Below are 57,671 nucleotides of genomic sequence, written 5' to 3'. Positions count from 1 at the left end.
CAGTCATTGAAAAACATGCCAATCAATTATTGGTAGATAACCTCGTTGGTGTTAAACGTTTAAATTTTGATGTTGCAATGGCAAGTGAATACGTTACAGCACAAGATTTGATCATGCCTTATGTGGTTGCGCTTGGTGAAGTTGTTGATATGGCGGCAATTGCGAAGTCAGGGCTGAAAATAGGTGTTGACCCATTAGGCGGCTCAGGCATTGAATATTGGAAAAAAATTGCAGAATATTATCAACTAGATATCGAGATTGTTAATGACCAATTAGATCAAACCTTTCGTTTTATGCCTCTTGACCATGATGGTGTTATCCGTATGGATTGCTCATCTAGTTGGGCAATGGCGGGCTTATTAGGGATGAAAGAGAAGTTTGATTTAGCATTTGCTAATGATCCCGATTATGACAGACACGGCATTGTGACACCAGATGGTCTAATGAACCCTAATCATTATCTTGCCGTTGCGATTGACTATTTATTTCAACATCGCCCGCAATGGGGGAAAGAGGTCGCTGTTGGCAAAACACTGGTTTCCAGTGCGATGATTGACCGCGTTGTTAACGACATTGGTCGTGAACTGGTTGAAGTGCCTGTCGGGTTTAAATGGTTTGTTGATGGCTTATTTAGTGGGAAACTGGGTTTCGGTGGTGAAGAAAGCGCGGGTGCATCATTCCTTAAATTCGATGGTACGCCTTGGTCAACAGATAAAGACGGTATTATCCTGTGCTTGTTAGCAGCTGAAATCACAGCGGTTACAGGCGAAAACCCGCAGCAGCGTTATAATAAATTGGCCAAGAAATTCGGAGCCCCAATTTATAATCGCATTCAGGCCAAAGCCACACACGAAGAAAAAGCTAAGCTGAGTAAATTATCTCCAGAAATGGTTGCAGCTGATATGTTAGCAGGGGATAAAATTACCCAGCGCTTAACGACGGCTCCAGGTAATGGCGCATCCATTGGTGGGTTAAAAATTATGACGGATTATGGCTGGTTTGCCGCAAGGCCTTCAGGAACAGAAGAAGCTTACAAAATTTATTGTGAAAGTTTCCGTGGTGAAGAGCACCTTCGCCTCATTGAAAAGGAAGCCATCGAAATTGTGAGTAAAGTGATCAGTTAATCAATCCCTTCGTTTGAATATCCCGCATTGTTACTTTCGGTAGCAGTTCGGGATATTATCTGTTTTTTATCGTTAATCTCTTCATAAAATTAGGGTTGTTGAGAGTGTGACGAGATTAACAAAATTCTTTTCTTTATTCTGCCCCAAATTCCCCTATAACTTTTCATTATCGCGCGACAATAACCGTTGCAGCTAAAGGCTCACAATGGTACAACTTTAAGCATCTGTGTGAATTTTGCTAACGATAATTGAAGATAGGGTGAGGTCAATGAGTCAGGTTTATAATTTCAGTGCAGGTCCAGCAATGCTACCTGTCGAAGTGATGCGTCGTGCTGAACAAGAATTTTGTAATTGGAAAGGCTTAGGTGTTTCGGTAATGGAAGTCAGCCATCGTGGAAAAGACTTTATTGAAGTGGCGTCCGAAGCAGAACAAAACTTACGTGACTTATTAAATATTCCAGATAACTATAAAGTACTATTCTGTCATGGTGGAGCCCGCGCTCATTTTGCTACTTTGCCAATGAATTTATTAGGGGGCAAAACAACTGCAGATTATATTGTTAGTGGTTATTGGTCAGAATCAGCAGCGAAAGAAGCTGAAAAATACTGCAAGCCGAACGTCATCAACATTACAGAAGAAAAAGATGGCGTTGCAAGCTTAAAACCTATGAGCGAGTGGCCTTTAAGTGATGATGCGGCCTATGTACATTATTGCCCTAATGAAACGATTGGTGGCTTAGCAATCCATGAAGAACCTGATTTCCCCGAAGATAAAATTATTGTTGCGGATTACTCATCTTCCATCCTTTCTAAACCTATCGACGTTAGTCGATATGGCGTGATTTACGCAGGCGCTCAAAAAAATATTGGGCCTGCGGGGCTAACTATTGTCATTATTCGTGAAGATTTATTAGGTAAAGCATCACCGCAAACGCCGTCAGTATTTGATTACACAGTATTAGCAAAGCACGATTCGATGTTTAATACCCCACCAACATTTGCGTGGTATTTAGCGGGTATGGTTTTCAAATGGCTGAAAGCGCAAGGCGGTTTGCAAGAAATGGCAAAACGCAATTATGAAAAATCACAGTTACTCTATAATGCGATTGATGATAGCCAGTTTTATATCAACCGCGTTGCGGTAGAAAACCGTTCTTGGATGAACATACCATTCCAAATGCAAAACCCTGCGTTAGATGCCAAATTTATCGAAGAGGCAAAAGACCAAGGGCTACTTTCACTAAAAGGCCATAAAGTGGCTGGTGGTATGCGTGCGTCTATCTATAATGCGATGCCATTAGATGGTGTGCAGGCATTGGTTGATTTTATGGCTGATTTCGAACGCCATCACGCTCAATAATGAGATTTACCGACTGAAATAGGATGTTCAGTCGGTTATTTGTGCCCTCACGATTCGATTAAAAAGAAAATAGGGTCAAATTTTATTTACTTGCCAACTTCACTGGAGAAACTGCTTTTTATGCAATCCCTGACATTACAACCTATCTCTTCAATTAACGGCACCATCAACTTGCCAGGGTCAAAAAGTGTCTCAAATCGTGCACTGTTATTAGCTGCCATGGCCAAAGGAACGACCACACTCACTAACTTATTAGACAGTGATGATATTCGCCATATGCTGAATGCATTAAGCTTGCTAGGTGTGAATTATCAACTTTCTGAAGATAAAACACGTTGTCGAGTGGAAGGTTTGGGGGGGAATTTATCTCACCCTGATGTGCTAGAAATATTTTTAGGAAATGCGGGAACAGCAATGCGCCCACTAACCGCTGCTTTGTCATTGAGCCACAATGACATTGTGCTCACAGGCGAACCTCGTATGAAAGAGCGCCCAATTGGTCACTTAGTGGATTCGCTAAGAGAAGGAGGTGCTGTCATTGAATATTTAGAGCAAGAAAATTACCCCCCAATTCGCCTGAAAGGTGGTTTTGTCGGTGGGAAAATTTCGGTTGATGGCTCAGTTTCAAGCCAGTTTTTAACTGCGTTATTAATGGCAGCCCCTCGATCTGAGCAAGACACGACCATTTCAATTATTGGAGAGTTAGTCTCTAAGCCGTATATTGATATAACATTAGCGTTGATGAAAACCTTTGGTGTTGAAGTCGAAAATAATCAATACCAGAACTTTATCATTAAAGGCCAGCAGCAATATCAATCACCAGGTGAATATTTGGTCGAAGGTGATGCATCTTCTGCTTCTTATTTCTTAGCGGCAGCGGCGATTAAAGGCGGCACTGTACGCGTCACAGGTATTGGCCGTAACAGTTTGCAAGGTGACACTAAGTTTGCAAACGTGCTTGAAAAAATGGGTGCAACCATTCGCTGGGGGGATGATTTTGTTGAATGTGAACGTGGAACATTAACAGGGATTGACATGGACATGAATGCTATCCCTGATGCCGCAATGACAATTGGTACTGTTGCATTATTTGCCGAAGGTGAAACGGTTATTCGCAATATTTATAATTGGCGTGTAAAAGAAACTGACCGGTTATATGCGATGGCAACTGAGCTACGTAAAGTGGGTGCAGAAGTAGAAGAAGGGCACGATTATATTCGAGTGATACCGCCGAAAAAATTACAGCATGCTGAAATTGAAACGTATAATGACCATCGTATTGCGATGTGCTTTTCTTTAGTTGCACTCTCAGATACAGCAGTAACTATCTTAGATCCAGGTTGTACAGCAAAAACTTTCCCCGACTATTTTGAACAGTTAGCTCGATTAAGTTAATCACCCGATGAAAAGGGTTGATAGCAAAGTATAAATATCAACCTTTTTCATTCCGCATAGAAATCAACTTTCTCTTATTTTATTGCAATCATCAGAACCTGCTTATTTCACAAAATTGATGAATTGGTATAATACCTTCACTGAATTCAATTGTAGGTAGCCAAGGCTATTTGCAGGAAAGGAGATTTTTTATGGTGGCAATCGCCCCTGTAATCACGGTTGATGGACCTAGCGGAGCAGGTAAAGGCACCCTTTGCCAAGCATTGGCAAATGATTTTGGATGGCAACTTTTAGACTCAGGTGCAATTTACCGTGTACTGGCATTGGCTGCACTGCATCATCATGTTGATATCCAATCAGAAGATGCATTAGTGCCTTTGGCTGCAAATTTAGATGTTCGTTTTGTTCCTGAAGAAAATGTATTAAAAGTGATCTTAGAAGGGGAAGACGTTTCCAATCAGATCAGAACAGAAACTGTTGGTAATACAGCCTCACAAACCGCGACATTTCCTCGTGTTAGAGAAGCATTATTAAGACGTCAGCGCGCATTTCGCACGATGCCAGGTTTAATTGCAGATGGTCGTGACATGGGAACTGTTGTGTTTCCTGACGCACCAGTGAAAATTTTCCTTGACGCCTCAGCGGAAGAACGCGCACATCGGCGCATGAAGCAGTTGCAAGAAAAGGGCTTTGATGTTAATTTTGAACGTCTTTTAAGCGAAATAGAGGAGCGTGATTTTCGTGATCGTAACCGTTCCGTTGCGCCTCTTGTTGCCGCGAAAGACGCATTAGTGCTGGATTCCACAAGTATGTCTATTGAGGAAGTTATTGAAAAAGCACGCACCTACGCAAAAAAAATTCTACAATTATCGTGATAATAGGCTTTATTTTAGCTTATAATTAGATAATATACGCACTTACCGCTATGTTGGTTATTTTATTAGCATAGCATTAACCTTACGACATGGAACGTTGTCGGGTATGTGAAACAACCCCATTTGGCGGGAAGCTAAGTGGACGTTAATTAAAAACTCTTGAAGATCATTAATATGACTGAATCTTTTGCTCAACTCTTTGAAGAATCCCTGCAGAATATTGAAACTCGTCCTGGTTCTATCGTCCGTGGTACTGTTGTTGCCATCGACAAAGACGTAGTCCTGGTTGACGCAGGTCTTAAATCAGAATCTGCTATCCCAGTAGAACAGTTCAAAAATGCTCAGGGTGAGCTAGAAATCCAAGTTGGCGACGAAATCGATGTGGCTCTGGATGCAGTAGAAGATGGTTTCGGTGAAACTATCCTGTCTCGTGAGAAAGCGAAACGTCATGAAGCATGGCTGATGCTGGAAAAAGCTTACGAAGAAGCTGAAACTGTAACTGGTGTTATCAACGGTAAAGTTAAAGGTGGTTTCACTGTTGAACTGAATGGCATTCGTGCGTTCTTACCAGGTTCACTGGTAGATGTACGCCCAGTTCGTGATACTACTCACTTGGAAGGCAAAGAGCTTGAGTTCAAAGTAATCAAGCTGGATCAGAAACGCAACAACGTTGTTGTTTCTCGTCGTGCTGTAATTGAATCTGAAAGCAGCGCTGAGCGCGATCAACTGCTGGAAAACCTGCAAGAAGGCATGGAAGTTAAAGGTATCGTTAAGAACCTTACTGACTATGGTGCATTCGTTGATCTGGGCGGTGTTGACGGCCTGCTGCATATCACTGACATGGCTTGGAAACGTGTTAAACACCCAAGCGAAATCGTCAACGTTGGTGATGAAATCAATGTTAAAGTTCTGAAATTCGACCGTGAGCGCACTCGTGTTTCTCTGGGTCTGAAACAACTGGGCGAAGATCCTTGGGTCGCAATCGCTAAACGTTATCCAGAAGGTACTAAACTGACTGGTCGCGTTACTAACCTAACTGACTACGGTTGCTTCGTTGAAATCGAAGAAGGCGTTGAAGGTCTGGTTCACGTTTCAGAAATGGATTGGACTAATAAAAACATCCACCCATCTAAAGTTGTTAACGTTGGTGATGTTGTTGAAGTTATGGTTCTGGATATCGATGAAGAACGTCGTCGTATCTCACTGGGCCTGAAACAATGCAAATCTAACCCATGGCAGCAATTTGCAGAAACTCACAACAAAGGCGACCGCGTTGAAGGTAAAATCAAGTCTATTACTGACTTCGGTATCTTCATCGGACTGGACGGCGGCATCGATGGCCTGGTTCACCTGTCTGACATCTCCTGGAACGTTGCAGGCGAAGAAGCAGTTCGTGAATACAAAAAAGGTGACGAAATCGCAGCTGTTGTTCTGCAAGTCGACGCAGAGCGTGAGCGTATTTCTTTAGGTGTTAAACAGTTAGCTGAAGATCCATTCAATAACTACTTAGCAGCAACTAAGAAAGGCGCAATCGTAACTGGTAAAGTTATCGCGGTTGATGCTAAAGGTGCAACTGTTGAGCTGACTCTGGGCGTTGAAGGTTACCTGCGTGCATCAGAAGCTTCACGTGACCGTGTTGAAGATGCAACTCTGGTTCTGAACGTTGGTGATGATGTTGAAGCTAAATACACTGGTGTTGATCGTAAAAACCGTGTAATCAACCTGTCTGTTCGCGCTAAAGACGAAGCTGATGAGAAAGACGCTGTTGCAGCTGTGAACAAGCAAGAAGATACAGCATTCGGCAATAACGCTATGGCTGAAGCTTTCAAAGCAGCTAAAGGCGAATAATTAAGTGGGGGCAACGGTAATGTTGCCCCTTTGTAGCGGTAGTTTAGGGAGGTACTATGACCAAGTCTGAGTTAATTGAAAGACTGGCTAGCCAGCAATCTCATCTTTCAGCAAAAACCGTTGAGGAAGCTGTAAAGGAAATTCTTGAGCATATGGCTGATACGTTAGCTAGCGGTGAGCGTATTGAAGTCCGTGGTTTCGGCAGTTTTTCTCTTCACTACCGTGCACCACGAGTTGGCCGTAACCCAAAAACAGGTGACAAAGTGGAACTGGAAGGTAAATATGTTCCCCACTTCAAGCCAGGTAAAGAGTTGCGTGATCGTGTAAATATTTACGGTCAATAATAGACTGTAAATCTTAATTATTACATCAAACAGCGCTTGTGTTTAACATGGCGCTGTTTTTTTATATCCTGACCAACACCAACACCAACACCAACACCAACACCAACACCAACACCAACACCAACACCAACACCAACACCAACACCAACACCAACACCAACACCAACACCAACACCAACACCAACACTATTTTTAGAATAAGCGAAAATAATCGTATGAAAACAAAAATAGTATTTAACTACGTATGACTGCGAAGCGCTTCGCAAAAATTTTGTAATTAATATTCTTTATTAAATGCTTTTGGGAAGTTCGTTCTAACGTTGTATTTATGAATTAAAAGTTAAACCAATAAAGGCTAAGTTAGGTATAAGGTTTAAAAATAGATAAAAAATAAAATTACAATGAAAAACTTTCAAAACAATAATAGGATATGGAAATATAAAGACACAAAATTATCCTTAACATTGGTATCATTCGCTGTTATCGGTGGGGTATTACCTTTGTTATTTATACCTAATCTTTTAAATATTGATGATTCAATTTTTATTTTGTTTTCTTCTGTTTTTTTATTATTTATACGTTTTGTGAATAAAACTCTAAAATTAGTTTTGTTAGTAATGGTTTTCTTTCTATGGGGAAATTGGCATGGTAATAATATAAATAGTAATATAAATTTTTTATCTGAAAGATATCATTATCTGGATATAACAGTCACCAGCTTATCAACTGAAAATAAAGAACAAAAACTAAAAGTTAAAATTGATAAGGTTAATAATAAAGTAATTTACCCACCGCTTTATGCAATATGGAAAAGTAAAGAAATTATATGTGCAGGGCAATCATGGCGAATTAATAGCAAACTAAAGCCTTTACATAACTCTTTGAATGAAGGTAGTTTCGATCAACAACGGCATCAATTAGCGCAACGGGTTGTTGGTATACTAAAGAATAAAGAAAATATGGTATTGGATCCTGAATGCTCCATAAGGCAAAAAATAATCAATAATTTTATAGAGCCACTTAGTATCTTAAGAAATGTAGGGATTATTTATGGATTAATGTTTGGAGAAAGAACATTATTGTCTGAAAAACACTCGCGTTTATTACAGCAGACTGGTTTAACTCATTTAATGGCGATTTCAGGCTTGCATATTGGGTTGGCTTACTATTTAGGGATTCTTATAGCCAGAGGCATACAATATGTGCTTCCCATTCGTTTTATGAATCAGGTTCTCCCTATTGTATTGGGATTAGTATTAGCATTTTTGTATTCATGGATCTCTGGCTTTGCAATTCCAGCGACTAGGGCATTGTTTTCACTGATTTTATGGGTCTATATTCGAAACAGCCCATCATTATTCTTTTCTTGGCAGTGGGCGCTTTGGAGTATTGCAGGCATTTTACTATTTGACCCACTTGCTATTTTATCAGATAGCTTTTGGTTATCGAGTTTTGCTGTTTTAGCTATTTTGTATTGGTTGACCGTTTTTCCATTACCTGCACATCTAATTCAAACGAAAGTTATTGGCAAAGTCATAGGTTTAGTTCATTTACAGGTTGGGTTATTGATTTTATTAATACCAATGCAAGTAATTGTATTTAATGGTGTTAATGTCATGAGCATATTTGCTAATTTATGGTTTGTTCCATTGATATCTTGGGGAGTAGTACCCGCAATATTGGCTATTTTTTTAATACCAAATCTAACATTACAAAATTTAATTTTTGGTTTTATAGATAGAGTCATTGATTTTGGATTGCTTCCGCTACCTTTTTTTAGCCGCTATTGGATAGATCTTTTTCATATACCCTATTACCTATTATTTATTTGCTGGTCTATAGCGCTAATATGCCTATTTAGGTGGTATAAAACGTATTTTTCTCTTATTGGGTGCATTGTGGTTTTGATTTTAGTAGAGCGGAGCAACGATAAAAAGCCAGTGCATGACTGGAGTATGACATTACTCGATATTGGGCATGGCTTAGCTGTTATTATTGAGCAAAATAATTTAGCTTACCTATATGATACTGGAAACTCTTGGAAAGGGCATAGCAATGCCAAAAGGCAAATAATTCCTTTTTTAAAACAAAGAAATATAATACCGATGGGAATTATTTTAAGCCACAATCATTTGGATCATACTGGAGGGGTCAGTGACTTAATTAAGGAATATCCGTGGTTGAATTTACGAAGTAGTTTTGGAATTCATTTAGCTAAATCTAAGCAAAAGAAATCGAATAAGTTTAAAAAGATGATGAATCTACCTTGCGTTAAAGGACAAAAATGGCAATGGGGAAAGTTGATGTTTGAAGTTTTGTGGCCAGAAAAATTATCCGCTATTTCTCATAATAATGATTCATGTGTTATACAGTTTACAGATGGATACCATAAAATCTTATTGACTGGAGATATTGAAAAGAAGGGAGAAGAAAAATTAGTTGAAACTTATAAACATAGCCTCCATTCTTCTATTTTGTTTGCGCCTCATCATGGAAGCCAAACATCATCAACTAACTTATTGTTAAGAAATGTTCAACCTGAAATGGTTCTCGTTTCATCGGCAAGGTATAGCGCATGGAAAATTCCGTCGGAAAAGGTCTATCAAAGGTACAAAAAAAATAATATCCATTGGTTAAATACTGCAGAGAAAGGGCAGTTAACATTATGGTTTAACAAAGAAAATATCAGTGCACGTAGCTACCGCGATGAAATTTCTCCACGTTGGTATCATCTGTGGTTTGGCTTACCGCTGTTTCCCGAGTAGAATAGTGCGCTTACATTAAGTCTGGTAATTAAAAGTATGAATGATAAAGACCTTTCGACAAAACAAACTTTTCGCCGCTTATGGCCGATTATTGCGCCTTTTAAAGCGGGCTTAATTGTTGCAGCAATTGCTCTTATTATAAACGCTGCTGGCGATGCGTTTATGATTTCGTTATTAAAACCTTTATTGGATGAAGGTTTCGATAAAGCCGATAACGATGTATTAAAATGGCTCCCACTCGCCGTATTAGGTTTAATGGTTGTCCGTGGTGGTTCTAGTTTTGTCTCAACTTATTGTGTTTCTTGGGTTGCAGGTAAAGTTGTGATGAATATGCGCCGTAAACTTTTTGGCCATATGATGGGAATGCCAGTGAGTTTTTTCGACCAACAATCCACGGGAACGCTTTTATCTCGAATTACCTATGATTCAGAACAGGTTGCGTCTTCATCTTCAGGTGCATTAATTACAATTATCCGTGAAAGTGCTTATATCATCGGCTTATTTACGATGATGTTTTACTATAGCTGGCAATTATCACTCATTTTGATTGTTATCGCGCCTATCGTGTCCATTACTATCCGAATTGTTTCTAAGCGTTTTCGTAAGATCAGTAAAAATATGCAAACAGGTATGGGGCATGTCACTGCAAGTGCGGAACAAATGCTAAAAGGGCACAAAGAAGTTTTAATTTTTGGTGGTCAAAAAGTTGAAACTGAGCGTTTTTATAAAGTTAGTAATAATATGCGCCGCCAAAATATGAAGATGGTGACCGCGTCGGCAATTTCAGACCCCATTGTGCAGCTGATTGCCTCATTTGCCCTTGCATTCGTTTTGTATGCAGCAAGTTTTCCTGATATTCGCGATGAACTCACCTCTGGTACTATTGCCGTTGTTTTCTCATCTATGTTTGCATTGATGCGCCCGTTAAAATCATTAACGAACGTCAACGCGCAATTTCAGCGTGGAATGGCAGCTTGCCAAACGTTGTTTGCTATCTTAGATTCCGAACAAGAAAAAGATGAAGGGACTAAAGTTCTCAAGGATGTGAAGGGTAATATCAAATTTGAGAATGTAACTTTTACTTATGCAACAAAAGATCATCCTGCATTAGATGATATTTCTTTTACTTTGCCAGCAGGAAAATCCGTTGCGTTAGTTGGACGTTCAGGCTCTGGTAAATCGACAATTGCCAACCTAATCACGCGCTTTTATGACATTGATAAAGGTTCTATCCAAATTGATGGCCATGATATTCGTGATTACACACTGTCATCATTGCGTAGCCAAGTTGCTCTTGTATCGCAACATGTTTACCTTTTTAACGATACGATAGCGAACAATATTGCTTATGCAACGGATGGAAGCTATAGCCGTGAGCAAATTGAAAAAGCGGCTGAAATGGCTTATGCCATGGACTTTATTGCTAAGCTTGATAAAGGGTTAGATACCGTTATTGGTGAAAACGGTGTCATGCTTTCAGGTGGACAACGCCAGCGTATTGCAATTGCACGTGCTTTATTACGTGATGCACCAATTTTGATCCTTGATGAGGCGACATCAGCACTTGATACAGAATCAGAACGTGCAATCCAAGCTGCACTTGATGAGTTACAGAAAAATAGAACATCATTGGTAATAGCGCACCGGTTATCAACAATTGAAAATGCAGATGAAATTTTAGTTGTACAAGATGGTCATATCATTGAGCGTGGAACACATACATCGTTGCTAGCGCAAAATGGGGCTTATTCTCAATTACATAGTATTCAATTTAAACAATGATAGAACGTATTTGGTCCGGCAAATCATGGCTGTATGTATTACTATTGCCGTTATCTTTTCTTTATGGATTGATAGCAATAATACGCCATGCAGCTTATAAAGTCGGACTAAGTCGCTCTTGGAAAGCACCAATACCTGTGGTTGTGGTGGGAAACCTCACAGCTGGAGGTAATGGCAAAACGCCAGTGGTAATCTGGTTGGTTGAGTCGCTGGTAAAAGAAGGCTATCGAGTGGGGGTGGTGTCTCGTGGTTATGGTGGAAAAGCAGAGAGTTACCCACTTGTTCTTGATGAAAATACGCCAACAACAGCTGCTGGTGATGAGCCTGTTCTAATTTACCATCGTACTAAAGCCCCCGTTGCAGTAGCCCCTAAACGTAGTGATGCAGTCAAAGCACTTCTGGCCGTGCACGAATTGGATGTGGTCATCACTGATGATGGTTTGCAGCATTATGCATTGCAACGTGATTATGAAATCGTTGTGATTGATGGTCAGCGTCGTTTCGGTAATGGGTGGTGGCTACCTGCTGGGCCCATGAGAGAACGAGCGGGGCGTTTAAATAGTGTGAATGCATTAATTGTCAATGGTGGACAGCCAGAGGGGCGTGAAGTATTGATGACCCTAGAAGGTGACACTGCGGTTAATATTGTGACTTCAGAAAATCAGCCTGTTAACCAGCTTCAATCAGTAGTTGCAATGGCTGGAATTGGGCATCCGCCTCGTTTTTTTGCCTCTTTAGAGCATAAAGGGCTTACGTTGATGAATACCCACGCTTTTGCTGACCACCAAGATTATGAGCAAAAACAACTTGCTGCTCTTGTTAAACCTACCCAAAGCTTACTGATGACTGAAAAAGATGCCATTAAATGCCGCTCATTTGCACAGCCAAATTGGTGGTTTTTACCTGTAAAGGCGCAATTATCATCCAATGGTGAGCAAAAAATCCTAAGTGAAATAAAAAAACTTATCACAAATAACAAAAATGCTTGCCACTAACACTTCACTATGATAATAATATCGCCACTGTGATATAGGTCTAATTATTATGTATCTAGATACAATACAGTAATAATTGGATTTTATACTAGCTTAATTTCACGCTCCGTTCTTTAGTTAGTCTTCATATCCTCGCACATCAACGCTGTTAAATCGTTGTTACTTAGTTTTGTCATCATAATGTCAAAATAGACTGTTAACTTCACAGTAGATGCGTGGTGCCTGAAATCTACATTTGCGGGCGTTATAAAAGATGCACATTAATTTAGTGCATGAATTGGTAAAAGTTTAATTACTCTTTAATGTATTAATAGATCGGCAATATATAAATGGGAAGCAAGAAAGAGTAATGATACAAAAATAAAAAGGTATTGTTCTTAGAACAAAAGGAGTTTTAATATGAATTTTCAATTACATATGGGTCGAGTTAAATGGTTTGACGCAAAAGAAGGTTACGGTTTTATTTCACCTTTTAATGGTGGAGATGATGTATTTGTGACAACAAAATCAATTGCTAATAAAAAAATTAAATCATTGTTTGAAGGTCAAAACGTTGAGTTTTCCTTAACTCGTAGTTCCGATGGCATAACGGCTGCTGACGTTATTGCTTACTAAATAAAAACAGCACAATTTCTCCTGCTTTCATCCTCTCATCTTCGCAGGCGATCTTAATCAGAAAGATTAAAGTTAACGGTGATATCTGCATGTGATATCCTGACTCTAAGTGAGTCAAATCCATTCGGGAGAAAACATGGATCACCGTTTACTTGAAATCATTGCCTGCCCTGTTTGCCATGGCAAATTAAGTTACAACAAAGAACACCTCGAACTTATCTGTAAGTTTGATCATCTGGCCTATCCCATTCGAGATGGCATCCCCGTTTTACTCGAAAACGAAGCGCGCCAAGTCTCATTAGATGAAGGACAATAATCGCCATGTTTACGGTTATTATTCCTGCGCGTTATGCATCAACCCGTTTACCTGGCAAGCCGCTGGCTGATATCCATGGTAAACCGATGGTTGTTCGAGTGATGGAGCAAGCCATTAAATCAGGTGCAGACCGAGTGATTGTCGCAACAGACCACCAAGATGTGGCGAATGCGGTCATTGCTGCGGGTGGCGAAGCGTGTATGACTAACCCTGATCACCAATCAGGTACAGAAAGATTAGCTGAAGTTATTGATACATATGGCTTCTCTGATGATGAAATCATTGTGAATGTACAGGGTGATGAGCCGTTAATTCCGCCTGAAATTATTAGCCAAGTTGCTCATAACCTTCAAGGCAGTAAAGCGAATATGGGCACTCTAGCTGTACCAATTCATGATGCACATGAAGCTTTCAACCCAAATGCAGTGAAAGTGGTGACAGATCATGAAGGGTATGCATTGTACTTTTCCCGTGCAACGATCCCTTGGGATAGAGACAATTTTGCGAAAAACCATGATTCGATAGGTGATTTTTTCTTACGCCATATTGGTATCTATGCTTATCGTGCAGGCTTTATTCGCCGTTATATTCATTGGGAAGCGAGCCCGCTAGAGAAAATCGAAATGCTTGAGCAACTTAGAGTGCTTTGGTATGGCGAAAAAATTCATGTGGACGTTGCAAAAGTGACACCGGGGGCAGGTGTTGATACACCAGAAGACCTAGAGTTGGTGAGAAAACAATTCTTATCATAGGTATTTATTCGCTTTTACCAATGGCATGATGCGATAAAAAAGGCGTAACCTTAATGAGTTACGCCTTTTTGTTTTTATTCGGAAACAACTAACTCAGGTGTGCTGAGTGATTCTTCCAAGGCTTGAGTATTGTCAGGCTTTATATGCCACCAAATCGTGCCAATAAACTCGTACCAAGCTCGCTCGCTATGGCTGAAGTAATAGGATGAAGGAATATATTTTTCCCATGGATTAATACCACTGCTAATGGCTAATTGATTTGCAGGGGCTGGATAAGGCTGCATACCTCTATCGGTGAACATTGTAATAGCCCTTGGCAGATGGTTAGCGGATGTCACAAGTAAAAATGGCGCTTTACCAATGATTTTCTCAACCTCGTAAGCCTCTTCTTGTGTATCTTTGGGGTCAGTGAGTGGGATTGTATCTGACTCAGGAACACCCAATGACTGTGCTACGTTAGCTGCAACTTCGGCACTGCTCATCGTGCTGTTGGCTTTTCCGCCTGTGAATATCAGTTTGCTCCCAGGGTGTTTAAGATATAAACGCACGCCTTCGGTGACCCTTGGCAGGCTGTTATTTAATAAATTGGCGCTTGGGCTCCAATCAGGGTTATAGGTAAAACCACCGCCTAAGACTACGATGTACTTGATATCATTTGGTGGGTTTTCTGTGATTAATTCATAGCGTTTATTGTATTTACCCTCAATAGGGGCGAGCAAGCTATCTGAAACGGGTTGTAAACCAAGTAGCGCTATTAACACTAAGCTCGCGGTTGTTAAGCTTTTCCCCCATTTTTGCCAGCGAGTAAACCACAGTAAAAGCAGCCCGATAGCCCCAATGATGAGCAATAGTGGCAATGGCATCAAAAGTGAGCCAATGTACTTCTTTAAGAAAAATAACATAATCAAGCCTATATTTAGGGGACTAACCACTGCCAATACTCGGTATGAGTCTGGCAAATTTGCTACATAAGACAACGAAAATTAGCGTTAATAATGCCAAAATGAAATTCGCTGAGCAAAAAAAACTACTATGCAAAAATATAGCTATTATCTGTTATAATTTACGTTTCAATTGTCGCCAACATCTTGTGTGATAAGCACAATACTCAGTGATAATATTCATGATTAGATAAATTTTCATCAAAATATGGATGAAATTGGCTAATTTTGAATGTTTTTGCGACAAATTGACCCATAAATATGCTGTAAATGACGAATGATAGGCAACTGGATAGCACATGGCAGACCGCAACTTTGATGATATTGTCGATAAATTTGCAAAAAATATCTACGGAACGACCAAAGGCAAAATACGTGAAGCGGTGGTTTGGCAAGACTTAACTCAACTATTAGAGACCCAGTTTAAGGGAAAAACGCTACGGATCCTTGATGCAGGTGGCGGAGAAGGCCATTTTTCGCGCAAATTAGCGGCATTAGGTCATCAAATCATACTTTGCGATTTATCCGAAGAGATGTTGGAACGTGCTCGTGAGTTAGCCAAAGAAGAGGGAATTATTGGTAACATGCAGTTTGTCCATTGTGCAGTACAAGATATTGCACAATATGTTGATGAACCAGTTGACCTTGTTCTTTTTCACGCGGTTCTTGAATGGATTAGCGATCAAAAATATGCAATTGAACAGCTGGCAGATATAATCAGACCAGAAGGCGTATTTTCTGTCATGTTCTATAATGCAAATGGCTTGGTTATGCGTAATGCGATTTTAGGTAATTTTCATCTTGCAACACCGCATATCCAACGTCGGCGTAAACGTTCGTTGTCACCGCAAAAACCGCTATTTCCTCAGCAAGTTGATGAGTGGTTAGCAGAGTGTAAGATGGATATCTTAGGGAAAAGCGGTGTCCGGGTTTTCCATGATTATTTGCAAAGTCGGCAGTTACAGCAAAAAGATTTTCCTGCGTTGTTGGCGCTTGAACAACAATATTGCCGTGAGGAACCGTATATCAGCATGGGGCGCTACATTCATGTCATGGCACGCAAACAAATACAAAAGGACGATTTATGAGTGATTTTTCCCAGACCGTCCCTGAGCTCGTGTCTTGGGCACGAAAAAATGATTTTGCAATTTCACTTCCCGCTGAACGTTTAGCATTTTTACTTGCCGTTGCTGTACTGAATAGTGAGCGGGTGAATGGTGAGATGAGCGAAGTGGAATTGGTCGATGCCTTCCGTGAGGTTTGCAAAGGGTTTGAACAAACGACAGAGTCACTGGCGGTACGCGCAAATAATGCCATCAATGATATGGTACGCCAGAAAATATTTAACCGCTTTGCAAGTGATATTGTCGAAGGTAATGCAATTTATCGTTTGACACCATTAGGCATTGGTATTAGTGATTACTATATTCGCCAACGTGAATTTTCAACGTTACGGCTTTCGATGCAGCTTTCTATCGTTGCAGGGGAATTGCAACGTGCGGCAGAAGCTGCCGAAGAGGGCGGTGATGAGTTTTATTGGCATCGTTATGTTTTTGCTCCGCTAAAATATTCTGTAGCTGAAATCTTTGATAGCATTGATTTATCCCAGCGAATAATGGATGAGCAACAAAATTCCGTAAAAGAAGATATTGCAGCACTGCTAAACCAAGACTGGCAAGCGGCGATTGCCAACTGCGAACAATTATTGTCAGAAACCTCAGGAACTCTGAGAGAATTGCAAGATACGTTAGAGGCCGCAGGGGATAAACTACAAGCTAACTTGCTACGTATTCAAGAAGCGAACATGAATGCGCCTATATTTTCAGATATGGTTGATAGGTTAGTTTTTGATTTGCAAAATAAATTAGACCGTATTGTGAGCTGGGGGCAACAATCCATTGATCTTTGGATTGGCTATGATCGTCATGTTCATAAATTTATCCGTACTGCGATTGATATGGATAAAAATCGCATATTTTCTCAGCGGTTACGTCAATCCGTTCAACATTATCTCGACAGCCCTTGGGCACTCACTTACACCAATGCTGACCGATTATTCGACATGCGAGACGAAGAACTTGCCTTGCATGATGAAGAAGTCACAGGTGAGTTACCATCAGAACTGGAATTTGAAGAATTTAGCGAATTAAATGATAGGCTTGCAGAACTAATGGAAGCAGAACTCGCGTTCTATAAAACAGAGCAGCGTCCATTAGATGTTGGTCGTGTATTACATGATTACTTGCAGCAGTATCCGCAAAAACGTCATTTTGATGTGGCGCGAATTATTATTGATCAAGCTGTAAGATTAGGTATCGCAGAGGCTGATTTGGCGGGATTACCGGCAGAATGGCAAGCTATTAATGATCACGGAGCCAAGGTACAGGCACATGTCATCGACAAATATTGAACAATTTATGCCAGTTAAGCTGGCTCAAGCATTAGCTAACCCTATTTTTCCAGAGCTAGACAGCCAATTGCGTTCAGGTCGTCACATCAGCATTGATGACCTTGATAACCACGCATTTTTGATGGATTTTCAGGAAGCGTTAGAGCAATTTTACGCACGTTATAACGTTGAGTTAATCCGTGCGCCAGAAGGTTTTTTCTATCTGCGTCCTCGCTCAACCACATTAATCCCACGCTCCGTATTGTCTGAGTTGGATATGATGGTTGGGAAAATCCTTTGTTACCTCTATTTGAGTCCAGAGCGCTTAAGTAACCAAGGTATTTTTACCTCACAAGAGTTATTTGAGGAGCTGCTATCGCTGGCAGATGAAAGCAAATTATTGAAATTTGTTAATCAGCGCTCGACAGGGTCTGACCTTGATAAACAAAAATTGCAGGAAAAACTAAGAACCTCACTAAACCGTTTACGCCGTTTAGGCATGGTGCATTTTTTGCAAAATGATTCGAGTAAATTCATTATTAGCGAATCGGTTTTCCGTTTTGGTGCTGATGTGCGCAGTGGTGATAATCCGCAAGATGCCCAATTACGTATGATCCGTGATGGTGAAGCTATTTCCCTCGATGGTGAATTATCACTCAAAGACAGTGATGACGATGAAGTCGAAGATAGCCAAGACCCAGCAGAAAGTGATGAGGATGAAGAATAATGATTGAACGCGGAAAATTTCGCTCACTGACGCTGGTGAACTGGAACGGTTTTTTTGCTCGTACTTTTGACCTTGATGAGTTGGTGACTACACTCTCAGGGGGGAATGGTGCAGGTAAATCGACGACCATGGCGGCGTTTATTACCGCCATGATCCCTGATTTAACCTTGCTGCATTTTCGTAATACCACAGAGGCGGGTGCGACATCGGGTTCCCGTGATAAAGGCTTACACGGTAAATTACGTCCGGGTGTCTGTTATGCCATCTTGGATGTGCTGAACTCAAAACACCAGCGTGTCATGGTCGGGGTGCGCTTACAACAAGTCGCTGGGCGTGATAAAAAAGTCGATATTAAGCCATTTATGGTGCAAGGTGTGCCACTTGCCACTGTACCGACCGAAATTTTAACGGATGTGATTGATGGGCGTCAGGCCAAGGTTATTCCATTAAATGAGTTAAAAGAAAGACTTGAAGAGCAAGATGGCATTTTATTCAAGCAATTCAACTCGATAACTGATTACCACTCGATTCTGTTTGAATTAGGCGTATTGCCTAAACGCCTGCGTTCAGCAGGGGATCGTAGTAAATACTACCGTCTTATTGAAGCCTCGCTGTATGGCGGGATTTCAAGTGCAATCACGCGTTCATTACGTGACTATTTATTACCAGAAAACAGCGGAGTCCGTAAAGCGTTCCAAGACATGGAGGCTGCACTACGGGAAAACCGTTTAACCCTTGAAGCTATCCGCGTTACTCAATCAGACCGTGATTTATTCAAACATCTGATTAGCCAAGCCACAGACTATGTTTCTGCGGATTACATGCGCCACTCAAATGAACGACGCATTCACCTTGATGCGGCATTGGCGGCACGTAATGAACTCTACGCTAGCCGTAAACAACTCTGTGTTGAACAAGTTCGCAGTGTTGAAATGGCACGTGAATTAAATGAGCAAAATGGCTCGTCAACAGAGTTAGAGGCGGACTACCAAGCAGCAAGTGATCACTTAAACTTAGTGCAAGCAGCCCTTCGCCAGCAAGAGAAAATCGACCGTTATCAAGCTGATATCGAAGAGCTGACATATCGCCTTGAAGAACAAAGTGAAGTTGTTGCACAAGCGACAGAATCACAAGAGGAATTTGAAGCACGTGCTGAAGCGGCGGAAGTTGAGGTTGATGAATTAAAAAATCAGCTCGCCGATTACCAGCAAGCGCTTGATGTACAGCAAACGCGCGCCATTCAATATCAACAAGCACTGCATGCGCTGAATCGTGCACGTGACCTATGTCAATTACCTGAATTAACCATCGATAATGCAGATGAATGGTTAGACACGTTTGAGGCCCGGGAACAGCAAGCAACCGAAGCCTTATTGGCACTTGAACAAAAAATGAGTGTAGCAGATGCTGCACACAGCCAATTTGAGCAAGCCTATCAACTCGTTAAGAACATGGTGGGTGAGGTGAGTCGCAGTGATGCTTATCAACAAGCGCGTGCATTATTGCGTGATTGGTCATCCCAGCAACATTTAGCTGAGCGTGTTCAACCTTTACGTATGCAACTCTCTGAATTACAACAGCGTTTAAGTAGCCAGCAAAATGCAGAAAGGTTACTCGCTGAGTTTTGTAAACGCCAAGGACAGAGCTATGAGCCCGATGAGCTCGATGCCTTAATGGCAGAGCTTGAAGCTCAGCAAGAAGAATTAAGTGTTGGTGTAAATGAAAGTGGTGAACGACGCATGCAAATGCGCCAAGAGCTTGAACAAATTCGTCAGCGTATTGCTCAGCTTTCAGCGAAGGCTCCTGCGTGGATTGTTGCTCAAGAAGCGTTAACGCAACTGAACGAACAATCGAGCGAGGCATTCGATTCAAGTACCGCTGTTACTGAGTTTATGCAGCAATTGCTCGAACAAGAGCGCGAAATTACTGTTGAACGTGATGAAGTTGCAGCCCAGCGTCGCGATCTTGAAAAACAAATTGAGCGTTTAAGCCAGCCAAGTGGGGCAGAAGACAGCCGCATGTTAGCGCTGGCAGAGCGTTTCAATGGTGTTTTACTGTCTGAAATCTATGATGATATTACCATTGAAGATGCCGCTTATTTCTCAGCGCTATACGGCCCAGCTCGCCACGGTATCGTGGTACAAGACCTTGATGTGGTTCGTAGCCAGCTGGATTCACTACAAGATTGCCCAGATGATGTGTATTTCATTGAGGGAGACCCATCTTCTTTCGATGATAGCGTTTTTGATGCTCAAGAGTTTGAAAATGCCGTTTTAGTACGTTCATCTGAGCGCCAATGGCGTTATTCGCGCTACCCTGAATTGCCACTGTTTGGCCGTGCAGCGCGTGAAAGTCATTTAGAGTCGCTCACAGCAGAACGTGATGAACTCGCAGAGCGTTATGCGACACTCTCTTTTGATGTGCAAAAAATTCAGCGTGCACACCAAGCATTTAGTCGCTTCATTGGCCAACATATTTCCGTGGCGTTTGAAAGTGATCCTGAAGCTGAAATTCGGACATTAAATCAAAAGCGTACTGAACTTGAACGTGCATTAAGCCAATATGAAGAACAAACTTCGCAGCAACGCCAGCAGTTTACTCAAGGTAAAGAAAGCTTAGCTTCTTTGAATCGCCTCTTACCTCAAATGGGGTTACTGCTCGATGAAACCTTGGCGGATAGAGCGGAAGAAATTAGCGAAGAGCTGATTGAAGCAGAAGAAGCGGCACATTTCCTGAATAAACATGGACATGCGTTAGAAAAATTAGAGCCGATTGTGACAGTATTGCTCAGCGATCCTGAGCAGCACGACCAATTGCGTAAAGATTATGATACTGCAAAACACACACAGCAAAATGCGAAACAGCAAGCCTTTGCTGTGGTTGAAGTTGTCCAGCGCCGTGCTCACTTTAGTTACAGTGACTCGACAGGTATGGTCAATGAAAATGCCGACTTAAACGAAAAATTACGCCAACGTTTAGAACAAGCGGAAACAGAACGTACACGTGCTCGTGAGCAATTACGTCAGCACCAAGCTCAATCTGCTCAATATCACCAAGTTTTTGCTTCATTACGTAGCTCTTTTGAAACGAAGCAAGAAATGCTGAAAGAGCTAGAAGCTGAAATGCAGGAAATCGGTGTTAAAGCCGACCCAGATGCGCAAGAACGGGCTCGGATTCGTCGTGATGAATTACATCAACGAGTAATGGAAAATCGTAGTCGTATTAATCAGTTAGAAAAGCAGCTAACACTATGTGAAGCTGAAATGGATAACTTACAAAAACGTCTACGCAAACTCGAAAAAGATTATTACCAGCTGCGTGAGCAAGTCGTTTCGGCGAAAGCGGGTTGGTGTGCAGTAATGCGTTTGGTGAAAGATAACGGTGTTGAACGCCGCTTACACCGTCGTGAACTTGCATATACCGATGGTGACAGCCTGCGTTCAATGTCGGATAAGGCGCTAGGGGCCCTACGTCTAGCTGTGTCAGATAACGAGCATTTGCGTGATGTTTTACGTCTATCGGAAGACCCAAAACACCCAGAGCGTAAAATTCAGTTCTTTATTGCCGTTTATCAGCACCTACGTGAGCGTATTCGCCAAGATATCATTCGCACTGATGACCCGATTGATGCGATTGAACAAATGGAAATTGAGCTTGCACGTTTAACGGAAGAATTAACAGCACGTGAGCAAAAACTGGCCATTAGTTCGAAAAGTGTGGCGAATATTATCCGTAAAACAATTCAACGTGAGCAAAACCGCATCCGTATGCTTAACCAAGGGTTACAGGCTGTGGCATTTGGTCAGGTTAAAGGGGTACGTCTAAACGTCAATATTCGCGAAAGCCATGCACTGTTATTGAGCGTGCTATCGGAAGAAAGTGAGATGCACCAAGACTTATTTACTAGCCAACGTTTAACGTTCTCTGAAGCTATGGCAAAACTGTATCAGCGTCTGAACCCACAAGTGGATGTTGGGCAGCGTTTACCACAAACTATCGGGGAAGAGCTGTTAGATTATCGTAACTATTTAGAGTTAGATGTAGAGGTTAATCGTGGCTCAGATGGTTGGTTAAAAGCAGAAAGTGGTGCGTTATCAACAGGTGAAGCTATCGGAACAGGGATGTCAATTCTTGTGATGGTAGTACAAAGTTGGGAAGAAGAGTCACGGCGTTTACGAGCTAAAGATATTATTCCTTGCCGTTTATTATTCTTAGATGAGGCTGCACGCTTAGATGCTAAGTCAATAGCAACGCTATTTGAGCTGTGTGATAGGCTAGAGATGCAATTGATTATTGCAGCGCCGGAGAATATTAGTCCAGAAAAAGGGACAACCTATAAATTGGTTCGTAAAGTGATTGGTAATAATGAGCACGTACATGTTGTTGGTCTAAAAGGGTTTGGGCAAGAGACTCCTAATACAGTAACACCAGCATTACAGTAATTAGTTATCTAAATAAAATGAAGGCCGATATTTATTTTTAAATATCGGCCTTATTACATTTGATGAAAGCTATTTTTGATTATTTACAACTCCTTTTCCCTGTTGAATTAAATCACAAGTACCAAGTTATCTAATTTTTTTAATAATATACCAAAGTGCTAAATTTATTGGCAATTATTTAGATAGTTTCGAAATAGTATGAATAAAATCAATAAATCCTGGAGTTTGATATCTGGACATAAACCTATATCTAATTTAAGTCATAAATACAAGGTGAATCCTACCATATAAAATTAATTATTATTAATTTCATACATAAACTCAATTGAATCTATTGCCGATATAGTTGACTAAAAAATACTTCAATAAGTAGTGTTTATTTCAAACTGGTAATGTATTTATATTTAATATAAATATTGAACTCTATCCTATAATATTGTTTTTAATGTTAAATGGTTTAACTAATATGATTATTAATTGTAATATTGTTTTGCTAATTGTTTTATTTCAGCATTTTTGTTCATTTTAAATTATATGGGGATTTTTAATAATGGGTAATATTGTAGATGGTGTTGATTTCTCACAAACTCAATTTATTGAATATTTTACAAGTGATGAAAATAGGGGCATCTATTCGACTGTATTTAATGAATATGGTTTGGATTTTTCTAAATTGCCTGGATATTGTTATGGTTTTTCAAGTTCATTTTTGACATATGCTGCAAAAGATAATGGTGAAAAATTCTTGCGAATGTTGAATCATTTAAATTATGTGCTAACTAATAATGAACGCAAATCAGTACACTTGAATAAAATAAAACAAGATGCACTAAAAATACATGCGAAAGAGATATTAGATTATTACATGCTAGATGTCATAACGACCCAAAATTTTAATGAAAAAGGTATGTTATATAGCGATTATGTCGAAAATTTATTAGGTGTTGACCTTGTTACAAAAAAAAGAAACTTCATTGAATATGTAGAAGAAATTTTTGAATATAACCATCTTTTAGCATTGAATAAAAATATAGAAAATAGTGATTATTATGATTACTTAAACAATGGAATTAAAATTAAAACTAAAAAATATTGGGAGGCGTTACATGCAGAGCCATCATTTTTTGAAACAAATGATGGAAAGGCAGTTTTATCAGATCCACTATTCATAAAGTTAAAAAATAAATTTAACTCTAAACTAAAATTAATTGATGAAAATTTTAACCATTCAGATATAACCTTTTTTGTGGATGTAATAATCACAGATGTTCAAAGAGATCTTTATTTAGAGTTGGAAAGTTATAATAGAAAAAGAGGAATTGCAAACTCAAGGGAAAATATAAGCAATTATGGGAATCAAGGTTTATATGAAATTAAGTTAAGTGAATTAAGTTCTAGTTTGATGGAGCATACTCGTAATAGTAAAGAGCCCTTTTTATGCCATTTTTCATCAGAGCAACACTCAATGGCGATCAGTGTTAATTATGATTATGAAAATAAAAATTGGAAATATAGATTCTTTGATCCTAATGCGGGAATTTATATGGCCGATGAACATCAAGTATTTGTTGATTTTATAGAGCACTTTATCACTATGAATAAAGACAATTATAATTTTAGTTCATTTGAGAATGGTGAGCATAAAGTTTATATTTCTATAGTTGGAAATTCTGCAACTCAAAGTGATAGAGGAAAATTTAAAGGAATAGAAGCTAAAAGACTAAGGGACCTAGAAATAAAATTATTAATAGAAAGAAAAGAAATAATTGAAGATAATGAATTAAGTATAAAGCTAATTTATACAGGCTATAATGAACAAAAAAATATAATAGAAGCTCAAGTTACAGTTAATGGTAAGATAATTACTATTTTTTCAGATGTTATGGAATTTACTGATTTGTTCGATAAGTTGAAATCTAGCAAAGATTTATTAAAGACAATAGAGGGGGATATATTCATTTCTAAAAATGAATATAAAGTATATCGTGTTAACCACAGATTTAATATTAATGAAGATAAAAAAATTGAACAGTATATTGATAATAACAAGGTGATAGCTAAATTAGATACAGATTTCTTTGACACACATATTAATCATATGAAAGAGGATCGATTGCTTACCTTAGCTGGAGAACAATCAGCGAGTACCGAAAAAATTGACTCCTGGCTTGACCCATATGAAATATACCAAGCAGAGCGTGCTAAAGATGCTGATCCTGACAGGGCAAGAAAGCCCACTGAGTATAGTTATAATGTCATTGTTCAAATTGAAGGGGATGAGGTATCAAGTAAAGCGACTGCGCATGCTTTCTCTAAACACCCAGATAACTCAATGATTATTCAATATGACATAAAGTCTCGTCAATATAAAATAATTCATGGTGAAATTAACCGACTTAATTCAGATAGGGTCAGATGGATAACTGTTGGTCACGGTGGTTATATCGGTGGCGGTAAGCCAACTTTATATGGAAAGAATACACCTGAACAATTTGCGGAAGGAATGAGTTATTTACGTAAAAAAATATTAAATAGTCAAAGTCCAGATAAATTAGTGTTAATTGGTTGCAATTTAGGCCGAGGAGGAGTTAGTGAAAACTTTGCATTTGGTGTCACTGGAGCCCTCGCTGAAAAAGGCATGAAGATGCCTATTATTGCCTATAATCGAAAAGTAAGTGTTATTTATATGGGTAATAAGTTGATCGTGCCTGATGACACGGTATTAGACTCAATAACCACTAAACACTTCAAGCAAACCTATCAATTTGACCCGAAAATATTGGAAATTAACATTAATAATAAACTAGGAGCCGTCTATTTTATTGATGAGCTACGTCGCGGTGAAATAGATTTTAAACAGTTAATAGACAATGAAAATCATTTTATGTTTGAGGGGTTAGGTATGATTCCTGGGATAGATTCATTTGCTAGTTTTAGGGACGGTGACTCATATAATATAGACTTTAATTTGCTAAGAAAAGTAGCTTACAATCCAGAAGGTTATAAACAATTTATCGATGAGGTGGCAAAACATAAAGGGGAGCTGCCTGATGACTTTCATGCCTATTTTTCTAATAAATTGCGTAAGCTAGATACACCAATATGGGAAATGGTTGATGCGGACTATATAAAAAATAACCCTTTAAGAAATCGGGGGCAGGATGGTTCATTCATTACTGTCGTAATACGCTTGACAGGAGAATCTAAAGGGCTAGATATGGCGCAGAGGTTAGCAAGGTCAGAACCTGATAACGTCATGATTATTCAGGCAGACCCTAACCTAGAACAATGGGATATGAAGCAATGGAATTTAGAATATGGTTCGGTTTCTAATTTACAGAGCAAAGAAAAACCCGTTAGATGGGTTTTGATTGGTGACTCTGATATGGTTATCAAAACAAATAAAAAATTACACTCTTTATTAGCAAATATACGAGACGAATACCCGTTTATTAATCCTAAGCAAATTTTATTCCAAGGGATTGATACAACAATGGTTACTACGGCTGGAGATCACAAGCAGTTTACTAATGACTTATCAACGAAGCTTAAAGAGTTTGGTTTTGACTCGCAAGTAATCTCAAAATTAACATTCCAACCGGTATCTAAACCGATATCTCAGCCAGTAGCCACAAACCATATGCAGCCAGCGCTTACAGCCAATAATAATCATGAATATTTGAGCACATTACTTGAGAATATAGCACTTGAAAATACTGTAATCAAAGATATAAATATCACAGATCATCCTTATTTAGCTAATTACTTTACGGATTCTAATGGTCAGCTTGATATTAAAAAATTAAAAATTGCAATTTATGATCCTTTAGTTAGTCCTAAAGTAAACGAATATTTAAATCAAGCAAAAAACGAAGATTTAACGCAGTGGAATAGTCTATTTAAATCGAAGCCATTAGGTTCACTACAAGAGCAAGCAGGTAATATTAATAGAATATTAGTCTCTATTCAAAATGATCTATCGTACATTAATAAATTAAGCGAAGATTCTATTGAACAATTGAGGGTGTTATTCCCTGCTATTAATGGATTCGATAAAGGAAAAGTGCTCGCGTTATCGACTGACCGCAATGCCTTCATGTTACTAAGCCTTGATTTAAAAAATTTTAGTCAACTGAATCCTTATAATTTTGACTCAGAAGACGCTCCTTTAAAAGGGCTGTTATTGGACAAAGCCTTATCATTATATCAAGAAAATAATAGGCAGAGGCAGCAGCAATTTAATCAGTTAATAAATAATACGAAAAATAACTCCAATGGAAGTGAAGTTAATTTAATTAACCATGGAATGATTAGACAACATGGCTATTCAGAAAATCTAGACAAAAAGTTAGGGCTTACCTATGGTTTGGAATCATTATTAGGCGATATTGATTCAGCTCGAATTTTGATGAAAAGAAAAGCATTTTTAGAGCAGCAGCAAAACGAAGGCTTATTAAGCAATAGTGAAGAGGTGTTACTAAAGAAACTAGAACAGTATTCAAGCCATATTGATAGAGGATTGAGCGATACGGGTATTTTGGTGGAAGACCTACATCTGTCCAATATTTTAACGGCAGAGCTATCTGATGTAGAGCTGCGTAAGGGCGCAATATATTTATTAAAAGGAGAGTCGGCCACCTATACAGTAACATATAAACTTCAAGATGGTATTTATCAATATAGCTTATTTGATCCGAGCGGTATTCAAATTCAAGTTAAACAACAAAATAAAAGGCAAGCCAAGAGTGATTTTAGAAAAGTATTAACGAGCTATTTAAATGAGGAAATTTCTATTGAAAATGGGAAATGGGTATCACGGGCAAAGCATGCTGGCTTTATAGTTGACAGTAATGGTGAGCCAAGAGGAACGATCGTATTTATTGACCCTCTCTCTACTGATCTTAAAGAACGTATGAGCCTCTATAGTCAGCAACGAAACGATATTATTAATCATACAGATTTTAATGAACCTAAAAATAGTTGGATTAATATTAAAGGTGAAGACATATCGCTAGCTAAATTGCAGAATTTAGGGACTACAATTGATGGAAAAGCGATAACAGTTGAAGAGACTAGAAGTGAAGGTTGGTCAAATAAAATTCGTTTTAATGCGCAAAGCCTTGCAGCTGAATTAACTTTATTGAGCGGTAGCGACTCAGATCTCGCCTTTCTAAAAGCACTGAGTCTGCAATTAAATGATACCGATATAGCAGATATTGTAGAGTATGATGCAGACTTTCGCGATACTGCAATATTAAAAAAACAATTAAAATATCTAGCAAAATTTAAAGACGCTAATGGAATAAAGTTTACGCCAAAACATATCGAAAAATTAAGAGGATATGGCGTGAAATTACCTCCTTTTCAAAAATTCGGTAATCGACTTGGTCAGGTTATGGGCGGGGTAGGTATTGGGCAGACTTTAGTGAGCATTTATAGCATTATTGATAGGCTAAATAACCCTGATATTACAGAAGATGAATATGATGAGCTAAAAAAACAGTTATACATCACATGCGGTTCGGCATTAGCCAATTATGGTGACATGATTGTTCAACCAGTTCTATTGAAAATGGCTGGAAACAGTTCTTCGCTGGTAAGATCTCGTTTGGCGATGGGAGTACTTATTGTATTTAATTTAGTTGGGATGGGATTTGATGCATACCAAGCCTACGATAACTTATCGAAATTAGAAAGTGTCTCTGATCCAAAACAGCGAGAAGACTTAATCGTTAATGCCTCGCTTTCCATTGCTAGTTTTATTGTCAATGGCATTGTTATTATTAGTATTTTAGCAGCTTCTTCAACAATCCCCGTAGCTGGTTTAGTTATAGGTGCAATTTTAATGATTGGCGGATGGATCTATAATGGGATAAGGGCAGTTGAAAATATTAAAGAACAAATAGATATTAGTTGGGATCGTGAATTAGAAGAGGGGATCAGAGGCGCATTTGGTTTACCCCCGACGATTCGAACTCAACAAGAAATAATGAATAAAAACTATATAGCCTTATTCATGCATAATGAGTGGCTAGAGTCTTTAAATACATTTGAACAGCTTTTTGAGGATTTAGGTTTTAGTCATCACTTAAAAGTAATGGAAAAACCTATTACTGAGAATGAAGAAAGATTTTATTTAGTTGATGAAGATGATAACTATTTTGGAGGGCCTCTTGGTGATGTTCATCTTGGACACGGATTTTCAGAAATAAAATACCTTAAGCGGGGAGCTCCTACTTATAGTTGGAGAGAAGCGGATATATTACAAAGGAATTATCATTTACAGCTAAATGGCCATATTCGGGCGATAAGACCTGATGAAGACGCATCCCGTAAATATGTCAAGCAATTGAGTAAAGTGAAAGGCCTAAAACAAGTTGGCTCAGAACCGACAAGTGAGTGTTACTTTTTTAATGTGGGCTACAAGAACCCATTATTAGATAGATATAATGCTAAGCATGGAATTGAACAGCACTATTATCAAATTCCTTTTAAGCAGCAATTTAAACTATCAGCTCAAAAGCAAATGAATCTATATATTACAAAAGGGGGATACAGCCATTTTAAAGAAAGCATAACGCAGGTTTCTGATGATGCGCCTAATGGTATGACTATTGAGGGGGGAAATATTGATGAGATTACTTTGAGTTTAAATAATATTTTTTCAAAAGGTATTAGTATTGATACTGCTACTGGCGATGATGTCGTTATTGGTAAGAAAAATAAAATGAACGCATTTCAAATCTCTACAGGAGAAAAATATCTTGTAGGAGGAAATAAGACAGATTATTTTTATTTGAATGATAGTGACATTAACTCATTGAAATCGGCTGGAAATGAACCGACTAAATATTTAGATGGCCTTTTAGGTCAAGACACTCTAATGATGAGTGAGCCGATTTTTGGTTATAGCGTCCATGTTAATTTAAATGAGCATCGTGTGACTTATCGAAATGATAAAACAGGAGATACTATCAATGTTGCAAATATTGAAAATATTGAAAATATTATTTTATTCAATAAGTCTAATGATGAAGTTCATGGTGATGAACAACAAAATATTATTGATGTAGGAGCTGGAAAAGATAAAGCATATGGGTATGGCGGTAATGACCGGTTGATACTTGTGGAAGGTGAGGCTCATGGGGGGGATGGTGATGACAGTTATTATATTCGACGTTTTGATTGGACAAGACATGCCCCATATTTTTATCGGACACGTACAAAGTACAATCGAAAGAATAAAAATTTTGTAGATGTTCCCTATATAAACCCTGAGTACTTTAAGATAAATGAACATAAAAAAGTGTTCGTGTCTATAAATGAAGATAGCCAGTCAGTTAGCTCTATAGATATCGAATATACCTTAGATGAAATATCTGCTGTTTATATAGAAAATAATCATTTGTATATCAAGTTATCATTAGAGCCTGAAAATAAATTAGGCCATACATTTACTAATGTAAAAAGTGAAGTCACTATCGAATTAAGAAATGCTTATTCGACAACGGCAGATGGTAGAAAGTTACAACATAGTTATAATATAACCACTCGTGATGGGTTTACGTTTAATAGTGAGTTAAAAACATTTTCAAATGAAGAGGATAAATCTATAAAAAAAGATTTGTTCAGTATTACTTATCTTCAAGATAATGATCAATTATCCCATTCCATAAATGATAATATTTATATTAATGAACAATCAAAAGAGATAACCATTCGTGGTGTTACCAAGCCATTATCCCCTTCTTGGGGGCATTTCTACGCTGCTGGAAAAGCGAAAAATTTTCAATATCAAGGAACTGATGAAAATAATCAAGTACAAGGGATTAGTGAAGGTGCTTTTATTACAGTTAGCTTAGGTCAGGATGTCTACCAAATAATTCCAACACTTTACAAAAATGGGGAAGTTATTTTTGATTTTTCTGAGGTAAAAGACCGTTATAGCAAAGAAGATAAAATCGTTTTGTTATTACCTACCGAAAATGCTTATTCATTTACTTTAGATGGAAAAATATTGAGAGTCAAAGATAAGTTAAATGAAGAGAAATTTAGAATAAGATTTGAGAATTTTGATGAAAGTATGAGTGATTCAGTCATTATACAAGATAAGTACAGTAATATATTCAAGCTAAAATTACAGCAAGAAGGCGGTACGATAGATAATATTGAGCAGGTAACCAAGCGCATTAATGATAATTATATTGTTACTTTACCTGCAGGTTACCTTTCTAATAAACCTGTCATCGCTGGTGAGGATGGCGATGATATTATTACTGACAGAAGTATGATGGGGCGTGTTATTTTAGGCGGGCGAGGTGATGATACGATAAAGGTTTTTGGTGGAAATAATGTTCTTTTAGGCGGTGAAGGGGAAAATAGCCTTAGCGGAGGAGAGGGGCATGACTTTCTACTTTCTAGTCAGGGAAATGACATTCTAATGGGAGGGAAAGGAAACGATCATTATTTAATTGATGGTAGTTATGAGGGGATGGTTTTCATTGATGATACCGAAGGATATAACCATATCCACCTTGTTAATTTTAGTGGTGAAACACAAGAGGAAGCAGATGAGAATGGCAATGTGTATCGTAGATATCGCTCTGATTTTGATAAATATGTTATCGTGAAATTCAAATCTGAAGAAAGGAATACACCTCAAATTCATATCTATCCACAGTTGACACCAAAACTACAAAAGTTGATGGAATATAATTCAGAATCATTAATAGGTGAATTAACCAAAGAGCTATCGAACACAAATAAAAGTGGGCAATTATCTACTTGGAACCCTGTTGAAAAGTTACATGGTATATTGGAAGGTATTCAAAAACCAATATCACTGACACCTAGAAGTGAATATTTACTCCTTGATTCTACGAATTCTAAGGGAAATTGGCTAGTAAATACCTTGGAAGGTGATGATACTGTTAATGATAAAAGCGGTGATGGTCGTATTATTATGGGTGATGGCGGATTTAAGCGGTTTTCAGCCGATGGCGGAAATAATGTGCTATATGGTGGTAAAGGTGAAAGCTCATTGGTTGCTGGTAGCGGTGATGATGTCCTGATTTCACTATCTGGCGATGATGTGTTAAATGGGATGGAAGGGGACGACCTTTATGTTGTAAATGGATATGGAGAGGGACATGTGGCTATTTATGCTACGCAAGGAGAAAATAAAGTCATTTTGGTAGGTTTTGATGGTGGCAAGCTAATTGAAGATAAACGGTCGAATGGCATTGTAGAATCAACATTGACCTCAAATACTGGGCGAGTCGTAACTATCTATTATCGTAACCATGAATACTCAGATAGCGATAGTGTGTCCGTAGAGTTTTATAAAGATAATAAAGATCTATGGAAAAATCATAGCGAATTAGTTGTCGATAGATTACTTCAAGTATTGGCGAGCAGTCGGGAAAAATATGAGAATAACCTAGATATGGCTTTGCCTGTACATGAACAAAGTAACTGGGCTCCTACCACTTATGTTGAGTCCTACTTAGCGAAAACATTTTAAGGTAGTGAAGGTAAAATAACCCTATAACTTTTATAAAAACGCTCAAGTCAATAGATTGAAATGAGCGTTTTTTTATTATGGTATCAGTCAATTTAAGTCCCATCATATGGGATTATGATTTAATAACTTGAGTGTACACCACTTGGTAAAATTATTGTTTAATTAATTTGAATAAAACAAGGTTTTTCAAACATATTTCCTCCTAATAAAAACCATTTTTTTTATATGGGAATTAGCTATTAAAGAAAGCTCTCAGTAAAGCTTTTAATTAAAATAAAATTCATCTATGTTTAAAGCGTAAAGTAGTCGGTTAGCCTGTTAAAAATGAAAATAATTCTTTTTATCATTTAATGATGACCTATCGATGTCTATCTGAAAAACAGAAAATTAGTCTATTCCTATAACATTACGGTTAAAATTAAATACAATAAAGCTGCAACTATAATAAAAACTATTTTTATCCATGTAGTAACTTAAGGTGGATGTATGGCAAAGAGAAGAGTGAAAGCTCTGCAAGTTTCAGTAATATGTGGGTTAATGGCATTCCAGTTTCCTGCATTTTCCAGTGATGAAAATACGCAGCAAAGTGTAACCGAAGCTTCACAGCCACAAGTTGTTGAAGTAAAAGAGACTTTAACGGTTACACCAACAGAGAGTATGGCAAAAATAGTGGCTTCACTTCCAGCTGATGTGAAACCCGTTTTTGCAGCGCAACTCGCTAAATTATATGCCGATAAGCAAATGAAACTTTTATGGCAAGATGAAACAGCGATTAGTCAATTTCAACAGCAAATAGCGGAACTTTCACTTTCTGGGGTTCAACCTCAGTTTGCGCAATGGCTATCCTTATTGGAAAATAACCAGCTTAGTGAGTTTGGTCGTGATGTGATTCTATCAGATGCGATGCTTGGTTATCTTCAATATCTCTCTTCTATTGAATCCAGTGGGCAATATTGGTTATATACGAATCGACCTTACAAAATCATTGCGCCTACAGCTGCACAAATAAAACCTTGGTTAGATGCTGTTGATTCTCAACGTCTAACTGAGTGGGTTAAAGCTCAAGCACCTAACCATCCAATGTATCAGCCGATGCGCAAAGAAATGCTTAAATTGCTGGCACAACCTGAAGATGAGTTAGAAATAACGAGTACGAAGACACTCAAACCAGGGCAATCCAGTGATGATGTGCTTGTATTACGTAAAATTTTACAGCGTGAAGGTTTGTTAGCCGATAGCATGACAGAAGATGTGGTTGAAACTGAAGCGCCTGAAACGTTAGCGCAAGTTGCAGAGCAAGCAACTGAACAGCCGACGGAAGTTGCTGTTACAGAGTCTGCAAAACCAACGAGAACAGCTTCGAAAGTTTATGATCAAGAACTGGTCAATGCCGTTAAAAAATTTCAATTACAGTATGGTTTAGAAGCCGATGGTGTGATTGGTAAAGGCACGCGGGTTTGGCTGAATATGAAGCCTGCGCAAAAAGCAGGATTGATGGCGTTGAATATTCAACGTTTGCGTATTATTCCTGCAAGTAGTGGCACTGGGATTTTGGTGAATATTCCAGGCTATTCGTTAGATTTCTATTTAAATGATGAAGTTATCCTAGATTCTAAAGTGATTGTGGGCCGTGCGGATCGCAAAACGCCAATTATGAGTAGCGCATTAAATAATGTGGTAATCAACCCGCCTTGGAGTGTGCCAACCAGTATGGCGCGTAAAGATATTGCACCAAGAGGAAAACAAGATCCAAGTTATTTTAGCCGTAAAGGGTATACTGTTTATTCAGGTTGGGGGGCAGATTCCTATGAAATTAACCCTTACTCAATCGATTGGGATAACATCACTCCAGCAAATTTCCCATACCGTATTAGACAAGCGCCAGGTCCAACCAATTCATTAGGGCGCTATAAATTCAATATGCCAAGTTCCGATGCCATTTACTTGCATGATACGCCAAACCATAGCTTATTTAACCGTAATGCGCGTGCGATAAGTTCAGGTTGTGTACGTGTCAATAAAGCGAGTGAGCTAGCCAGCATTTTACTTGGTGATGCAGGGTGGGAACAAAAACGTATTGATGGCGCATTGAAAGAAGGGTCAACACGTTACGTCAATATACCAGACAGAATTCCTGTGTATCTTTATTACCAAACAGCTTGGGTTGATAAAGACCAACAACCGCAATACCGTGCTGATATTTATCAATATGATAATGGTATTGATAATGTAGATACCTATCTGCCATTATTGAAAAAAGTCATGCTGTAATAATTAGATAATTAACGAAAAAATAGAGGTGGAAACGCCTCTTTTTTCACTAATTCTGTTTAATTCCGAATAATTCCATTGTTGATGTACAATTTATGATTATCATTAAGCTAAATTATTGATGTCGTGCTGTTCAGGAATCTATTACAACAGATTTAACGTAATAATACGGTTAAGACGCAGAATTTAGTGATATGACTCTATTTTTGACGAATATAGCAATAAATTTGACTTAAATTATGCATATCTTTACATAATTATACATTAAAACTGAGTGTGATTTGCTAGACTCAATAGGTTGTCTGAAATTCATCGAATATTTATTTAAATTATTAGAGTCTGAGTTATCACCTATGGATATTATTGATCAAACCCGCAGAAAATGGCTGGGAATTGGTGCTGCAACAGTGGGCCTCAGTTTATTACCAAGTCATGTATTTGCCGCAATGACGACGCCTCGTCCTCGTATTTTGCGTTTTCAAAACATTAATACAGGCGAGTTTTTGAAAACAGAATTTTTTGATGGTCGTCGTTACAATAAATCTGAACTTGCTCGTTTAAATCATTTTTTCCGTGATTATCGTTGTGACAAAGTCAAAACGATCGATCCAAAACTGTTTGATCAAATTTATTTACTGCAAATGATGATGGGAACGAATAAACCCGTTCAATTGATCTCTGGCTACCGTTCTTTAGAAACGAATAATAAATTACGCAGTAAAAGTTCAGGGGTCGCCAAAAAAAGCTATCATACACGTGGACAAGCGATGGATTTTCACATTGAAGGTTTACAATTAAGTAATATTCGTAAAGCGGCACTGAAGATGGGTGCGGGTGGTGTTGGTTACTACCCACGAAGCAATTTCATTCATATCGATACAGGACCTGCAAGAACGTGGTAATCTGTGCATAGGTGACACAGATTACGGAGTAATTGTTCGATGAAATATACTATTATCCCAGTAACGCCATTTATGCAAAACTGTCAGGTTATTTGGGATGAAAATACGTTAGACGCAGTTGTGGTTGATCCTGGTGGTGAAGCAGAAAAATTGATTTCTGCTATCGAAAGTCGTGGATTAACCCTTACTAAAATTTTGCTTACCCACGGCCATTCTGATCATATTGGTGCTTCAGCCATACTCTCCAAACATTTTTCAGTGCCTATTTATGGGCCTCAGAAAGAAGATGCTTTCTGGATTGAAAACCTTGCAGAACAAAATGCGATGTTTTATATCGGAGAATGTCCAGATTTCACCCCTGATTATTGGTTAGAAGAGGGGAATAAAGTCACGTGTGGCGGTATTACTTTTGATGTGTTGCATTGCCCAGGGCATACACCAGGTCATATCATTTTCGTCAATCACGACGATAAATTAATTTCAATGGGTGATGTGTTATTTAAAGGCGGTGTAGGGCGTAGTGATTTCCCTCGTGGAAATCATCAGGACTTAATCGCATCGATTAAAAACAAAGTGTTGCCATTAGGTGATGACTATCAGTTCATTCCAGGTCACGGGCCTATGTCAAATTTAGGCTTTGAACGCAAAACCAATCCTTTTTTACAAGATGAATAGTTTACTGAAATTGATTACTCAGCGTGCCATTCAATAACCCCTTATCAGGGGTTTTTTTATACGTAGTGGGTGTAATCTAAAATAATTTAAAACTATGTCCTAATTATATTTCTTGAAACTATCTATATCTTGAAAATTTGATATTTTAAATTGATTTTAATCTAATTTTAATATTAAATTTTTATTTATATAGGGATATATATGGGGAAAGTAAATATAGATTTGACTCTATCTAAAGGTAATTTTATTCAAAATACTAATGAGGAAAAGAATGAAAAAATAATTAATTTGAATAATCCGCAAATATCATCGACACTAGAGAATACTTCCGATGGTATTAGTAAAGATTATACCAGTATTAACTTACATCTTAAGCCTTTAAACAAAGAAATTGATATGCCTGTTTCAGGTATTTCAGAAAGACATCAGAATCTAATTGCTCAAGTTTCCAATGAAGAGAATATTATTATTGGCTTTCGCCCTATTGATCCTAAATCAACAAGTATTATAGGAACGGGAGAATACAGCAGCAAAGGGTTAGCTATTAAATCGAAAAGTTCGGATTGGGGACCTCATGCCGGTTTTATTCCTGTGCAACAACAATTTGCGAAAAAATCGGGGAGAGAAAATAGCAAAAAATATAATGAATACTCTCAATCATCTATTAGTGAAGGTAAAGCTATTGCTGTTATGCTAGAAATTACTTCAGAAAGAGTTGAGGAGCTTATACGATATAAAACGATTTATTTTGCAAATACAGTAGAACAAGATGGGTATAAAGAGATAAGGGCTTCTTTTGATGGTGTTGAAAAAGTATTTTTTCTAAAAAAAATTAAAAAAGATAATATCGATAGATGGGGTGTATATCATCTAGAAAATAATAAAATAGAGCCATTTTATGTTATTGGTGATTCTAAAACAGGTAGAGCAATAACAGCAGATTATGATATTTTCAGTATTATTTTTCATATGTCAGATTTGGAGCATTATGTGAAAGTAGCTCCGATGTTGACATGGGAAGAGTGGAAGGCTAGCGTAAACTATGATGAGTTAAATTCAGCCCAGAAGAAATTATATAATGATGAAACGGAATATAATAGAAAGGAAGGAAAAGATAACGGAATTGCAAATGAAAAAATAAAAGAAATTAAAAATAAATTAAATGAAAAGTTTGGTCTAGCCGAGGGGATGGAATTGATTCACCATGGGGCCGATGATGCTAACCCTGCGAGTATAATGAACGAAAATTTTCCTATTACATTTTTATTACCAGAACGACTAAAAGGAAAAAATAGCCTTATAGGTACAACGGAATCCATCGATACATATTTTCATATGAATTCCCAAGGTGCAATCATTGTTAATAACGTTGAACAACTTTCTAACTTTCAACAGTTATTAATAAATCAGGGTTATAGGGCACCATTAAATAAAAAATGGAGTGAAGGAGATAATGGTCAATACTTCGATCCTAAACGTAAAATATCAGGTAGTTTTATTGAAGGGCGAGCAGAAATAATACGGAAAAAAAGTATCATTAATAATGACCCGACCACAGGAAAACCTGTTGTTCAGTTAGATACAGATTTTGATGATGTTTATTTAAATATGCAGGAAAGTTATAAAAGTAGTCGATTGCCGGAAAGCAATCCACTACATACGGGTAATCTAGATACTTGGCTAGATCCGATGTTGATATACCATCGAAACAAAGCTGGTGATGCGAAAACTAATAGACAGGCAAAACCTACTGAATATACCTATAATGTGATTATACAAAATGGTGGTGACCAAGATTCAGCTAAAGCAACTGCTTATGCATTTTCTAAACATCCTGAAGACTCTATGATTATTCAGTATGATATGGGCTCGAAGCAATATAAAATTTTGCATGGAGACCTGAATAGAATTAATGTAGGAAAAGTACGTTGGATAACAATTGGTCATGGAAAATATTATGGTCATCATCAGCCAACTCTTTATATGGAAAAAAATGCACAGCAATATGTTGAAGCATTAATGTATTTACGCAGAAAAGTTTTAAAAAATACAACGCCGGACAAACTCGTCATGCTAGGGTGTGATTTAGGTCGTGGAGGTATTAATGAAAACTTTGCACTAAAAGCGACTAGCTTACTTGCTGAGAATAATGTACGCGCTCCTATCGTCGCTTATAATCGGCGAGTCGGAAATATGTATTTAGGGTCTAAGGTTATTTATCCAGTTGACTTTGTAAGAGACTCGGTAAATACCAAAGGTTACAAGTTTGTCTATCAGTATCATTCAGGTAGTGAGCAAGTCAGGATCAATAATAGCTCTAGTGCATTATATTTTATTAATGAGGTTCATCGTGGTGAGCTATCACTCGCTCAACTAAATGATTATATTGAACCCGACCCTTTGTATATGTTTAGGGATCCTGATACTCGTATTCTTGATAATAATTTAATAAAAAAAGTAGCTTACAATCAGAATGCCTATAGACTATTTGTTCAGGAGCTTAAAAAAAATAACAGTCTTTTGCCCAATGATTTTTATACTAGGTTCTCTGCACGATTAAGTGAACTCGGTATCATAGATATTCCCATTTGGAAGATGGTTAACAGCCAGAATATTCAAAAAAAGGTATTAGCAAATACAATTAAGAATTCAGGAGAGTTAACTGTTATTATTAGGCTGACACGGGATAAAAAAGGTTTATTACAAGCGGAGAATTTAGCCGCGAGAAATCCTCAAAATACATTAATTTTTCAAATGGATGTTGATAGTAAAAAACATATTTTAGAATATGGTAAAGAACATTTTATGTCTTTATTGAAAAAACAAGTAATAACGAATTGGGTGATTATTGGCGATGCAGAAACAGTACGAAAGCCAACAAATGCATTGTCTATTGAGCTATCGCTACTCAAAAAAAAATATCCGTTAATAAACCCTGAAAATATCCTATTCCATTCTGTTGGACCAGCAATGATAACTGAAGCCGGTGAGCATAAAATATTTCTTAGTCGTTTATCTGAGGAGTTTAAAGTACAAGGCATTAACCGTGAAGTTAAATCTAAATTTATCTATGAAGCTCTGGATAAATCCACAACAGTAAACAGTAACGTTTCTCCTATTGTACTGGCAAGTCAGCCTAACCAGCAGCTCATTTCGTTATTGGAAAAAATAGCACTAAAAGAAATTGCTATTCAAGATATCGATTTGGTGCAACATCCTTATTTGTTAAATTACTTTTCGGATAACGAAGGGTTTATTGATGCTAAAAAACTAATGATTGTATTACAAGATCCTCTTGTCAATTCAAAGGTAAATGAAGCATTAAACCGTGGACATACACTCACCACGGCATCAATAAATCAATTGATAGAGACAACGCTAGAGACGAATTATCGGCAACAAGCAGATAGCATCCACACTTTATTAGTAGCAATAAAAAGCGATCTTTCAGTATTAAATAATTTAAGTCAACATTCCCAAGAATTACTTAAACAGCTATTTCCTGCCGGTGATGGCATAGATAAAGGTAAAGTTTTAGCTTTAGTAACGGATGATAACAAGCTCATTTTGTTAAGTGAAAATTTAAAAGGATTTAGTGAGCTTAGCATTAAAAATTTTGAAGGTGATAATGGGAGATTTAAAAACCTCTCTTTTTCTGAAGCATTTAAAACGTATAAAAATTATCAAGCTCAACGGTTGCAACAATATAGCCAACAATTAAACCAAGGAAAAAATATTGGTTTGATTAATCATGGTATTATATCGAAAAATGGTGGGTCGACTGGGATAGACCAAGAATTAGGTCTCATATATGGCATTGAATATTATTTTACCGATAGTGATTTAGCACGTGATTTTCTTGAGCGAAAGGCTCAAATCGAGTTAATTGCAGACCAAAAAACACTTACTTCAGCAGAGGATACCTTGCTGAAAAAAATGCAAAAATATACTCAGGATATTGATACGTTAATCAGGAATAACAGTATCTCTATTTCTGACCAATCAGTGGTAAATTTATTTTCAGTGGTTTCTGATACGACAAATAGGATCGTATTTTTACAAGGAAAATTAACAACTTACACAATCACTCATGTTAGGCGTAATGGGGCATACGAAATTTGCCTATTTGACCCTCAAGGGGTGCAATTTAGCATTAGAAATAACTCTCTTCAGTTAGCACAGCAGCAATTTCAACAGCAACTTAAACAGTATTTTAATGAGGATATCCAACTTTCCGATGGGAAGTCTATAAATAGAGGTAAGTCGGCAGGCTTCCAAAAAATGGAAAATGGTGACTTTAGAGGAGGTATTCAATCAATTGATTTGGAGTCGCCGAATCTAAAAGCTAGATTCTCTTCTCTACAGAGTCAACGTAAATCTATTATCGAACAAGCTGAATTTAGTTTACCTAAAAATAGTTGGGTAACGATTAATGGTGAAAAAATCGCTTTTGCTAAATTACAGCTATTAGGGGCAACGATAGAGGGGAAGCCTGTTACTCTATCAGATATTATCTCAGATAATTCGCATAAAAAAATTCGCTTTTCCTCTGAAAAGTTAGCCATGTATTTTTCTTTAATGGAAGGCGGAAAAGACGATGTTATCTTTACTAAAATATTTCGTGAACAGTTAAATTCAGGAGATATATATCAACTAGTCGATAACCAAGCGAGTTTTAGTGGATCTGCAGTATTGAAAAAGCAATTTAAGTATCTAGCGAATGATAGTGATGTACAGCAAGAAACTATTTCTTCTTCGACGTTATTAAAAGTTCGTCAAGCAGGAACTAAACTTCCATTATTCCAACGTATTGCAAACCGTGCTGGACAAGGAATGGGGGCAGTTGGTGCTATTCAGAGTATGATCAGTGCATATGCTATTTTACATAAGCTCGATAACCCAGATATCACAGAAGAAGAAATTAAGGAGTTAGAAAAACAGTTTTATTTATTATGTGCATCCGCATTATTTAATTATGGGGATATGATTATACAACCGATGTTGTTAAATATCTCTTCTGCTAGAGGTGTGAGTTCCCTTGTTCGTGCAAGGCTTGCTGCGGGAACAGTTATCATTTTTAACTTAGTCGGGATGGGGATTGATATCTATCAAGCCTACGATAGTTTATCTAAACTCAATGACGTATCAGATCCTAAACAACGCCAAGATCTTATTGTTAACGCCTCTTTATCTATTACTAGCGCCGTAATTAATGGCGTGACAGTGATTGCTGTATTAGTAGGATCTTCAACTATTCCTATTGTGGGACTAGTTGTTGGTGGAGTTTTGCTTGTTGGTGGATGGGTTTACAATGGTGTTCGTGCAGTCGAGAATATAAAAGAGGTCATTGATATTGACTGGGATAGGGAATTAGAAGAGGGAATACGAGGAGCTTTAGGTTTAGAGCCGACTTTGCGAACTCAACAAGAGATGAATACTCAGCTGTATATTAATGCATTTAAAAAACAAAATTGGGAAATTGATCTGGCATTATTTGAGAGTCATATTCTAGCGGCAGGCTTTGATCATCATTTAAGTATTGTTGAAGAACCTGTTTATGGTAATGAGCAAAAATATTATTTAGTAGATGGATATGGAAACTATTTTAGTGGCATATTAGAAAATCAACGTCTAGGATCAGGCTATTATGGGCTCCGGTTTTCAAAAAAAGGTGCGCTTTCTTTTACTGCTAATGAAATTGATTTTATTCTGGGTAATAAGATCATTAGAAAAAGTGCATGGTTTAGAGATTTAATTTATTTGTATAAAAGAATGGGATTATCGGTCCGTAAAAATTTCAGGCCTAAAAAAGAAGCAAAAGAGATAGTTGATATTAAACAAACAGGAACGAAACCTACGCACGATACTTATTCTTTAAATTCAGCATATAAAAATCCGTTATTTGATGCATTTAAATCTCGCCATAAAATTTCAGAAAATAGTTTGACCTTATCAATGCATAATCAGTTGCTAAATTCGAGTTCCTCACAAATTAATTTTTACTCAAATAAAACTGAATTTGGTGTGTTAGGGCAACGGATGTTTAGAGAAAATGAGCGGCGTTTTAGTGAGAATTTAGTGAATGATTTTCAAAGGATAGCGTTGTATTTGGATACCCCTTACAGTAGAGGAACGAGCTGGAATACAGCTAATGGCAATGATGTCATTATTGGCGCAAAAGGGCGAAAAAATGCATTTCAGGTTTTATCGGGCGAAAAATATTTTGCAGGTGGAGATAAAGATGACCTGTTTTATCTGCGAGATAATAATTTAAGCGCATTAATGTCACTCAATAATACAATGCCAACTAAGTATCTTGATGGTCAGGGCGGGAACGATACGGTTACTATTGACCTCTTACCTGATGATCATCATGCTTATGTTAATTTAGAAAAAAATACACTGCATTATAAGCAAGAAGGAAAGCATCCGTTTATTTCTATTGCTCATTTACAAAACATAGAAAATGTTATAATCAAAGGGAATACCAATGATAGTGTATGTGGCGATGATACAAATAATGTACTTGATGGTGGCTTAGGTAAAGATTTATTAGTCGGGAATGGTGGTGATGATAAACTAGTTTTAACCCAAGGTGATGCAGTGGGTGGTGATGGAAATGATAGTTATCATATTCGCCGTTTTGAATGGATGCAGCATGCTAATGACCTCTATCTTACAGAGCAGTATTGGGCAAAGGAAGAAAAAGCAGTTAAAACTAAACGTTTTCTAAACCCTACCTATAAGAATAATAATAAAGAATATCGGGCTGATGTGGCTATTAAAGAATCGAGTCGTTCACAAAGCCATGTAAGCATAGAATATTCTTTAGATGAAATAAAACAGGTTGAATTAAGCGGTAATGATTTAATTCTAACTATCAAATTACCAAATAGCACACTGGATGGACATGATTTCACCAATATAGAAAGCTCTGTTTTTATTCGGCTAGAGAATGTTATTGACCCAAATAGTGATTTAAACAAACCGCATCATGTGTACCGAATACAAACTCAAGATGGTTGGATGATGACGACGCAGATTGGTCAAAAAGAGCCTGAGCAATATTTCAGCCTCAGTTATATTCAAGAAGCTGATCAAGTTGCGACAACAGAAAGCAAATCAGTTGAAATAGATGAAACGGTTAATACCATCATAATAAATAAGCACCGAAAACATGTAGCACCAGAATGGGGGTGGTTTGCACCAATAGGTCGTGCTGAACAATTAACATATCGTGGTAATGATAAAAATAACTTTTTGCCTCTGGTTAAACTAGGAAATTATATTGAGGTTACTCGCGGGGTTGACACCTATCAAATTCTTACAGAAAAAGATGAATATGGCAAAATTAAATTTGATTTCGCGAAGGTAAAAGACAGTTTCACAGTTCATGATAAGGTGATTTTATTATTACCTACCGAGAATGGTTTTGCTCTCTCGATGGATGAGGGGAAATTAGGTAACTTCGATAAATTTGGGCAGAAAAAACTAATAGTTCATTTTACAAATGTGGGAGATAATCTTTCTGAGGTGATTTTAATACAAGATAAATATAGTAATGTATTTAAAGTGGATTTACAGAAAAATCATATTTCCCCAGTCAATCCAGTTATAAGCAGTAGCGATTATGACGATCAAATTCTTTTACCTGCGGGTTATATATTAGAAAAGCATGTTATTGATGGCCAAAATGGCGACGATACTATTATCAATAAGAGCTTAAATAGCTATGTGTTATTAGGTGGGGAAGGTGATGATAATATTAAAGCTACCATGGGGAATAATGTCTTATATGGCGGGGCTGGAAATAACTTTGCTAGTGGTGGGGAGGGGGATGATTTATTGCTGTCAGATGATGGAGTAGATACTTTGATGGGTGAAGGTGGAAATGACCATTATATTATTGATGGCAACCACTCAGGCGCCACTTATATTGAAGATAATCATGGTAATAACCATATCCACTTAGTTAATTTTAAACGGCAAGAAATTGAAGAGACCGATCCCGCTTATCAAATTTATGTTTCATCATCAGGTAAAATTCTCAAGATTAAACAGCCAACTCATGATAGCGGGGCTCGCTTTAATATTCATCACTATAATCAACTTGATAATAAATATATTTCATCTACGACGAGTAGTATGACTTCGTTATCTTATTACTTATCTGAAAAACTCGATAAAGCAAAACATTCAGGACAGCTAGCCATCTGGAAGCCAGTTAATGAGCTTGCTGATATGTTAAATGACGTTCCTAAACCATTAAAACAAACCATGGAAAATGATGGAATTGTATTATCCGAAAATTATGCGAGAGAGCATTGGCTTATTGATATGCAGGCTGGTAATGATGAAGTGATGGATATGTCACAGCATGGCCGTGTGATTAAAGGTGGGAGTGGTAATGATAAGCTGATAACAACAGGTGGCGAAAATATCCTTTATGGTGGTCAAGGTGATGATATTTTATTAGCGCAAGGCATGAAGCAGGATGTATTAATTTCTTTAGATGGAAAAGACCATTTAGCTGGTGGTAAAGGGGATGATATCTATATTGTAAGTAGCCATGGGCAAGGGGATGTCACTATCCATGATCTCGAAGGGCGTAATCAAGTGGTACTGGTTGATTTTTCCCCAACTGAGATAATCTACAAAGAACTTTCAGCAACGCTTGCAGAAACGGTATATCAATCAAAGGGAGGAAGGAGAGTCACTTTGCAACACAATAATCACACTGCCTCTATGACTAATGTGATGCAAGTGAGCTTTTTTAATGATTACAAGCAATTATCAAAACACAATGAGGAATCAACTATTGATCGCTTGATACAGTTGTTGACGGAGCAACGTATTGCTTATGAGGGAAGCGTTGACTCTAATATTGGTAATGATAATGTCAGAAATAACTGGGGAGGAGTCCAAATGACAGAGCGTTTCCTGAGCCATTTGAGGTAATTCCTTTGCTATAAACAAAACAGCCAGTTAAGTTACTGGCTGTTTTTGTGAAATATTTAGTTGTTTGAATAAATATCTATAGAACTTTCACGATAGCATCACACAGTGGAACCATATTTTCCAGCGTTAAGCCAGCCACGTTAATACGGCCTGAGCTCACAGCATAGATACCAAATTCGCTACGTAGACGCTCTACCTGCTCTTTTGTCAGCCCACTGAAGGAGAACATACCATTTTGGTTGATAATGAAGCTAAAGTCTTGTTTAGCGCCTTTTTCATCCAAAGTTTTGACTAGTAGCTGACGCATACGTTTAATACGTTCGCGCATTGCGGTTAATTCTTGGATCCATTCGGCTTTTAGCGCATCATCAGAAAGGATTGTGGTAACCACTGCTGCGCCGTGTGCTGGTGGGTTTGAGTAGTTTGCACGGATAACCGCTTTTGCTTGGCTAAATGCACGCTCTGCGTTATCGCTGTCTTTCGCGATAATAGTGCAAGCACCAACACGCTCATTGTATAAACCAAAGTTTTTAGAGAATGAGCTGGCAACAATCATTTCAGGGTTATTTTTGGTGAAAATACGCAGGCCTTCAGCGTCTTCATCTAAGCCTTTAGCAAAACCTTGGTAAGCAAAGTCAAAAACAGGTAATAGGCCTTTTTCTGCGCACAGGTCAGACAGTTTAGCCCATTGCTCAGGGGTTGGGTCAATCCCTGTTGGGTTATGGCAGCAACCGTGCAGCACAATCACATCGCCAGCAACAGCAGATGACAGGCTATTTAGCATACCGTCAAAATCCATACCGTGGCTAGCCGCATCATAGTAGTTGTAGGTTAATACTTCTAAGCCAGCTGCTTCAAAAATATTTTTGTGGTTAGGCCAAGTTGGATTGCTTATCCAAACACGCTTCGCGTTGGTTTGTTTCGCAATAAAATCCGCAGCGATACGTAATGCACCTGTACCACCCGGTGCTTGCGCTGTACGTGCACGTTTTGAGGTGACAATTTCATGTTGTGCACCGAATAACAGTTCTTGTGTTACACGGCCAAATTCTGGCATTCCGCTAATCGCAAGATAGTTTTTGGTGTTTTCATTATCAAGCAGGAATTTTTCTGCTTTTTTGACGGTATCAAGCACAGGGGTTTTCCCTGATTCGTCTTTGTAGACGCCAATACCTAAGTTAATTTTATTATCGCGGGGGTCAGCACGGAAACTATCAGCAAGACCTAAAATTGGGTCAGCGGGGGCAGAAGTAATTTTCTCAAACATGTTGTCGATTCCAAAGCTCGGTTGTGGTACCTAACACCAACCTGTGTGGTGAGGCAAAGTAAGGGTGTTTATGGCAACCTTACCTGTCAGATGCCCCATCCAGCGGGTTAATGCTGGGTATAGCTGAAAACGGGTTTAGTCGAACGAGTCGAGTTCTCAGGTTAACGTGTGAAAGGGCTTTTGCCAACCGTTTTACGAAAAATTGGCGAGATCTTGTGAGCTAGGTAGGAATTGCATGTAATCCAACCAGAAATATCCATAAAGGTGGTGAATTTACCTGTCTTATCGATGGTTTGGGTTGATAAGTGGGAAGGTGAACAGGTTTTAAGGTAGGAATAACGCGCCAATAAAAAAGCAGCGCCGAAGCGCTGCTCGCAAAAACATGTTACCGTTTTCTAAATTATCAGTTAACTGATAATTAGAATTGGTAGATCAGGCCTAAACCAACTACGTTATCAGTGTTGATACCAGAAGTTTCTGTGAAGGTGTTGTCTTTTAACAGGTTGATTTTGTAATCAACAACTGCAGACATGTTTTTGTTGAAGTAGTAGTAAGAACCTACAGAGATATATTTAACTAAATCTTTGTTACCGTATGCACCTAAGTCTTTACCTTTAGATTGGTTATAACCGATAGATGGTTTTAAACCGAAATCGAACAGGTATTGTGCAACTAATTCAACGTTTTCAGTTTTATTAGCAACACGGTTACCATTACCGTAACGAGTTGTGTTCAGTGTTTGACCATACATCGCTGCTAAGTAAACGTTGTTAGCGTCGAATTTACCACCCACGTTCCATGCTTGAGCTTTTTGGCCGCCAGCAGTGGTTAAGTTGCGTTGGTCTGGAGTACGAGAAGAGTTAGAGTAACCACCACCCAGTGTTACGCCCCAACCTAAGTCATAAGCGGTAGATAAACCGTATCCGTCACCATTGTCTTTACGTGGGTTATTAGAGCTTGATTTGTTATCGTCGCCGTTTTTACCTTGGTATTGCAGAGCGAAGCTCAGGCCATCAACATAACCGAATGCGTTGTTGTTACGGTAAGTTAACAGGTTACGGTTACGGCTAGTCATAAAGTTGTCAGACTGAGCCATAGTGTCGCCGCCCCATAATGGGAATACGTCGGTCCATGCGTTCGTGTCATAGATAACACCGTAGTTACGGCCGTAATCGATTGAACCGAAATCAGCAAATTTCAGACCAGCATATGCTAAGCGGTTTTTGTTTTCGTTGTTGTCTTCAGCTTTGTTAGTTTTAGTTTCCCACTCGAAACGACCAAAACCAGTTAACTGATCAGTGATTTGAGTATCACCTTTGATACCTAAACGAACACGTGAATCATCGCCATCTTCGCTAGAAGTGCCTTTGCTGCCTTTTGCATCAGCAAAGTAGTGACGAACGTCAACTTTACCATAAACGTCTAACTTGTTGCCGTCTTTGTTGTATACTTCAGCTGCGTTTGCTGCACCAGCAGCTAACAGAGCTGGGATAACCATTGCAAGAATATTGCGTTTCATCATTATTATTACCCTCATTGGTGTTATTCGGACACCTGCCACTGCCAAAAATAATTCGCAAAAAATAATTGGAACTATTTATGAGAGATTAGTGTCGTCTATGTCGGCGACCAGTGTTCCATTGCTAAATAAAATTATCTACCCTCAAAGTGCTACAAAATCAAAGATTCTGAAACAAATGGTAACTAGATGTTTCTAAATGTAAAAAATAGAATAAAAAACAACCACTCATCGTACCAGTTTAAAAAATATTACAAAATTAAGGGAACTTTTTCAGTAGACGATTTGAGCTTTTTTTGAGCAACTTAGAGAGATTTAACTGAAGATTTTTGGTTGGCAAAAAACAAAAATGAAGCAAAAAAGCAGATTATTCTTAGCAATATCAATGTAAGTGCAATATAACGGGAAATTATAAGGCAATAACGTAAAAAATGTGATCTGTTTATCAGATGACTGAAATTAAATGTAACAAGATGAGATAGTGATTAAGTGAAAGCATCTCAGGGCTTAATTATCACGAGCCAACATGCGCTGGCTCGTGAATCAATACAGAAAAGCAGAAATTAGAATGCTGCGTTTCTTGGGGTACGTGGGAATGGGATCACTTCACGTACGTTACCGACACCAGTTACATAGGCAACTAAGCGCTCAAAACCAAGGCCGAAACCTGAGTGAGGCACTGTGCCATAACGGCGTAGATCACGGTACCACCAGTAATCTTCTTTGTTCATGCCCATTTCTTCAAGGCGAGCATCTAACATGTCCAAACGCTCTTCACGCTGTGAACCACCGATGATTTCACCAATGCCCGGTGCTAATACGTCCATTGCAGCAACGGTTTTGCCGTCTTCATTGAGGCGCATATAGAAAGCTTTGATATCTTTCGGGTAGTTTTTCACAACCACAGGTGCTTTGAAGTGCTGCTCAGCAAGGTAGCGCTCATGTTCAGAAGACATATCGACACCCCAGTAAACTGGGTTTTCGAATTTCTGGCCACAGGTCTCAAGGATTTTGATAGCATCCGTGTAATCAACTTGCGCAAAATCAGAGTTCACAAAGCTTTCTAAGCGAGTGATAACGTCTTTATCAACACGTTGCGCGAAGAACTCTAAATCATCACGGCGTTCGGTCAGTGCTGCTTTAAATGCAAATTTCAGCATTTTTTCTGCAAGGCCAGCCACATCATCTAAGTTTGCAAACGCAACTTCTGGCTCAACCATCCAGAATTCCGCCAAGTGACGGCTGGTGTTGGAGTTTTCAGCACGGAATGTTGGCCCGAAGGTATACACTTTGCTCAGTGCCGTTGCGTAGGCTTCACCATTTAACTGGCCTGAAACCGTTAAGAAGGCTTCGCGACCAAAGAAATCTTCACTGAAATCCACTTCACCTTTGTCATTACGTGGCAAGTTATTGTAATCCAGTGTAGAGACACGGAACATTTCACCTGCGCCTTCGGTATCAGAAGCCGTAATGATTGGTGTTGAAACCCAGAAGTAGCCTTGTTCATCAAAGAAGCGGTGGATAGCTTGCGCTAAGGTATGACGAACACGTGCAACAGCACCAATTAAATTAGTGCGTGGACGTAAGTGTGCTGCTTCACGTAAGAATTCAACGCTATGGCGTTTTGCTGCCATTGGGTAAGTGTCAGGGTCTTCAATCCAACCAACCACTTTGACTGCGGTGGCTTCTAATTCAAATGATTGACCTTGACCTGGAGACTCTTTTACCGTACCCGTGACTTCAACGGAACAACCCGTGGTGAGATGCAGGACTTCGTCATTATAATTCGGTAAATTATTATTAATGATAGCCTGTAACGGGTTAAAGCATGAGCCGTCATAAACGGCGAGGAAAGAAAAACCAGCATTTGAATCTCTCCTTGTACGTACCCAGCCTTGAACGGTGACTTCAGAGCCTACCGCCACACGGCCTTGCAGTACGTCGACTACAGGCGCTACTATCATATAATTCACTCTCTTCTATATAATGGTTAATCTTATGCATCTGCAACCCGTCATACTTCAAGTTGTAGGTGTGTTGGCTTCACAAACTGACCCTAGTCACATACTTCAGTATGCTCCTAGGGCTCAATTTGCTTGCCGCCTTCCTACAACTCGAATTATTTAGGGTGTATTCCAGCTTTCGTAATAGGAATATTCAATACCGAGTTCAAGCACATAACAACCTTGTTATTATGCGAATGGCGGATGAAACAGATTAATAAGGCTTTTTCGTATTAATCCCATATTTCAGGGGCCAAAGCTCTATGTTACTTGCCATTTGTTAGGAAACAAGTAAAAAATCGCGATAAATAATTTCAGTGGAATCGAACGATTATTTTAGAGCTCAAAAACTATAGTAATAGTAAGTGAATAAAAGAAAAAGCGGGTTTTTGAGCTCAGCACAAGAAAAGTGCATCTTCTTGTGCTGAATGAGGAAAAATAGCGGATTAACAGGCTTTTTCCATTTTAGGCAGATCAAAGGCTTTTCGGAGTTGATTAACGAATTCATCGTCTTCACAAATCGTTTTGCCAGGGCTATCTGATAATTTAGCGACGGGTTTTCCATTGCACTCGACAAGCTTGATGACAATATTCAGCGGCGTTACATGAGGAATATTGCATGTTAGCCTTGTACCAATCCCAAAAACGAGATTAATGCGCTGATGGAAATAGCGATATAAATCAAGTGCCTTTTGTAAATCTAAGCTATCGGAGAAAACCAGTGTTTTGCTCATTGGGTCGATACCCAGCTTTTGATAGTGAGCAATGGCTTTTTCACCCCATTCGATCGGATCCCCCGAATCATGCCGTAACCCTTGGTAGCGTTTCGCAAAATCAGCATCAAAATCACGTAAAAAGGCATCCATGGTGATACAGTCAGTTAACGCTACGCCAAGGTGATCAGGGTATTCGTCTAACCAACTTTGTAGGGCTTCACGCTGGCTGTTTGCTAGCTCGGGGCTAATTTGCTGGTGTGCTTGGAACCACTCGTGTGCTTGTGTACCGACAGGGATTAAATCGAGCTCATGGGCCAGTTGGTAGTTACTGGTACCGATAAGATAAGGAAATTCGTTTTTCAGCATGGAAACAATAGCGGATTGCACCGCATAAGAAAAACGGCGGCGAGTGCCGAAATCCATTAATTTAAAGCCAGACAAATCAAGCTGGTCTTCATTAGCTTGCGCATAGAAAACGGTTAACAGTTTTCTGAGTTGGCTAACAGCATCGTCGGGAGTGATTTCAGGGTGTCTATCTCGCTGCACAATTTCACTAACAAGTGCAAGCAGAGGGACTTCCCACATGATCACTTCACGCCAAGGGCCACTAATACGAATAGCTAATTGCCCATCGTCATGAGAGGTGACTATGACTTGTTCGGGGTTAAAGCGGAACGTTTTTAGCCAAGTGAGGTAATCTTCTTGGAAAAAAGGCAAGCGGTGTAGAAATGTCAGTTCATCGTCAGTCAGGGATAAATGTTCCATCAACTGAACTTGTTGCCTAATTTCATCGGCGTAGGCGCCTAGGAGCTCACTGCTACGACAGCGGAACTCAGCAACAACCGGTACGTGGTAGTATCGGTGGAAAACAGCCTGCTGCATATGAAGCTTGTAAGCATCGGTATCAAGCAGTGATGTAATAATCGGTGTAGCGTCTAAATTCATGGCGCGCAGACATCCTCGCGGAGCTTATCTACTTATATTAGCAATTTGCTAAATCGTTAAAGTTGCAAAAGTATACCCACTTTAACAAAAGATAGAAGCGTTATTCTATCAGTCTGTATTAGCGGGGCATATTCAGCTTAATTCGCTCATTTGCTTCTAGGTAAAGCTGTTATATCAGAGAAATCCATTTTGAAACGAGAGCGACTAATGTTTTAGATACAAAACGATTAATCACGAAAAGATACTAACATGTCGTGAAATATTTGATAGTACTATAGCACCAACAAACAAACGATTTTGTAACAAAACAGCGACTATTAAATATAAGAAAGTAACATCAGATAAAAAACAGATAACATCTTTTGATGAAAATGTTTCTCAAATCCGTTCACATTACGGTGTCTTATAGTATTGTATAAAGCAGCGAAGTAGTGCGATATCGAATATAACGAATTAAAAGGTTACTTATGACCCAGTTAAGACAAGCGAAATATCGTCAGGATTATCAAGCCCCTGATTATACGATTACAGAGATTGACCTCGATTTTAATCTTGACCCTGTTAAGACCGTAGTAACCGCAGTGAGTCAGGTGAAACGCATTAATCCACAATCTTCAACCCTGGAATTACATGGCGAAGATTTATCATTAATGAGTATCGAAATTGATGGAAAAGTGTGGGCCGATTATCAACAAGCTGAAGGTAAATTGATTATTAAATCATTACCTGAATCTTTTACGCTGCGTATTGTGAATGAAATTAGCCCTGAAAAAAATACGGCGTTAGAAGGTTTATATGTTTCAGGTGATGCTCTATGTACGCAATGTGAAGCAGAAGGTTTCCGCCACATTACCTTTTATCAAGACCGCCCAGATGTATTAGCGCGTTACACCACAACCATTACTGCAGACAAAACGCGTTATCCTTATCTTTTATCTAATGGTAACCGTATTGCAGAAGGCGAGTTAGAAAATGGTCGCCATTGGGTTAAATGGGAAGACCCATTCCCGAAACCAAGCTATTTATTTGCATTGGTCGCGGGTGATTTTGACGTATTAAAAGATATTTTTATCACTCGTAGTGGCCGAGAAGTGGCGTTGGAATTATTTGTCGATAAAGGTAATTTAGACAGAGCGCCATGGGCGATGCAGTCGCTAAAAAATGCCATGAAATGGGATGAAGAGCGTTTCGGTTTAGAATATGACCTTGATATTTATATGATTGTCGCCGTTGATTTCTTCAATATGGGAGCAATGGAAAATAAGGGCTTGAACGTCTTTAACTCCAAATATGTGTTAGCCAAAAGTGATACGGCAACAGATAAAGACTATCTGAATATTGAATCCGTGATTGGCCATGAATATTTCCATAACTGGACGGGCAACCGCATTACTTGTCGTGATTGGTTCCAATTAAGCCTAAAAGAAGGCTTAACGGTTTTTCGTGACCAAGAATTTAGCTCAGATTTAGGCTCTCGATCAGTTAACCGAATTAATAATGTTAAAGTGATGCGCGCGGCACAATTTGCGGAAGATGCAAGCCCAATGGCTCACCCAATTCGCCCTGAAAAAGTAATAGAAATGAATAATTTCTATACATTAACAGTGTACGAAAAAGGTTCTGAAGTCATTCGGATGATCCACACCTTACTTGGTGAAGAAATGTTCCAAGCAGGGATACAGCTGTATGTTCATCGCCACGATGGCAGCGCAGCCACATGTGACGATTTTGTCCAAGCAATGGAAGATGCGTCAAATGTCGACTTGTCTTTATTCCGCCGCTGGTATAGCCAATCAGGTACACCAGTATTAACAGTACGTGATGAATATTCGCCTGAAAAACAGCAGTATACATTGCATGTTAGCCAAATGACGCCGCCGACGTTAGATCAAACAGAAAAACTGGCTCTGCATATTCCTCTGGATATTGAGTTATATGATGAGGAAGGGGCAGTTATTCCATTAAAACGTGGTGGGAGCGTGGTAAACTCAGTGCTCAACATCACTCAAGAGACACAATCTTTTGTGTTTGATGAAGTCACAACTCGGCCAGTGCCGTCTTTATTACGCGAATTTTCTGCGCCAGTTAAGTTAGATTATAACTATAGCGATGAACAATTAGCGTTTTTGATGCAGCATGCCAGCAACGAGTTTTCACGTTGGGATGCCGCTCAGCAGCTGATCAACAACTATGCAAAGATCAATGTCGCTAAATACCAAAAAGGTGAAGAACTTGTTTTACCTGAGTCGGTAGTTGATGCTTTCCGTGCCGTTTTATTGAGTGAATCAATTGATCCTGCGCTAGCTGCATTGATCTTAACGCTGCCATCAGAGAATGAAATTGCAGAGCTATTTACAGTTATCGATCCTGTTGCTATCCACGAGGTGATCAATTTTATTCATCACCGATTAGCCAACGAGATGTCTGATGAATTCTTGACGGTATACCGCTCGATTAATATTGATGGTTACCGTGTCGATCATCAAGATATTGCAAAACGATCGTTACGTAATGTTTGTTTGCAATATTTAGCGGTGAATGATGATGCAGTGATGGCGAATAAACTGGTCGAAGATCAGTATAAAAATGCGGATAACATGACGGATTCACTGGCAGCACTGACAGCTGCTAATGAAGCACAACTGCCTTGCCTCGTACAATTGATGGCTGATTTTGATGAACGCTGGCACCACGATGGCTTGGTAATGGATAAATGGTTTACATTGCAAGGTTCAAACCCAGCAAAAGGCACGTTATCAAATGTGCGTAAGCTGTTAAATCACCGTTCATTCAGTATGAGTAATCCGAACCGTGTTCGTTCGTTAGTTGGCGCTTTCACGGCAGGTAACCCTGTTAATTTCCATGCAGAGGATAGCAGTGGCTATCAGTTCCTGTATGAAATTTTAGTCGATCTGAATACTCGTAACCCGCAAGTCGCATCTCGTTTAATTGAGCCTCTTATTCGCTTAAAACGCTACGATGAAAAGCGTCAAGCTCAGATGCGTAACGTGTTAGAGCAATTAAAAGAACTCGATAACTTATCGGGTGATTTATTTGAAAAAATTACCAAGGCGTTAGAAAGCTAATTAGTCCACGGTTAAATATAAGAAAATCCCAGATATTGTCTGGGATTTTCTTTTTCAACGAGTAACCGCATGACGATAGGTCACCTCCAGCTTATGTGAAACCTAATTTGCAGTGATAAATTCAACTAAACGCATTTTTATTGATTTTTTCATGGCACATAAGCGTTCAAATAGGGTAATCTATAGCGCGTTTTATCCGACGAAACATCGTTTGCACTTTAGTGTTCACTAAAGCTTATGTTCATAAAGCTTAATTGCTGGTGGCATTGGGTGCGTGCGACATGATGTCTTTCTTATTGAAACGCACTAGCAGAATATAGGTTATTGGATATGTTATATCACCTTGCCCGCAAGGCACTATTCCAGTTCGACCCCGAAAAAGCGCATGAAATGACTTTTCGCCAGCTTCAACGTTTAAACCATTCCCCTTTTCAATGTCTGATTCGCCAATCTGTTGCTACCAAACCAACCCAATGCATGGGACTCTCGTTTAAAAATCCACTTGGGCTTGCCGCGGGTTTGGATAAAGACGGTGAATGCATTGACGCATTTGGTGCAATGGGGTTTGGGTTTGTTGAAATTGGTACTGTGACGCCACGTCCTCAGTCAGGAAATGATAAGCCAAGGCTTTTTCGCTTAGTTGAGGCGGAAGGGATCATTAACCGCATGGGATTTAATAATAAGGGTGTTGATAACCTTGTTGAGAATGTTAAAAAATCCAATTATGGCGGGATTATTGGCATTAATATTGGCAAAAATAAAGATACCCCTGTTGAGCAAGGTAAAGATGATTACCTTATTTGTATGGATAAGGTATATGCACATGCAGGTTATATTGCCATTAATATCTCGTCACCTAATACACCAGGTTTGCGTTCATTACAATATGGTGAAGCACTCGACGATTTATTAAGTGGAATAAAAGCAAAGCAATTAGAACTGCAATCATTGCACAATAAGTATGTCCCTGTTGCTGTTAAAGTGGCACCTGATTTATCCGAAGAAGAAATTATTCAAGTCACAGATAGCTTAGTCCGACATAATATTGATGGTGTTATCGCAACTAATACCACGCTAGATCGCTCTCTTGTCCAAGGTTTGAATCACTGCAATGAAATGGGTGGATTAAGTGGACGTCCTGTTCAATTAAAAAGCACCCAAGTGATTAAACTTATTTCTCGTGAATTAAATGGCAAACTTCCGATTATTGGTGTGGGTGGAATAGATTCATTAACCGCAGCACGTGAAAAAATGGAAGCAGGTGCTTCATTAATTCAAATTTATTCTGGTTTTATTTATCATGGACCAAAATTAATTAAAGATATTGTCAATCATATCTAGTAAATTGTAAATTTACTTAACAAGGGGGTTTCTTTATGCCCCCTTTTAAACTATATTGCTAATAGTGGCTATTTTTATATCAATTTTATTTCAATTTTCAGCGAATGTGTTATTTGACAATAACATTATCCAGTTGTCTGCAAGGCGAATTATTTAGCGTATAAAAATTAGCTGTAGAGTAAATTTAGGAAAGATCGTATTGATGATCGTTCTTATATATATTTACCGGTAAATCGCTAAAGGATCCGTTTATGAATATTAAACCAGATGATCATTGGCGTTGGTATTTTGATCATGACCATGACAGGGTGATGTTAGATCTCGCCAACGGCATGATATTTCGTTCATGTTTTCCAGCTAAAATGCTGACGGTATTTGCTCGTAATGAAATGCCATTTAGTATTGAGGACGCTGGGGAATTTTATTTATTTGATGAGCAAGCTAAACGATTAAATATTACACAAGAAGAAAGGGCCGAATTAGTGCTTAATAGTCTTGTAGCTTATCGTTTTTTAAAACCGCAAATGCCAAAAAGTTGGTATTTTTCTTCATTCCATGCGATTAATACGCCCAAGCAAGGGCAGATTATTCAAGTGTGCTTAGAAAACAGCCATCATTATTCCACATTTATTATTGCGGAAGCTGGATCTTGTGCAAGTTTGTGTTTATTGGCAGAGCCAGTTTTGGAATTACCTGATCGTGTTTTAAGATTTTGTGATCCAATTAAGATCATGAATGATCGCATGCTTGAATATTCATCTAAAGCCAAACGACAGTTATATGGAAATGTGGTTTGATTGATCATCATAGATCACATCAAAAAACGAATAAATAAAATTATTATTTTCAGTATGATCATTAATTTGGTTGTTGGAATGTTAACACCATCATAAATAAAAATAGATGATGGTGTTAAATATCCAAAATTAAATTTTACTTAAATGCTAATTTTAATGCTGTTTTAGGGATACAACTGCAGGCTAATATATAACCATTCTCCCTAATTGCACTTTGTTTTAATGGCGTCACTTCACCAGACACTAATTTAATTTTACACCGACCACAAATACCCGCTCGACATGAATAGGGTATATTTAAACCGTGAGATTCAAGTTGTTCAAGGATCACATTTTGGTTATCACCTTCATATTCGGTTTCGTCGAAAATTAAGCTGACTTTGCTAACTTGAGATTTAGTATCTTGCGTGGAAAGGTCTTTTTCCCTTTCTTGCATTAAATATTGTTTGGCGGTCTTAGTTTCTAATACGGTTAATGTATCACCAACACGAATGACGCCTGTATTTTGAATTATTACATTTTGCCCAAAATCGACATCACCGTTTTCATCTGAGCGGAAAGTTTGTAATGTCGCTAATGGCTCGCTATTGGGGTGTTTAATGCCTTTTTCTGGGCTTACGGTTGTGAGGATACAGCGACTGCAAGGCCTATCTAAAGTAAAGATGACATCCCCAATTTGAATCGTTTTCCACGTGTCTTCTTCAAACGGTTTTGCGCCAGTAATAATTAAGTTACCCCGAAATTGTTCAAGTTTAATACTGGCAGGGCAGCGGCGTTGTAGTTCTTGAACTGACGCTTCATTTATTAACAGAAAAGGGTAGCCATCAGCAAATGACATCGGCACGTCTTGGTATTCTTTCACGCGACGAGAAAGCAGTGGGCTCAGCCAACGTAACTGAACGGGCTCATCAAAAAAGGTGCTTAACCAGCTGTTTATTGTTTCGGGTGCAATGAGTGCGTGAAAATGATTGCCCCAAACTTCGGTAGGGCTCTGTTTC

The 57,671-nt window shown here is 38.5% G+C and carries 31 protein-coding genes (2 of these 31 cut by a window edge); 24 read left to right on the top strand and 7 right to left on the bottom strand.

All coding sequences use genetic code 11. The features are described 5' to 3' along the window. From pgm to ihfB, 6 genes are all read left to right on the top strand, one after another. Positions 1–1,124, top strand: the 3' portion of a protein-coding gene (pgm, locus tag AABS66_RS08605) for a phosphoglucomutase (alpha-D-glucose-1,6-bisphosphate-dependent) (protein WP_206086638.1). Its footprint begins 511 nt before the window's first position; 1,124 of the gene's 1,635 nt are visible here — the last part of the coding sequence; its start codon lies beyond the left edge, outside the window; the stop codon is at positions 1,122–1,124. Positions 1,125–1,392: 268 nt separating this feature from the next. Continuing rightward, the gene (serC, locus tag AABS66_RS08600; protein WP_206086639.1) at positions 1,393–2,484 is read left to right on the top strand and encodes a 3-phosphoserine/phosphohydroxythreonine transaminase; all 1,092 of its coding nucleotides are present in this window, start codon (positions 1,393–1,395) and stop codon (positions 2,482–2,484) included. Positions 2,485–2,604: 120 nt separating this feature from the next. Next, positions 2,605–3,879: a 3-phosphoshikimate 1-carboxyvinyltransferase gene (aroA, locus tag AABS66_RS08595; protein WP_206086640.1), complete on the top strand. Its 1,275-nt coding sequence runs from the start codon at positions 2,605–2,607 to the stop codon at positions 3,877–3,879. A gap of 191 nt (positions 3,880–4,070) precedes the next feature. After that, positions 4,071–4,754 (top strand): (d)CMP kinase, encoded by a 684-nt coding sequence (gene cmk, locus AABS66_RS08590; protein ID WP_047756742.1) that lies wholly within the window; start codon positions 4,071–4,073, stop codon positions 4,752–4,754. Between the two features lie 174 nt (positions 4,755–4,928). Then, complete coding sequence (gene rpsA / locus AABS66_RS08585) at positions 4,929–6,602, top strand: 30S ribosomal protein S1 (RefSeq protein ID WP_004909559.1); 1,674 nt, start codon at positions 4,929–4,931, stop codon at positions 6,600–6,602. 56 nt (positions 6,603–6,658) lie between these two features. Next, positions 6,659–6,946, top strand: a complete 288-nt coding sequence (gene ihfB / locus AABS66_RS08580; protein WP_006813582.1) for an integration host factor subunit beta — start codon at positions 6,659–6,661, stop codon at positions 6,944–6,946. A gap of 20 nt (positions 6,947–6,966) precedes the next feature. On the opposite strand, the gene AABS66_RS08575 is transcribed toward ihfB, so the two are convergent. Beyond that, on the bottom strand, positions 6,967–7,212 hold the full coding sequence (locus AABS66_RS08575) for a hypothetical protein (protein WP_206086641.1): 246 nt from the start codon (positions 7,210–7,212) through the stop codon (positions 6,967–6,969). A gap of 135 nt (positions 7,213–7,347) precedes the next feature. On the opposite strand from AABS66_RS08575, the gene AABS66_RS08570 reads away from it, so the two are divergent. From AABS66_RS08570 to kdsB, 6 genes are all read left to right on the top strand, one after another. Continuing rightward, positions 7,348–9,711, top strand: coding sequence for a DNA internalization-related competence protein ComEC/Rec2 (locus AABS66_RS08570; protein ID WP_430224774.1), 2,364 nt, complete (start codon positions 7,348–7,350; stop codon positions 9,709–9,711). Positions 9,712–9,747: 36 nt separating this feature from the next. Further along, positions 9,748–11,493 (top strand): lipid A ABC transporter ATP-binding protein/permease MsbA, encoded by a 1,746-nt coding sequence (gene msbA / locus AABS66_RS08565; protein ID WP_206086643.1) that lies wholly within the window; start codon positions 9,748–9,750, stop codon positions 11,491–11,493. After that, a complete protein-coding gene (gene lpxK, locus AABS66_RS08560) occupies positions 11,490–12,488 on the top strand; it encodes a tetraacyldisaccharide 4'-kinase (protein WP_206086644.1) in 999 nt (332 codons plus the stop codon). The genes msbA and lpxK overlap by 4 nt, the downstream gene beginning before the upstream one ends. 399 nt (positions 12,489–12,887) lie before the next feature. Beyond that, positions 12,888–13,103 carry a cold-shock protein gene (locus AABS66_RS08555; RefSeq protein WP_206086645.1) on the top strand — a complete coding sequence of 72 codons (216 nt, stop codon included), beginning with the start codon at positions 12,888–12,890 and terminating at the stop codon, positions 13,101–13,103. Positions 13,104–13,239: 136 nt separating this feature from the next. Further along, complete coding sequence (locus AABS66_RS08550; protein ID WP_206086646.1) at positions 13,240–13,419, top strand: Trm112 family protein; 180 nt, start codon at positions 13,240–13,242, stop codon at positions 13,417–13,419. Between the two features lie 5 nt (positions 13,420–13,424). Continuing rightward, entirely contained in the window at positions 13,425–14,171 is a 747-nt protein-coding gene (gene kdsB / locus AABS66_RS08545; RefSeq protein WP_206086647.1) for a 3-deoxy-manno-octulosonate cytidylyltransferase, read from the top strand. Positions 14,172–14,245: 74 nt separating this feature from the next. Here kdsB and elyC read toward each other — a convergent pair whose 3' ends face one another. Then, positions 14,246–15,073: an envelope biogenesis factor ElyC gene (gene elyC / locus AABS66_RS08540; protein ID WP_206086648.1), complete on the bottom strand. Its 828-nt coding sequence runs from the start codon at positions 15,071–15,073 to the stop codon at positions 14,246–14,248. A gap of 338 nt (positions 15,074–15,411) precedes the next feature. On the opposite strand from elyC, the gene cmoM reads away from it, so the two are divergent. The 9 genes from cmoM (at position 15,412) to AABS66_RS08495 (ending at position 44,999) form a co-directional block, all read left to right on the top strand. After that, positions 15,412–16,200 (top strand): tRNA uridine 5-oxyacetic acid(34) methyltransferase CmoM, encoded by a 789-nt coding sequence (cmoM, locus tag AABS66_RS08535; protein WP_206086649.1) that lies wholly within the window; start codon positions 15,412–15,414, stop codon positions 16,198–16,200. After that, positions 16,197–17,522 carry a chromosome partition protein MukF gene (gene mukF / locus AABS66_RS08530; RefSeq protein WP_206086650.1) on the top strand — a complete coding sequence of 442 codons (1,326 nt, stop codon included), beginning with the start codon at positions 16,197–16,199 and terminating at the stop codon, positions 17,520–17,522. The genes cmoM and mukF overlap by 4 nt, the downstream gene beginning before the upstream one ends. Continuing rightward, entirely contained in the window at positions 17,503–18,228 is a 726-nt protein-coding gene (gene mukE / locus AABS66_RS08525) for a chromosome partition protein MukE (RefSeq protein ID WP_272538756.1), read from the top strand. Before mukF ends, mukE begins: the two co-directional genes overlap by 20 nt. Further along, the gene (gene mukB, locus AABS66_RS08520; RefSeq protein ID WP_430224773.1) at positions 18,228–22,670 is read left to right on the top strand and encodes a chromosome partition protein MukB; all 4,443 of its coding nucleotides are present in this window, start codon (positions 18,228–18,230) and stop codon (positions 22,668–22,670) included. The genes mukE and mukB overlap by 1 nt, the downstream gene beginning before the upstream one ends. A gap of 550 nt (positions 22,671–23,220) precedes the next feature. Continuing rightward, on the top strand, positions 23,221–32,193 hold the full coding sequence (locus AABS66_RS08515) for a C80 family cysteine peptidase (protein ID WP_430224772.1): 8,973 nt from the start codon (positions 23,221–23,223) through the stop codon (positions 32,191–32,193). A 486-nt stretch (positions 32,194–32,679) separates the two neighbouring features. Beyond that, the gene (gene ldtD / locus AABS66_RS08510) at positions 32,680–34,464 is read left to right on the top strand and encodes a L,D-transpeptidase (RefSeq protein ID WP_430224771.1); all 1,785 of its coding nucleotides are present in this window, start codon (positions 32,680–32,682) and stop codon (positions 34,462–34,464) included. Positions 34,465–34,817: 353 nt separating this feature from the next. Next, positions 34,818–35,366, top strand: coding sequence for a YcbK family protein (locus tag AABS66_RS08505; protein WP_206086655.1), 549 nt, complete (start codon positions 34,818–34,820; stop codon positions 35,364–35,366). Between the two features lie 39 nt (positions 35,367–35,405). Then, a complete protein-coding gene (locus AABS66_RS08500; RefSeq protein WP_206086656.1) occupies positions 35,406–36,041 on the top strand; it encodes an MBL fold metallo-hydrolase in 636 nt (211 codons plus the stop codon). Positions 36,042–36,242: 201 nt separating this feature from the next. After that, positions 36,243–44,999 (top strand): anthrax toxin-like adenylyl cyclase domain-containing protein, encoded by an 8,757-nt coding sequence (locus AABS66_RS08495; RefSeq protein WP_430224770.1) that lies wholly within the window; start codon positions 36,243–36,245, stop codon positions 44,997–44,999. A gap of 76 nt (positions 45,000–45,075) precedes the next feature. Here AABS66_RS08495 and AABS66_RS08490 read toward each other — a convergent pair whose 3' ends face one another. From AABS66_RS08490 to pncB, 4 genes are all read right to left on the bottom strand, one after another. Further along, a complete protein-coding gene (locus AABS66_RS08490) occupies positions 45,076–46,266 on the bottom strand; it encodes an amino acid aminotransferase (RefSeq protein ID WP_206086658.1) in 1,191 nt (396 codons plus the stop codon). 418 nt (positions 46,267–46,684) lie between these two features. Then, entirely contained in the window at positions 46,685–47,785 is a 1,101-nt protein-coding gene (locus AABS66_RS08485; RefSeq protein WP_430224878.1) for a porin, read from the bottom strand. 563 nt (positions 47,786–48,348) lie between these two features. Beyond that, on the bottom strand, positions 48,349–49,749 hold the full coding sequence (asnS, locus tag AABS66_RS08480; RefSeq protein ID WP_272538749.1) for an asparagine--tRNA ligase: 1,401 nt from the start codon (positions 49,747–49,749) through the stop codon (positions 48,349–48,351). A 485-nt stretch (positions 49,750–50,234) separates the two neighbouring features. After that, a complete protein-coding gene (pncB, locus tag AABS66_RS08475; RefSeq protein WP_430224769.1) occupies positions 50,235–51,449 on the bottom strand; it encodes a nicotinate phosphoribosyltransferase in 1,215 nt (404 codons plus the stop codon). A 467-nt stretch (positions 51,450–51,916) separates the two neighbouring features. Here pncB and pepN point away from each other — a divergent pair, with 467 nt between their 5' ends. From pepN to AABS66_RS08460, 3 genes are all read left to right on the top strand, one after another. Next, entirely contained in the window at positions 51,917–54,535 is a 2,619-nt protein-coding gene (gene pepN, locus AABS66_RS08470; protein WP_375083614.1) for an aminopeptidase N, read from the top strand. Positions 54,536–54,865: 330 nt separating this feature from the next. Continuing rightward, a complete protein-coding gene (gene pyrD, locus AABS66_RS08465) occupies positions 54,866–55,876 on the top strand; it encodes a quinone-dependent dihydroorotate dehydrogenase (protein WP_206086662.1) in 1,011 nt (336 codons plus the stop codon). A 251-nt stretch (positions 55,877–56,127) separates the two neighbouring features. Then, positions 56,128–56,673: a cell division protein ZapC gene (locus tag AABS66_RS08460; protein ID WP_206086663.1), complete on the top strand. Its 546-nt coding sequence runs from the start codon at positions 56,128–56,130 to the stop codon at positions 56,671–56,673. A 136-nt stretch (positions 56,674–56,809) separates the two neighbouring features. Here the strand turns inward: AABS66_RS08460 and AABS66_RS08455 are convergent, their stop codons facing one another. Next, a protein-coding gene (locus tag AABS66_RS08455; RefSeq protein ID WP_430224768.1) for a YcbX family protein crosses the window boundary here: on the bottom strand, positions 56,810–57,671 show its 3' portion. The gene runs 254 nt beyond the window's last position; 862 of the gene's 1,116 nt are visible here — the last part of the coding sequence; the start codon falls outside the window, past its right edge — the gene reads right to left on this strand; it ends in the stop codon at positions 56,810–56,812.

Source organism: Providencia sp. SP181 (genome assembly GCF_050446505.1).
GTDB classification, from domain to species: Bacteria; Pseudomonadota; Gammaproteobacteria; order Enterobacterales; family Enterobacteriaceae; genus Providencia; species Providencia vermicola.
This window is presented reverse-complemented; position numbering and strand designations above follow the sequence as displayed.

Excerpts from the sequence above, each read along its gene's own strand:
- mukB (WP_430224773.1), top strand. The coding sequence starts at position 18,228 with ATGATTGAACGCGGAAAATTTCGCTCACTGACGCTGGTGAACTGGAAC.
- AABS66_RS08460 (WP_206086663.1), top strand. The coding sequence starts at position 56,128 with ATGAATATTAAACCAGATGATCATTGGCGTTGGTATTTTGATCATGAC.
- rpsA (WP_004909559.1), top strand. The coding sequence starts at position 4,929 with ATGACTGAATCTTTTGCTCAACTCTTTGAAGAATCCCTGCAGAATATT.
- AABS66_RS08495 (WP_430224770.1), top strand. The coding sequence starts at position 36,243 with ATGGGGAAAGTAAATATAGATTTGACTCTATCTAAAGGTAATTTTATT.
- AABS66_RS08505 (WP_206086655.1), top strand. The coding sequence starts at position 34,818 with ATGGATATTATTGATCAAACCCGCAGAAAATGGCTGGGAATTGGTGCT.
- AABS66_RS08555 (WP_206086645.1), top strand. The coding sequence starts at position 12,888 with ATGAATTTTCAATTACATATGGGTCGAGTTAAATGGTTTGACGCAAAA.
- AABS66_RS08490 (WP_206086658.1), bottom strand. The coding sequence starts at position 46,266 with ATGTTTGAGAAAATTACTTCTGCCCCCGCTGACCCAATTTTAGGTCTT.
- ihfB (WP_006813582.1), top strand. The coding sequence starts at position 6,659 with ATGACCAAGTCTGAGTTAATTGAAAGACTGGCTAGCCAGCAATCTCAT.
- elyC (WP_206086648.1), bottom strand. The coding sequence starts at position 15,073 with ATGTTATTTTTCTTAAAGAAGTACATTGGCTCACTTTTGATGCCATTG.
- mukF (WP_206086650.1), top strand. The coding sequence starts at position 16,197 with ATGAGTGATTTTTCCCAGACCGTCCCTGAGCTCGTGTCTTGGGCACGA.
- msbA (WP_206086643.1), top strand. The coding sequence starts at position 9,748 with ATGAATGATAAAGACCTTTCGACAAAACAAACTTTTCGCCGCTTATGG.
- aroA (WP_206086640.1), top strand. The coding sequence starts at position 2,605 with ATGCAATCCCTGACATTACAACCTATCTCTTCAATTAACGGCACCATC.
- cmoM (WP_206086649.1), top strand. The coding sequence starts at position 15,412 with ATGGCAGACCGCAACTTTGATGATATTGTCGATAAATTTGCAAAAAAT.
- AABS66_RS08570 (WP_430224774.1), top strand. The coding sequence starts at position 7,348 with ATGAAAAACTTTCAAAACAATAATAGGATATGGAAATATAAAGACACA.
- cmk (WP_047756742.1), top strand. The coding sequence starts at position 4,071 with ATGGTGGCAATCGCCCCTGTAATCACGGTTGATGGACCTAGCGGAGCA.
- mukE (WP_272538756.1), top strand. The coding sequence starts at position 17,503 with ATGTCATCGACAAATATTGAACAATTTATGCCAGTTAAGCTGGCTCAA.
- lpxK (WP_206086644.1), top strand. The coding sequence starts at position 11,490 with ATGATAGAACGTATTTGGTCCGGCAAATCATGGCTGTATGTATTACTA.
- AABS66_RS08550 (WP_206086646.1), top strand. The coding sequence starts at position 13,240 with ATGGATCACCGTTTACTTGAAATCATTGCCTGCCCTGTTTGCCATGGC.
- AABS66_RS08515 (WP_430224772.1), top strand. The coding sequence starts at position 23,221 with ATGGGTAATATTGTAGATGGTGTTGATTTCTCACAAACTCAATTTATT.
- asnS (WP_272538749.1), bottom strand. The coding sequence starts at position 49,749 with ATGATAGTAGCGCCTGTAGTCGACGTACTGCAAGGCCGTGTGGCGGTA.
- serC (WP_206086639.1), top strand. The coding sequence starts at position 1,393 with ATGAGTCAGGTTTATAATTTCAGTGCAGGTCCAGCAATGCTACCTGTC.
- AABS66_RS08485 (WP_430224878.1), bottom strand. The coding sequence starts at position 47,785 with ATGAAACGCAATATTCTTGCAATGGTTATCCCAGCTCTGTTAGCTGCT.
- AABS66_RS08500 (WP_206086656.1), top strand. The coding sequence starts at position 35,406 with ATGAAATATACTATTATCCCAGTAACGCCATTTATGCAAAACTGTCAG.
- ldtD (WP_430224771.1), top strand. The coding sequence starts at position 32,680 with ATGGCAAAGAGAAGAGTGAAAGCTCTGCAAGTTTCAGTAATATGTGGG.
- kdsB (WP_206086647.1), top strand. The coding sequence starts at position 13,425 with ATGTTTACGGTTATTATTCCTGCGCGTTATGCATCAACCCGTTTACCT.
- pncB (WP_430224769.1), bottom strand. The coding sequence starts at position 51,449 with ATGAATTTAGACGCTACACCGATTATTACATCACTGCTTGATACCGAT.
- pyrD (WP_206086662.1), top strand. The coding sequence starts at position 54,866 with ATGTTATATCACCTTGCCCGCAAGGCACTATTCCAGTTCGACCCCGAA.
- pepN (WP_375083614.1), top strand. The coding sequence starts at position 51,917 with ATGACCCAGTTAAGACAAGCGAAATATCGTCAGGATTATCAAGCCCCT.